The organism is Streptomyces ferrugineus (assembly GCF_015160855.1).
Taxonomy (GTDB): Bacteria; Actinomycetota; Actinomycetes; order Streptomycetales; family Streptomycetaceae; genus Streptomyces; species Streptomyces ferrugineus.
Genome location: NZ_CP063373.1, coordinates 6783768 through 6841438 on the forward strand (window position 1 = coordinate 6783768; position 57671 = coordinate 6841438).

A 57671-nucleotide genomic window follows, 5' to 3' on the forward strand; every position below is an offset into this window, starting at 1 on the left:
CCACGGCTCGTACGACGGTGCGCGCCGTCTCCAGCCGTTCCTTGACCCGCTGGATTCGGACCGCGGCATGCTGCGGTGTGAGGCCGCAGGCCGCCGAGAGCTCGCCGCGGGTCAGTTCACCGACGCTCTCCATCCACCACAGCGCGAGTACCTCGCGTTCCTCGTCCTCCAGCCAGCGGGTCGCCTCCACCGCTTCACGCCGCTGGCCCGACAGCGCGAGCTGAAGAATCGCCAGGTCGGAGAAGTCGGCCTGCGGGTCTGGTTCGTGGGCGTTCCCCTCCAGGGGTTCCGTAGTGAGCCAGGGGTGCCCTCTGCGCCACCGGTCACGGATCTGTCGCACGGTGATGGCGACGAGCCAGGACCGGAACCGATCCGGTTGCTCCAGTCCGGGCAACCCGTCCAGGACTCGCATCATCGTCTCCTGGACCACGTCGTCGACGTCGCTGTGCCCGTCCAGCGCCCGCCCGACGATGTTGTAGACCAACGGCAGACAGTCCCGTATCAGCTGTTCCGAGGCCTGCCGGTCCCCGGCCCGCGCCGCCATGACGACGGCGACATCCGGCCGTTCCTGCCTGTTCTGCGAGCGCACCCCGCCCCACCCGTCCCGTCGTCCTGCCGATGTGCCGAGGGCGACAGTGTGCCAGGAGCGAATCCGGAGGATGCCCCGTGCCTTGGTCCGTGCCGCGTTTTCCGTTATGCGCGACGCGCCGGCGCGTCTCCTGTGTGTACGGCCCCGCACCGAGAACGGACGGAGCAACGCTGCTTCACCCCTCTTGACACCCGCTTTTACACCCCTCTAACTTTTGGCCGAATTCACGAACGATGTCCGACATGTCGAACAAAGCAAAGCCCGTTGCCGGACCCCTCTGGCTCGCCTCCGCTTCCGCTCCGCGACGTGAAACAAGGATGTCTCTCTCATGAGCGATGCTCCCGCCGCTGCCGGCGTGGAACAGGTCGTCCGCCGACTCTTCGCCACGACGACGGCCGCGACAGGGGCAGCCGCTGCCACAGGCAACAGCCCAGTACCCCTGCCCCTGCGGCACAGCCACCGGCTTCCAGTGGTCACGCGTCCGGCACCCCGTTTCCACCCCGTCCCGGCACCCGTAGAAAGACAGGACACCCGCATGTCAAGACTGCTCACCCGGCTCGCGGCGATATTCGTCGCCGTCGGCCTCTTCTTCACCTCCCAATCCCTGGCCGCGCCTCAGCGGGCGGCCGCCGCCGACCCGGGCTATCTGATGCTGCACTTCACCGGGGAGGGGTCGACCGGTCAGCAGATGTACCTCTCCCACAGTACGGACGGCCTGCACTGGAACGACCTCAACGACGGAGCGTCGATCCTGCGCTCCACGGTCGGCACGCGCGGGGTGCGTGACCCCGCACTGGTGAGATCCCCGAACGGTGACAAGTACTGGATCATCGCCACCGACCTGTGCATCGGCTGCGGGCAGAACTGGGAGGCCGCCGTGTACAACGGCAGCCGCAACCTCGTGGTGTGGGAGTCGACGGACCTGATCAACTGGTCGGAGCCGTGGCTGCTCAACGTCGCCGGCGCGATCCCCGACGGGCGCAACGCCTGGGCGCCGGAAGCAATCTGGGACCCGGCCTCCAACAACTACGTCCTGTACTGGGCGACGAACAAACCGGTCGACGGCGTGAAGAAGCACCGCATCTACTACGCCCACACCAGCGACTTCCGCTCCATCACCACCCCGCAGATCTACATCGAGCGCCCCGGCATGCAGGAAATCATCGACACCCAGATCGTCGAGATGCCGGCCGGCGTCGGCGACTACCGCTATGTGCGGGCCTCCGGCGACGGGCAGATCACCCTCGAAGGCAGCAACTCGATCCTCGGAACCTGGACCAACCTCGGCAACCTCTCCGGCATCGGCCTGACCGGTGCCCAGGTCGAGGGCCCGATGTGGATGAGGTTCCGCGACCGCGACGAGTGGGCGCTCTACCTCGACCAGTACTCCTCCGGACGCGGGTACATGCCGGTCACGACGGCCAACCCCTCCGCCCCCGGCACCTACCGGATTCCGGCGTCGGGAAGCTACTCCATGGGCGGCACCAAGAAGCGCCACGGCTCGATCCTGAATCTCACGGCCACCGAGGAGACCCGCGTCCTCGCACGCTGGGCCAGCACCCCGGCCAAGCGGCTCCAGTCGTACAACTTCCAGGACCGGTACGTGCGCCACGCCAACTTCGACGTACGCATCGACCAGAACATCACCGGCCCCGACGCCCAGTTCCGGCTGCGGCCCGGCCTGGCAGGCTCCGGAACCGTCTCCTTCGAGTCGGTGAACTACCCCGGCTACTTCCTGCGGCACGCCAACAACGACTTCCAGCTGGTCCGCAACGACGGCACCACCCAGTTCGCCGCTGACGCCACCTTCCGCCAGGTCGCCGGCCTCGCCGACGCCACCTGGTCCTCCTTCCAGTCCTACAACCACCCCGACCGCTACATCCGCCACTACGCCTACCAACTCCGCCTCGACCCGATCACCACCGCGACAGGACGCGCCGACGCCACCTTCCGCGTGACGAACTGACCCGCACCGACAGGGACGCCGGCGCCTCCACGAGAGCGCCGGCGTCCCCTTCCTCTGCATCCCCATGCTGACGGAGGTGGCCGTCGGCGTCTGCTCACGGGCCCGCGCCCACCCGCCGGTCGCACGACACTCGACATAGCGAACACCCGGAGAGGAAGTACCGTGACCCTCCGCCACCTCAGGTCGTGGTTGGCCGGCGCCGCGGCCGCCCGACGCTACTTCCGCTCTCCGGCGGCGAGCGCGGTGCCGGCCGTGCCGAGTGAGCTTGTAATGGATCTGGACGGTACGAGGGCTGCGCTCGAACGTCCTATCGTCAACTATCCGGGGGATGTCAGCGCTTCGCCTCCCGCGCCGCTCGCGCGAACGAGATCATGTCCGGGAACTCAAGAGCGTAGGAGTACTCCGCCGCGGGCTCGGGAGTGGCGCCCCAGCCCGGACGGTCGTGCCGGCGATTGATCCACACCGACGGCAGACCATGACGCTTGGCAGGCACGTGGTCGTGGAAGAGGCTCTGCGCGACATGCAGCACCCGCTCGCGCGGGACGCCCATCTCCTCCAGCGCCTCGTCAAGGGCCTCGAAGTGGTTCGGAGCCGGCTTGTACGCCTTGACGTCCTCGGCCGTGATGATCCGGTCGAACTCAACACCCAGACGCTTGTTCGACCCTGCGAAGCCCGCCCGGTGAACGTTGGACAGGATGATGAGCTTGTAGTCCTCGGCCAGGAGGGCGAGCGCTTCGGCCGAGTCGTCGAAGGCCGGCCAGTCCGGAACAGAGTTGCCCAGTCGCTGCGCCCACTCCTCGCTCACGGGCCGTCCGAGCTTGTCCCCGGTGCGTCGGAACGCCTCGGCGAGAACCGCCGAGTAGAGGGCATCGGGCATGTCCACTGCGGCCTGGGCCTCGTTATCCGCGTAGGCGAGCAGCAGTTCCTCGTCGGAGAGGTCGAGAGCAGCTTCCTTCGCCCACGGGGCCAGCACGGCGGCGATGCCGGCCTCCCAGTCGATAAGCGTGCCGTAACAATCGAAGCTCAGCGCGTCGTAGTCGGCGAGATTCATGGATCCTCCTTGGAGTGTGGTGACCGTGCGCGGACGCAACTGCACATGTTCGGGACTGGCTTTTCAGGCATGCCCGTGACGGGCTTCCCTGAGGTACTCGACGACGTCGTCCAGGCTCACGGTCAAGGAACGCCCGATATTGATCCAGTCGTCCTTGGCGTGACCGAGGAGGTACTCACGCCGTTCAGGTGCGCGCTCCGCGCGCCAGTTCGTGATCAGCGCACGCAGTGTGAGTCGTGCCAACGCGGCAACCGGGAGCAGCGGGAGTTCCGAGGCCTGGATCGGCCGCTTGCGTTGGTAGCCGGCGGCGAAGGCGCAGGCGTCCCGCCAGGGATGATCCGGTGTCCTGCCGAGCAGGTTCGCCATGGGAACGGCGGGATCGAAGATCACCGCACTGCGCACCGTGTCGCCGAAGTCGATGACACCGGTGACGAAGTGATCGCTCTTCTCTGGGTCCACCACGATGTTGTAAGGGCTGAAGTCTCCGTGGATCACTTGCGTTTCGAGATCACTCAGCCTCGGGACGACGTTTTCGCCGAAGAGCCGGAAGACCGACTGGGCCAACTGGCGGTGCTCGGGGCTCGGCGTGTGCTCGACCAGTTCGGTCAGTTGGTGGAAATGCCGGATGTCCCATGCCAGTCGTCGTCGGTCCGCCGGGTGTGTGAACGGCCTGAGCGCCACGTCGATCAGCCCCAGCATCTCGCCCGCCTCGGCGAGCCGCTCCGTGTCCGGGTTCGCATCGGCCAGGACCTGGCCTTCGACGAAGTCGAACACCCGCAGGGTGCGCGTCCTGCCGTCGTTCAGCCTGATCGTGACATGGTCGTCTCCGTCGGCGGTCAGCTTCACCCGCTGGACGGGCAAGTGCGGGGCGGTGGTTTCGAGGTGGCGCATCGCGGCGGTCTGGAGGGCGACGACCGCCTCCGCCTCGTCAGGTGGTGAGACCTTCACGAGGTAGTTGCTCGAGTCGGTGCTGAGTCGGAACGTGTCGTCCTTCTCGGTCGCCAGTCGCCCCAAGCGTCCGGTCAGGCGGTAGTGCTCCTCGAGGAGAATGCTCACCAGCATCACGTCGATGGGCTCGTGGGACGACGTCAGGCCGCTCTCATGGAGGAGCCGCTGAGCATGGTTCGCGGCTGGTGAGGTGTTCACGGTCAGTCCCTTCGGTCAGCCTGTCACAGACGGTTCTTCGCGACCTCGGCGAAGGTCTCGAGGAATCGCGTCACATCGGCGGAGTCGAAGGCCAGCGGAGGGCGGATCTTCAGCGTGTTCGCCGACGTGCCCGTGCCGCTGATCAGGACGCGGCGATCGCGCATGTCGTTGATGACGTCCTCGGCACGTGCGCGGTCGGGCTCGAGGGTCTGGCGGTCCTTGACGATCTCCACGCCGACGTAGAGACCGGCGCCGCGGACTTCGGCGACGTAGGGGGAGTCCTTGGTGATCTCCCGCAGCCCCGCGCGCAGAGCGTTGCCGCTCTCCAGGACGCGCTGCTGCACGTTCTCCTTCTCGAAGACGTCCAGCACCGCGGCGCCTGCGGCCACGGGGATGGAACTGCCGCCGAAGGTGTTGAAGTAGCGGACGTTGCGTCCGAACTCCTCGCAGACCTCGGGGCGGAAGACCACACCCGAGATCGGCAGGCCGTTGCCCATCGGCTTGCCCATGGTGACGATGTCCGGCAGCACACCGTGGCGGCTGAAGCCCCACATCGACTCCCCGAGCCGGGCGAATCCCGACTGGACCTCGTCCGCGATGTAGACACCGCCGGCCGCGTGCACCTCCTCCACCACGGCCTGCATGTAGCCGGGGGGGTCGGTGAAGATGCCATCGCTGCTGTAGGCGCAGTCGGTGATCAGGGCCGCGAGCCGGTATCCGTGGCGCTCGAGGTCGTCGATCGCGCCGCGCACCTGCTGCCGCATGTGCTCGTCGAGCGTGGATCCGGGAGCGACGTGGCGCGGGTCAGGAGCGTCGATGAGCCGGACGTTCGGGCCCAGCGGCGAGCCCGCACCGAGGGTCGGTGAGAAGCTCGCCACCTCACGAGTGAGGCCGTGGTAAGCCCAGCGGGTGACGATGATGCCCTCACCGCCCGTGTGGAACCGCGCCACCCGAACCGCCAGGTCGTTCGCCTCCGACCCGCTGCACGCGATGCTCAGCCTGGACAGCTCCTCGGGGAAGGTCGCGAGGAGCCGCTCCGCGTAGTCGACCAGTGCTTCCTGGACGTAGCGCGTGTTGGTGTTGACCGCGGTCATCTGGCGGGCGACGGCCTCGGCCACGTGGGGGTGGGCGTGCCCGACGCAGGGGACGTTGTTGTAGGCGTCGAGGTAGTCGTTGCCGTCACGGTCGATCAGGTGGGCGCCGCGGCCGGAGACGAACTCGACCGGCTCCCTGTAGATCAGCGTGTAGCCAGGGCCCAGCACCTTGTTCCGGCGCTGGATGGTCTCTTGGAGGTGCTCGGGGAGTTCGCTCAGTACCCCGGGGTCGAACCGGTTGGGGTAGTGAGCTATCGCCCGACTCAGCGTCGAAGTCATCGGCAGGCACACCTTCAGTCTCGTTCCGGGTTGCTCGCTGCGTTGGCCGGAACCATACCACCATTAATTCCAGTTCCAATCTGAAACTAGAAACTCCTGTGTCCGCCCCGATGATCGCCACAGGCGAGAGGCGCCGGCCGGCCGTTGCTGTCGTGGGCTCCGTCTGATGGCGGGACCCGTGTCCTCACCTGCGCCCGGAAGCGTCTCGCCTGCCGGCGGTCGGCTCAGAAGGCCGGTGCGGACTTCTGCGAGAGCCGGTTCTGTTGCCGTGCTCCGAGCACGGCGTCGCGCAGCCGTTCCTGAACGATCGTCAGGCATGCGTAGACCGCGCCTTGTGCCGTCGACAGACCGATCTGATGCGGACCCGTCCTGATCTCCGGCACCGCCGGAAGGCTCTGGTCGAGCCGCCCGCGCACCTGGGGAAGGACGACGTCGACGAGCGGGCGCAGTCGGCCCACGAAGTACACCGACTCCGGGTCGAGCGTCACGGCGACGACGCTGACAGCGGTCACGATCGCGGTGGTGAACGCCTGCAGCACTTCGGCGTGCGGCGCCTCCGTGTGCGGTTGCAGCCAGAGATCCTCGATGCGCTCCAGGTCGAGCCCCCGCTTGCGGGCGAACCGGAGGAGACCTCGGGTGCTCAGCAGGTCGTCAAGGCTCTCGTCGCCGACTCCGGAGGAGAGCACACCGATGTCGCCGAAGGTGGGTGTACTTCCCCGGGCGAGCTCGTGATCCGTGCAGCTGGCGAAGTTCAGTATGGTGCTGACGCTGAAAAGCGCGGCGTTCCTGATGGTGGCGTCGTTCGTGAGGATCCCGAGCAGGGACGCGTTGGCGTCGCTGTCGAGGAGCACGGGGGCCTCCACGAGGTTTTCGACGGCTTGCTGGAGGCCTGGGCCCGCGAAGATTTTCATCGACTCCGCGGGGCCGAAGATCTCGGTGCCGCCCCGGACCCGGCCGGGCACTGCGGCGACGATCTGACGCAGAGGACCCTGCGCGGATCGGGCGGCCTCCGCGATGAGGTCGACCAGCCATCGCGCGGCGTCCTCGACCTCCTGGTGATCGGCGGTGGGAACCGTCACGTGCTGGATCTCACGACCCCTCAGGTCGGTCACCAGCACACCCGTGGTCTGGGCACCGAAGCTGACACCGGCGACATGCCCGGTCGTGCCGGGCAGGTCCAGATAGGTGGAGCGGCGGCCGCGGCCGGTGATCTCGTCGACCCCGCCGTCGACGACGAAGCCGTCGGCACGGAGCTCCTCCACCGCTCTGGACACCGTGGCCTTGCTCAGGCCCGTCAGCTCGATGAGCTGGTTCCGCGTCAAGGGCGCGTGGGAGAGGACCACGTCGAGGACTGATGCCTTGTTGTAGTCGCGCGAGGTCGGATTGGTCACGTGATGACCATAGCGAGCCCGGTACGTCGATCGGGCAGGGACCGGTTTGGGCAGTACGACCAGGGGTTTCGACGCGGTGACAAGCAGGTGCTTCGGCGGATCCGCCGCTCCCGCCCGGGCGCGCTCGAAGGGGTCCGTATCGGCTTCCTCCGCCTTGCCGGACGGTTCTCGACTCATCTGTCATGAACTCCGTAGGTCCCCCAAGCGCTCCAGGGGCGCATCGCCGCGTTGCGGAGAAGGGCAGGAAGCCCGGGGCCGGCGCCCTGCCTTAGGGCGGCTTGACCTCTGCACGAGCGTAACAGCTTTTGTTTCGGACTGGAACTGCAACAAATAGTGCTGGCTGAGCCCAGCATCGAGCACCTTCCGACGCGCCTGACGGAAGCTGCCCATGCCCTGATGCCCTGGGCGGCCCACCGCCTGATCAGCCGCGGCAGCCTCCACGGGGCCGGGCACAGGCACCGTGGGCCGCTGCGACGGCAAGAGAAAGGTGGGAGTTCATGGCCAGCGCGGACTGGGGCAGGTGCAGGGCGAGCATGGAGGCGTCCTGGAACTCCTTGTCGGAGCCGGTCAGCCCGCCGTCCTTGCCGTAGAACATCGTGGTGGTCGGCGGACTTCCAGTTCTCCACGCCCTGGAGCCCGGCCCGGCGGATCACCCGCGCGGTGCACGGCGTCATCCGCGGCCAGCGGCTGCTGACCACAGTGCCCGAGCCGTCGGCGCCACGCTCCCCGGACCGCGCCCGCGCCTCTCGGCGGCAGGTCCCAGGTGACGAGTCCGCTCGGACCACCTCGGCGAGACCGCGGTGCACCGGCGCGGCGATGACAAGCCGCTGCCCGGTGCGGTACGGCCTCACCGAGGTCGGAGGATCAGTGGCCCGCGACGGTGCCGGACAGTTCGTTCGTGCTCTTCGGCAGGGTCACGGACGTGACCTTCTCGCCCGATTCGATGTCGACGGCGTGCAGCTTGCGCTTGCCCGGCTCGGAGACGTACGCGATGTGGTCGCGGACGAAGAGGGTGGGCCGGGGCTGCTGCCAGTCCAGCGGCTCCTGCCACTCGTCCACGACGGGGATCTTCTTGTCCACCTTGCCCGTCTCCGGGTCGATGACATGGAGGGCGCCGTTGGTGCCGAGGAGGAGGGCCTCCCCCTGGGGTCCGCGGCCGAGCGAGCGGAAGGAGTAGCTGGTGCCCAGGTCGACCAGGCGCAGCTTCCCCGTCTCGGTGTCGATGAGGGAGATGCGGGTCGGCCGCTCCAGTTCGGCCTCCGGGTCGGTCTTGTAGTCGCCCAGGAGGATGGGGGATGTGTCGCTGCCGCGCTGGTTGCCGATGCGGCCGTAGTCGTCGGGGGCGTCGACCTTGGTGAACTTGCCGTCCTTGTAGATCAGGAGGCCGTCCTCGCAGCCGATGCCGATGGCCTCGCCCTTGGCGGCGGCCTCGCCGTGGACGCCGGGGCAGTTCTCGTTGCGCTTGATCTCCTTGTTGTTCTTGTCGAGGACGAGGGCGCCGGTGCGCTTTTCCTCGGTGCCGAGGGTGCTGAGGAGTTCGCCGTTGCTCAGTTCGATGGCGACGCCGTGGTGCGGCTCGGCGGAGGTGTAGGTGCGGCCTTGCGGCTTCTTGCCGCCCTTGAGGTCGTCGGGGTCGAAGACGTTGACCTCGCCGGTGCCGTCGGTGAACAGGACCGTCTTGCCGGCGTGCTGGACGACGTGGCCCGGCTTTGCGCCCTTGTACTCGATGTCGGTGAGGGTCTGCTCGGTGGCGTTCAGGACGCGGAAGCCGGCGTCGGTGGAGACGATGACGTGGGAGTCGTCGCCGGCGGAGTTGAGGCGGTTGAAGCCGGGCAGCTCGATCGTGTTGGCGAGCTTCAGACTCTCGCCGTCCAGGATGTACAGTCCGCCGTCGAACGTGGCGACCAGCGGGTCCTTGACCGCCACGGCCTTCGTGCTCGGCGCCGCCTTGGCCTTCGCGTCGGACGAGGAGCTGTCCTCCCCTCCGCAGGCGGTCAGAACCGCGGCGGCCGCCAGGGCGAGGGCCGTCCCCGTGACGGCTCTGTTGCGTATCGGCTTGTTCACCGGTGTGTTCCTTTCTGTGCCGCGCGTGCGCGGCGTCGGGTGGGAGTGTGTGATGGCCGTGGTCGGCCGGTGTCCACGTCAGGTGGCGCTGGTTCAGGCGCCGGTCAGGCCCTCGGTCATGGCGGTGGTGTTGGCGCGCATCATCTGCAGGTAGGTGCCGGCGCCCTTGGCCTTCTCGGTCAGCGATTCGGAGTAGAGCTCGACGACCCGCACCTGGCCGCCCAGTTCGGTGCGCAGGACCTCGGCCAGCCGCTTGGGCTGAGAGGAGTCCGCGAACACGGTTTGTACGCCTGCCTGCCGCATCGCCCGGGTGAGCGAGCGCAGGTCGGAGGAGCTGGGCGAGGCCAGCGTCGTACCGCTCGGGATCACCGCGCCGATGACGCGGAAGCCGAAGCGTTCGGCGAGGTAGCCGAAGACGTGGTGGTTGGTCACCAACGCGCGCCGCTGTTCGGGTACGCGGTCGAAGGACTTCTCCATCCAGGCGGTGAGGTCGGCGAGTCGGCCGTCGTAGCGGTCGGCGTTGGCGCGGACCGTCTTCTCGTCCACGCCGTCCACGTGCTTGACGACCTGGTCGGCGATCAGGCGGGCGGCCTTGCGGACGCGGTCGGGGTCGGTCCAGAAGTGCGGGTCGGACTGCCCGGCCTCCCCCTCGGGCCCGCCGTCGTCGTGCGCCTGGAAGGTGAGTGGGTCGACCGCCTTGCCGGCCTCGAAGGTGGGCACCCCGGACTCGCGGGCGGCGTCCACGTGCCGCAGTACGTTCTCCTCCAGGCCCAGCCCGTTGAAGACCACCAGGTCCGCGCGCTCCAACTCGGCGGCCTGCACGGCCGACAGGCCGAAGGAGTGCGGGTCGGCGTTCGGCTTCATCAGCACGGTGACGTCGGCTTCGTCGCCGACGATCTCCTGGGTGATGTCGCCCAGGATGTTGGTCGTCACGACCACCCGGGGCCGGTCGTCGCTGCTCCTGCAGCCGGTGCCAGCACCGGCCAAGGCGAGGGTGAGCAGGACCAGCAGGAGGGTGCGCGGCCGCCGCGGCCCTCGCGTACGTCTCGTCATCGTCCGGTCTCCACCATCAGGGCCGGCTCGATGTCCAGGTCGAAGGTGCGCGCGATGCGCAGGTTGTCGTTGTAGTCGATCTCGTACACGCGTTTGCCCTTGGGGTCGTTGAGGTAGGCGCGGCTGCGGTCGACTTCGATGACCGGTCCCGCGTTCGCGTCGGTACGGGTCTCGGGGGCGCCCGTCAGAAGCGGCTTTGTCCTGGAGACCTGCTTGCCGGTGGCGATGTCGTAGCCGTGGAGTGCTCCGTCGGCCTCGAGGACGATCAGGACGGAGCCCTCGCCGGCGGTGTTGGCGGAGACGACGGGCCCGGTCTTCACCCGTGTCCAGGTGCGCTCGGTGACGTCCAGGACCCACACGGCCCGGTCCCCGGCCGACGCTGTGAGCGTGTCGCTGCCGGGCCGGTGCCGGAAGGCCGTGGCCCGTTCCTTTTCGGGTACGTCGCTGCCGTACGGGATCTTCTCGGCGGTGAAGGTGCCGTCGGTCTCACGGACGAGCAGGGCGCCGTCGGCGCAGCCGAGGACGACTCCGCGGCGGGTGACGGCGTCGCCCCGCGCCTCCTCGCACCGGGCGTCCGGCGACGCGGCCCGCCGGCCATCGCGGTCGTACACCGCGACCTTCCCGTCGTCCGTGACGCCGAGCAGGTGCTCCGCGTACGGCACGACGGCTCCCGTGTGCGTCCCGCGAAGCGTGCGGGCGGAGCCGACCTCGCCCTTCTCCAGACCGGCCCGGCGGTAGATCCTGGCGCGACCGTCCTCGTCGGTCACCGCTGTGACGGCGGCGTCGCTGCGGACGCGGGTGCCCGGGCCTGCGGGCAGCCGACCCACGTCACGTATCGCCGCGCGGTAGTAGTGGACGTGGTCGCCGTGGTCGACCATCCAGGCGCCGCTGTCCAGGACGTGCGTGCCGCCCGCGGTGTGGAAGTAGCCGAACCGGCCGTCCGTGGTCAGTTCCGTGGCGCCCGCCGTCCGGGACACCTCGTGCGTCTTCCCGGTGATCAGATCGAGTACCCGACTGTCGCCGGTGACCGGGTCGTTCAGCAGCAGCCGGGACTGCTGCTCGGCCTTCTCCTGGGCCCCCTCGACGTAACCGTGCGGAGCGGAGGCCGAGGCGGTGGCCCGCGGGGCTGACGCGGTGTCGTCGTGACTCGCGCAACTCGTGGTGAGCAGGGAGATCGCCACGAGCGCGGCGGGCGCCCAAGGCATGACGTTACTTCGGACGAGCAAAGGGATCGCCTCAGGTTCTTTCAGTCGGTCGCTGTGGCGTGAGCGCCGAGGAGGCGCGCACGGCGGTGGTGGCGGAGAGCGGATGCCAGGTGGGAGAGGAAGAACAGGCTCACCGCGAGAGCCGAGATGGTCGCGCCGGCCGCGGTGCTCAGGTGCCAGGACAGCAGCAGGCCACCGAAGGTGGCGGTGACACCGAGGAGCGCCGCGAGGGTCATCACGCCCCGCACACTGCGCGCCCAGGGCAGCGCTGCGGCCGGCGGAGCGATGAGCAGGCCCAGCACCAGCAGCGTGCCCACGATGTGGAAGGAGGCGACGATGGCCAGCGCCAGCAAGCCGAGCAGCACGGCGTGGGCCAGGCGGGGCCGCAGGCCGAGCGTCTGGGCCTTGCGTGCGTCGAAGGCCAGGACGAGGAAGGCCCGGTGGCCGAGGACCGAGACGGACAGTGCCAGCAGCAGCGCCACACCCAGCAACAGCAAGTCCTGCTCACGGACGGCGAGGACGTCACCGAAGAGGAACCCGGTCAGGTCGACCGCGAAGGACTGCGACCGCGACACGATGATGACACCGAGCGACAGCATCCCCACGAACAGCAGCCCGATCCCGGTGTCCTGAGACAGCCGCGGGGTGCGGCCGAGAGCCGTGACGCCGACTGTCATGACGGCCGCGCTCAACAGCGCCCCCAGCAGCAGGTTGCCGCCGAACAGCGCGGCGAGCGCGACTCCGGGCAACAGCCCGTGCGACATGGCGTCACCGAGGAAGGCCATTCCCCTGAGCACCACCCAGGTGCCGGCCAGGGCACAGATCGCCGACACCAACATTCCGCCCCACAGCGCCCTCTGCACGAAGGTCACCTCGAAAGGGCCCGTCAACCACTCCATATAAACGCACTATAATGAAAACCATGTTCAAAACACAGGGGCCCTCTCCCGCCCTCACCGAGGCCAGGTCGCCCCGGGTCCGCTTCACGGAGCTCTCCGCCGGATATCCCGGCCGCCCCGTTCTGCATCAACTAGACGCGGAGATACCGGCGTTGGCGATCACGGCGCTCGTCGGCCCGAACGGGAGCGGGAAGTCCACGCTGCTCGGAGTCATGGCCGGAGTGATCCAACCCACATCAGGCCGGCTCCACCACGCCGGCGACCGGCCGCCGGCGTTCGTCCCGCAGCGCGGCGCCGTCGCCGACACACTGCCGCTCACGGTCAGGCAGACAGTGGAGATGGGACGCTGGGGCGACCGCGGGCCGTGGCGCCGACTGAACCGGCAGGACCGAGCCACCGTGGACCAGGCCATGGAGAGGCTCGGCATCACTGACCTCGCCACCCGCCAACTCGGAGAACTGTCCGGCGGACAGCGGCAACGCGCCCTGATCGCCCAAGGACTCGCCCAGGAATCGGACCTGCTCCTCCTGGACGAACCGACCACGGGCCTGGACCCCGAAGCAAGGGACCGGATCGCCGCGCTGCTGACGGAGCTGGTCGCCGACGGCAGGACCGTCGTCGAGGCCACACACGACCTGGAAGCCGCACGCTCGGCGGACGCCTGCCTCCTGCTCCGCGACGGCCGGCTGGCGGGGCAGGGACACCCCGAGCAACTTCTCACCGCCTCAACGCTCGCCCGGATCTGGCAACCGGTGTGAGGCGACGGCCCTCTTCCTTTCTCGTGGCGATGGTGCTCACGTGCCGTCGACGGGCCCACGCCGATGAGAGCCGGCGCACCCTTCGAGCGCTCCCCCGCAGTCCCGCATGGAGTCGGTTCACCGAAGTGCTGGCTACGAGTGGATCCTGCTGGGCGCTGGCGGGCCGCCTGAAACGTACGCCGGTAAGCCTGGGGCGAGATGCCGATCGCCGCGTGCCGATGCTGGCGTAGGGAGGCGCCCGTGGCGAAGCCGACCCGGCCGGCGATCTGGTCCGCCGACACGGCACCGTCAAATCGCCCCTGACCGTTGCCCCATCACCCGCGCCTCCGTCGCGTCGTCGCCGCCAGCGACATCGGCCCACCATCGAGTGGTACGACCTCTCCCGGTGAGGCTCGCCCTGCCGGCGCGACACGCCATCGGGGATCCTCAGACCCCAGTGCCCTCACACGCTCTCGCGACAAGCCACCCGCCCCTCGTCCTCATGCACCGCCGATTCAGCAGGGCAGCATGATTCTCATCGGTCGGCCGCCCGTCGAAGCAAGCTCCGTCCCGAGGCCGTACCGGACACGGCGAGAACGGACAGCAGGACGAGGGCGAAGGCCGGGCCGAGTACCGTCCAGGGCGCCAGCTCCGCATACGGCTGGTTCTCCGACAGCAGGCGGCCCCACTCCGCGGTGGGCGGCTGCTCCCCCAGACCGAGGAAGCCTAGGGAGGCCAGTACGAGGACCGTGGTCGGCAGACGCAGAAGGGCGTTGCGCAGGACGGCGGGCAGTACGGCGGGCAGCAGGTGATGGCGGAGCAGATACCCCGGGCCGGCGCCGAAGGAGATGGACGCGAGCATGTGGCCGCTGGCCCGTTCCTGTTCGAGCAGCGCCGCGGACTGGGCGGCGTAGGGGGTCCAGCCGACCAGGCAGACCGCCAGCGCGGCACCCCAGACCGACGGGCCGGTCACAGCGGTCGTCAGCAGTCCGGCGAGGACGGCCGGCATCGTCGACACCACTTCCGTCAGGCCCGCGCCGACCTGTGCCGCCATGCCGAGCAGCAGCCCGGTGAGGGTGCACACGGCGGTCACCGCGAGGGCCACGCCCACCGTGCGCAGCGCTCCGTGGCCCAGCCGGGCCAGCAGATCCCGGCCGAGTGAGTCCGTGCCCAACGGGTGCGCGGCGGAGGGCGGGAGCAGTCGGGCCGCCGTGTCCACGTGCAGGGGGTCGCGCAGCAGTCCGGCGATGATCAGGGCGATCAGGGCGATGGCGCAGGCTCCGGCGGCCCAGCGCGTGGAGCGCCCTCGGGCGAGGGTGGGCGCGTGCAGGGTGGGCAGGGCCCTGTCCCGCAGGGCGGGGCCGAGCAGGGCGCGACGCAGGGCCTGGATGAGGAGGCCGGCGGCGACGCCGAGCAGGATGAGGGCCAGTGTCGCGGTCTGCAGGGGCGGGAGATCCTGGGCGATGGCGGCGTCCAGGGCCAGGCGGCCGAGCCCGGGAATGTTGAAGATCTTCTCCACCGCGACCGCGCCTCCGACCAGGGCCACGACGGTCGGCAGGAGTTGGGGGAGGACACCGGCCAGCGCGCGACGCAGCGCATGCCGGGCGACGTGGTTGGGTGCGAAGCCGTGGGCGTGCCAGGTCCGGGCCCACGGCTCGTTGAAGGCGGCGGGCAGCGACTGGTCGAGCAGACCGCCGATCATCGCCCCGGACGGCACGCCGAGGGCGAGCGCGGGCAGCACCATCGACGCAGGTCCCTGCCATCCGCTGGACGGGAACCAGCCCAGCCACACCCCGCACACCGTGGCGAGCAGCGAGGCCAGCAGGAACTTCGGCAGCGCCGCGAGAACGGCCGCCGCGGTGCCCGCCCGCGCCCGCCGCAGCCGTCGCCGGGCGCCGAGGTACAGAGTGCGGGTGCAGACCAGCGCGGCCACCGCGACCGTGACCAGGAGCGCCCCGAGCATCAGCGTCACCGACACCGCGAACGCGGTCGTCACCTGGGGCAGAACCGGTTCGCCCGACACCCAGGACGTGCCCGCGTCACCGCGCGGCAGCCCGCCGAGCCAGCCCACGAGGTGACTGAACGGCCCCTCGTCCAAGCCCAGTTGCTCCCGTACGGTCGCCATCTGCGCGGGCGTCGGGTCCTGGTCGGCGGAGCGGGCCCGCAGGACCGTCAGCGCGGGGTCGTTGCCGGACAGCCAGGGCAGCAGGGCTACGGCCGTCAGCAGCGCGGTCCCTGCGAAGAGGCGGCCGACGCCCGTGCCCCATGAGGAGTGACGGGCATCGGCGCCGGCCGATGTCACGCTCATCTACTTCAGACGCGTGTCGACGTCGACCAGCGACCGCTCGCGCGGGTCGAGGAGCACGCCCTCGACATCGGCGCTGATGCCCTGCACGACCTTCTCGTGGACCAGCGGCACGACGGCGTCCGTGCGCAGGATCTCCGCCTCGGCCCGCATGGTCTTCTGCTGCCGCTGCGCGGTGTCGCTTTCCTCGGCGGCGGCCTTGATGGCCTGGTCGACCTTGGTGTCCTTCAGACCCGCGATGTTGTAGACGCCGTCGCTGGTGAAGTCGCTCGCGAGGTAGGCGACCGCGTCACCGGTGTCGAGGAGCGTCACACGGGAGAAGACGAGCGCGTCGTACTTGCCCGCGAGGAGGTCGGCCTCCATCTGCGTGTACTCGCGCACGTCCTGCTTCACCGTGAACCCGGCCTTCTCCATCTGCTGCTGCAGCACGGTCGCGGCCTCGGGCAGTTCGGCCCTGTTGGTGTAGGTGGCCAGGCGCAGGGTCTTGCCCTTGGTCTCTGCCTTCACCTGCGCGGTGGTCCCGGCCTTCGCGCGACCCGTCACTTCGACGCGCTTGTCGGCCGCCCAGGGGACCGCCGGCCCGAACAGGCCCTGCGCGCGGTCGGCGTACCCGCCGAAGACCGAGTCGACGAGGGCGGAACCGTCCACGGACTCGCGGGCAGCCGCCCGCAGCGACGCGTCGGCGAAGATGCCGCTGCCGGTGTTGAGAATCAGGCTGTCGGTCCGCACGGAGGGGACTTCGTGGCGGGTGCCCTTCTTCAGCAGCTTCGCCTGGGCGGTGGGGATCCACTCGGCGACGTCGACGTCGCCGCTGCGCAGGGCGTTGGCGCGGGCGCTGCCGTCGGCGATCCACGTGACGTCGACGCCGGACGACTTGGCCGTGCCGCCCCAGTAGCCGTCGTAGCGGTCGAGCGTGGCCTTGGACTTGCCGGTGAGCTTGGTGATCTTGAAGGGGCCGGTTCCGGTGCCGATCGGGCTGGCGGTGCCGTCCTTCGCGTACGCCTTGGCGGCGAGGATGGCCAGCGCCGGGCTGGCCAGGCGCAGCGGGAGCACCGGGTCGGCGGCCTTGGTGCTGATGGTGACGGTGTCGGCGTCGTCGGCCTTCGCGGTGAGGGTGACGTCGCTGAGGACGCGGGGTTTGGGTTCGGCGGCACTCGCGTGGTCGAGCGCGTTGACGACGGACTCGGCGGTGACCTGGGTGCCGTCCTGGAAGGTGGCCTTGCGCAGTTCGAAGGTCCAGGTGGTGTCGTTCGTCTGCTTCCAGGACTTCGCCAAGGCGGGTGCGGCGGCGCCGTCCTTGTCCAGCGCGGTGAGGCCTTCGGCCACGGAGAGCTTGCTCAGCACGGTGGCGTCATTGCTGTACGGGGACAGCGACTGCACCGGCGGCACGGCGAGGGCCACCCGCAGCCGACCGCCCGAGCCGCCCTTGTCGCCCGTACCCGAGCCGCCCTCCCCTGACACGAAACAGCCGGCCAGCAACGGAGTGAGAGCAAGCGCCGCGATGAGACGGCGGGAGGTCGTACGCATGGAGGTCCTGTCGCGCGGGATAAGGGGATACGGCCCCCGTGCACGCCAGGCGGCTCGAGGAGGCTGCGTCAGCATATAAGGCAAGCCTTACTTGATCTACCTTGTTAGGTGAATTCTCAATCAATGGACGGCTCGTGAAGGGCCCTTCGACGCGCCGACGCGCCTCGCACGGCTTCGCAGGAGGCATACGGTGATGGACGTCAGGCTCGACCGCAGAGCCTTCCTACGCGGGATCGGCTCCGTCGCGGCAGGCGCCGCCGCCACTTCGTTCACCGCATGCGGAGGCCGTACCGACCGGAGGACCAACGACGCCGGGAGCAGCAAGACCCAGAGACCGGCATCCGGGTCAGCGTGGTCAACATCCCCTTCTACGCGCAGATCCTTGCGCAGATCAAGGAAGGTCGCCCGCGGTTCGACGTCATCGACATCGACATGAGCGCCCTGGCACGCTTCGCGGGGGACGAGGCCACGCAGGAGCTCGACTACGACCGGCTGAAGAGCACGAGGAACGCCGGCATCGCCGAGTCGCTGCTCACCTCGTACGGCGTCGGCAAGAACTACTGGGCCAGCGTCATGGCGTTCCGCACCGACGCCTTCGGCGGGAAGACGCCGCGGTCCTGAACCGAACCTGACGCGGACACGGCCGACGCCCTGCTGGACCAATGGGGCGACGCGGACTGGTGACTCAGAACGCCGTGTAGCCGCCGTCCACGGGAAGCACGGCACCGGTGATGTACGACGACTCCGGACAGGCGAGGAAGAGGACCGCGTCGGCGACCTCCTCGGGTGTGGCGAGCCGGCGCAGCGGTATGGAGTCCTCTCTGGCGCGCCGGTAGGCGGCGGGGTCGGGACGTCGCTGGAACGAGGCCTCGATGAGCGGCGTCACGGTCAGACCTGGCGCGACCACGTTGACGCGGATGTTGCGGGACGCCCATTCGATGGCAGCGCCGCGGGCGAGCGCGATGAGACCGCCCTTGGCGGCGGAGTACAAGGTCTGGTTCGGCATGCCGACCATGCCGAGGCGCGAACTGACGCACACCATCGACGCCCCCGACTCCGGAGCCAGCGGCATCAGGTGCTTCATGACCAGGAACGCGCTCAGGAGGTTGCTGTGGAGCAGGTCGCGTGCGTCGTCGGCAGTCGTCTCTGCGAGCGGGCTGGACTGCTGGAGTCCGTGGCAGAGGACGACGACTCCCACTTCCCCCAGGTGATCCGCCGCTCTGGTGGCGAGCCCGGAGACGAAGGTCTCGTCGTTGAGGTCCCCCGCGAGGTAGAGATCGTCCGGATGGCTCTCGGGCAACTCGGGTCGCCGTCCGGTGAGCAGGAGGTTGGCGCCCTCGCGGCGGAAGTGGGAGGCGACCGCCTGACCGATCCCGCTCGATGCTCCGGTGATCACGGCGTTGACCTTCTGGAGTCTCATATTCGTTCCCTGTCAGGCCGGCACCTGGCCGTTGCCCGCCACGGCCTCGGGCCGCAGCAGGTCGGCAAGGGTCTCGGCGGGCAACAGGCCCTTCTCCAGGACGAGTTCGGCCACGCCCCGGCCGGTGACGAGGGCCTCCTTGGCGATGTCGGTGGCTGCCGTGTACCCGATGTACGGGTTCAACGCGGTCACCAGACCGATGGAGGTCTCCACCGCCGCGCGGAGTTCGTCCTTGTTGGCGGTGATGCCGTCCACGCACCGCTCGGCCAGCGTGAGACAGGCTGCGCGGAGGTGCGTGAGGGACTCCGACAGCGAGTGCAGGATGATCGGCTCGAAGGCGTTGAGCTGGAGCTGGCCGGCCTCGGCGGCCATGGTGATGGCGACGTCGTTGCCGATCGCCTCGAAGGCGACCTGGTTGACGACCTCGGGGATCACCGGGTTGACCTTGCCGGGCATGATCGACGAACCGGCCTGTACGGGCGGCAGGTTGATCTCGTTGAGGCCGGCCCGGGGACCGGAGGAGAGCAGGCGCAGGTCATTGCAGCTCTTGGACAGCTTCACGGCGATGCGCTTGAGGACGCCCGACATCTGGACGAAGGCGCCGCAGTCCTGGGTGGCCTCGACCAGGTTGGCGGCGGTGACCAGCGGCAGCCCGGTGATCTCGGCGAGGTGGCGGCGCGCCGACTCGGCGTATCCGGCAGGTGCGTTCAGTCCGGTGCCGATGGCGGTGGCGCCGAGGTTGATCTCATGGACAAGCTCCACGGCCTCGGCGAGGCGGGACCGGTCCTCGTCCAGCATCACCGCGAACGTGGAGAACTCCTGGCCCAGAGTCATCGGCACGGCATCCTGGAGCTGGGTGCGCCCCATCTTCAGCACATCGCGGAACTCCACTGCCTTACGGGCGAAGGAGTCCTGCAGAACCGCCATCGCCTTGAGCAGCTCACGCACCGCGAACACGATGGCGATCTTCACGGCGGTCGGATACACGTCGTTGGTGGACTGACCGAGGTTGACGTCCTCGTTGGGGTGCAGGTACCGGTACTCGCCCTTGGCGTGGCCCAGCAGCTCCAACGCCCGGTTCGCGATGACCTCGTTGGCGTTCATGTTGGTCGAGGTGCCGGCGCCGCCCTGGATGACGTCGACGACGAACTCCTCGTGCAGCTTGCCGGAGCGGATCTCCCGGCAGGCGGCGACGATCGCGGCCGCCTTCTCCGGCGCCAGCAGCCCCAGCTCCTCATTCGCCTCAGCGGCGGCCTCCTTGACGGCGGCCAGGGCGTCGATCAGGTGCGGATAAGCGGAGATGGGCGTGCCGGTGATCGGGAAGTTCTCCGTGGCACGCAGGGTGTGAACACCCCAGTAGGCGTCGACGGGTACATCCCGGTCACCGAGCAAGTCGTGCTCAATGCGGGTGACGGCGTTCATGAGGCTGGGGTCTTCTCTCGGGAGGCATGGTGGGGGCCTTCCACGCTGCTGCGCGGAAGGCCCCGCGGTGTCACCGGTGTCGGTACCTGCTCAGAGCAGGCGGTCCTTGGCCTGGTAGTAGGCGCCGCCGAACGGCAGGAACCAGGCGGTGCCGTTGTAGAAGGGGACGGGGACCTTGGGGAAGCCGAGGCCGCGCAGGGGGTTGGCCTCCGGCTTGCCGTCCATCATCTCGGCGACCGCACGGCCCATGTAGGTGGCCATCTGGACGCCGTGGCCGCAGTAACCCATGGAGTAGTACAGGCCGTTGACCTCGCCGGCGTGCGGAATGCGGTCCCAGGAGAAACCGACCATGCCGCCCCACACGTAGTCGATGCGCACCCCTGCCAGCTGCGGGAAGATCTCGGTCATCTCCCGCTTGAGGATGTCGCCGCTCTTGATGTCGGAGGCCGGGTTGGAGGGGGCGAAGCGGGCCCGGCCGCCGAAGGCGAGGCGGTTGTCCGGGGTGAGGCGGACGTAGTGGCCGACGTTCTTGTGGGCGACCATCAGCCGGCCGTTCGGGATCAGCTCCTTGGCGCGCGCCTCCCCCAGCGGCTCGGTCACGATGATGAAGCTGCCGACGTTGATCAGCCGCTTGCGGAACCACGGCATCGACTTGTCGGTGTAGGCGTCGGTGGCCGCCATGACCTGCTTGGCGCGGATGGTGCCGTGCAGGGTCTCCACCAGGAAGCCGCCGCCGGGGAGGCGGGTGAGGCCGGTGGCGGCGTTGCGCTCGTGGATCTCGGCGCCGGCACGTTCGGCGGCGTCCGCCAGGCCGTGGACGTACTTGCCGACGTGGAGGGCGGCGCTGTCCGGGTCGAGCAGGGCGCCGTGGTAGTAGTCCGAGCCGAGTTCGGCCCGCAGTTCGCTCTTGCTCAGGACGATCGTCTCGTGGCCGAAGTTGTCGGCCAGGTCGCGTTGCTTGGCGCGCAGGCCGTCGAAGTGCTGGGGCTTGCAGACCAGGCCGAGGCGCCCGGCGCGGTGGAAGTCGCAGTCGATCTGTTCCGTCCGCGTGAGGTCCTCGACGAGGTCGACGGCCTCGCGGAAGGCGTCGTACAGCTCCAGTGCGCGCTCCTGGCCGTAGCGCTTGCGCGCCTCGGCGGGGCTGATGGTGATGCCCTGGGTGCACATACTGCCGTTGCGCCCGGAGGCACCCGAGCCGACCTTGTCCTTTTCCACGAGGACGACCCGGGCGCCCTTGCGGGCGGTGTGGTAGGCGGTGGACAGGCCGGTGAGACCGCCGCCGATCACCACCACGTCCGCCTCGTCGGGCAGGTCCTTTCCGGAACGGTCGGGCAGGGCGGGGGCTGTGTCCAGCCAGTAGGGGATCTGCTTCATGGCGTACGTCCTCTGTGTTTCTCGGTCCTGTGTCGCCGGTGTGCCGCAGGTCAGCAGCCGAGCAGCTTCGGCAGGCCTGACAGGTCACGCAGCTCGTCGTACGGCTGGTAGTCGGCGCTGCCCTTGCGGCCGTAACGGTTGATCCACACCCGGCGCTTCAGGCCCAGGTCGCGGGTCGGGATGTGGTCGTACTCCCAGCCCTGGGCGACGTGGATGACCTGCGAGGGCTCGACGCCCATGGTCTTGAACGCGTACTCGAAGGTCTGGCGGTCCGGCTTGTAGGCGCCGGCCTGCTGGGCGGTGATGACGTAGTCGAACTCGACGCCGATGTTCTCGACGTTCCGCGCGATCAGGTTGTCGTCGGTGTTGGAGATGATGGCGATCTCGTACTTGGTCTTCAGGGCGCGCAGCGCGTCCGGGACCTCCGGGTGGGGACCGAAGGTGGGGACGGCCTCGACCAGGGCGTCGCCGTCGGACTCGCGGTACTCCAGGCCGTGCAGGCGCATGGCGTTGCGCAGGCTGGAGTGCAGGACCTCGTGGTAGGGGCGGTAGGCCTCCAGGACGGCCTGGAAGCGCATGACGCGGAAGTCGTCGAGGAACTCGTCGACATCCAGGTTGTCCAGGTCCAGCCGGTCCTCCAGGACCTTCAGGGTCGTGGGGCCGAGCTCGAAGTTGATCAGGGTCGCGTAGGCGTCGAAGGTGACGATCTCTCGCATGGTGTCCAGCCTTGGTCTCTCGCGGTTTTCAGAGGGGGTGGGGGCTTCAGACGACGCGTTCGCCGGGGGCGACGATCGCGTCGAGCACGGCCAGGTCGGCCGGGCTCGGTATCCAGTCGGCCGCCGCCGCGTTGGCGGTGACCTGGTGGGGTGTCATGGCGCCGCAGATGACGGAGCCGACGGCGGGCAGGGCCGCCAGTGCGCCGACCGCGACTTGGAGGAGGGTCAGGCCGCGGTCGGCGCCGTACGAGGTGAGCGCCTCGACCCTGTCGAGGGCCGCGTCGGTGAGCCAGCCCCGGCGCCAGGACAGGCGGCTGCCGGGCGGGGGCTCCTCGCCGCGCCGGTACTTTCCGCTGAGCAGGCCGTTGGCCAGCGGGTAGTACGGCAGCAGGCCGACGCCGTGGTGCAGGCAGGCCGGGATCAGGTCCCGTTCCGCACCGCGGTCGAGCAGGTGGTAGGGCGCCTGGGTGGACACGAAGGCGTCCGTGACGTGCTCGGCCGGGAGGTTGGAGCAGCCGATGTACCGGATCTTGCCCTCGGCGACCAGCTCCCGGAGCGCGGCGACTGTCTCCGCCAACGGCGTGACACCGTCCGGCTCGTGGTACTGGTACAGGTCGATCCGGTCGGTGCCGAGCCGGCGCAGCGACGCCTCCACCGCGTACCGGATGTAGGCGCGGGATCCGCGCGGACCGCACAGGTCGGCATCCCTGCTCATCTCCATGCCGAACTTGGTGGCGAGCACGATGTCGTCGCGGTGGCCCTTGAGGGCGGCACCCAGCAGGCGTTCGCCGTCGCCGCGCGAGCCACCCCGCTCACCGGACCCGCCGTACATGTCGGCGGTGTCGAACAGGGTGATCCCGGCGTCGAGGGCGGCGTGGACGACGGCCTTCGTGCCGTCCTCGTCGAGACGGCTGCCGAAGTTGTTGCCGCCCACGCCGACCACCGAGACGGTCGGGCCGCGCTCACCGAGGGTGCGGTATCTCATGACCGGTTTCCGAACCCGATGCAGACGTTCTTGGTCTGCAGGTAGCTGGCCAGGCCCTCAAGGCCCTTCTCCCGGCCCCAGCCGCTGTGCTTGTAGCCGCCGAAGGGGAGCTCGACGCCCGTGCCGACGCCGGTGGCGTTGACATAGACCTGGCCGGCCCGGATGCCCTCGGCCATCCGCATCGCCTTGTCGATGTCGCGGGTCCACACGTACGAGGCGAGGCCGTACGGACTGTCGTTGGCGATCTCCAGCGCCTCGTCGGCGTCGTCGAACTCGATGACCGTGACGACGGGACCGAAGATCTCCTCGCGGGCGCAACGGGCCTGGTTGTCGAGCCCGGTGAGGACGGTCGGCTCGACGAAGTAGCCGTCGGCCAGCTCGGGGTCCGAGGGGGCGCCTCCGCCGGCCCGTGCCACGGCGCCCTCTTCCCGCGCCAGCTCCAGGTAGCCGAGGACCCGGTCCCGCTGCCGTGCGGCGACCAGCGGGCCGACGTCGGGGTCGGCGAGGCCTGGGCCGACGCGCAGGGAGGCGGCGTGCGCGACGAGCTTGTCCAGGAACTCCTCGGCGCCACGCTGGAGCAGCAGCCGGGTGCCGGCCGAGCAGGTCTGCCCGGCGTTGCCGAACGCGGAGGCGGCGACCGCGCCGAGCGCCAGGTCGAAGTCGGCGTCCGCGAAGACGACGACCGGCGACTTGCCGCCCAGTTCGGTGACCGAGGGCACCACGTTCGCGGCGGCGGCCTGCGCGACCTTGATGCCGGTCGGCACGGACCCGGTGAAGGTGACCTGGTCGATGTCGGGGTGGCCGGCGAGGGCCGCGCCGGTCTCGCCGTCGCCGGGGACGACGTTCAGCACGCCCGGCGGAAGACCGCACTCCAGGGCGATCCTGCCGATCTCCAGCGGGGTGAGCGGCGCCTCGGGCGACGGCTTGAGCACCACCGTGCAGCCGGCGGCCAGCGCCGGGGCGGAGCCTCTCGCGGTGTTCTGCAGCGGGTAGTTGAACGGGATGATCTGGCCGGACACGCCGATCGGCTCACGGACCGTGTAGTCGATCAGGCCGGGGCCGAGCGGGATCGTCGAGCCGCCGAGCTTGTCGGCGACGCCCGCGTAGAACTCGAAGTAGCGGGCCGCGGCCTCGACATCGGCCTTCGCCTGGCGGAGCGGCTTGCCGACGTCCTGGCTCTCCAGGCGGGCCAGCCGTTCGCCCTGGTAACGGATGGCCTCGGCGATCCGGTACAGGATCCGGCCGCGATCGGCGGCACGCATCCGGGCCCACTCGGGTGCGGTGAAGGCCGCGCGCGCCGCCGCCACCGCCTGGTCCACATCGGCCTTGCCGCCCAGCGCCACCTGGGCGATGGCCATGCCGTTCGACGGGTCGAGGACGGTGAAGGTGCGGCCGTCGACGGCGGGGACCTGCTTGCCGTCGATCAGCAGCTCGCTCAGCTGCAGTTCGCCGCTCATGGCTGGATCTCCCCCAGCACCTCGCCGAAGATGACGACCTCGTCGCCGGGACGGACCGTGCGGATCCGGCGCACCCAGAGCACGATGCCCTCCTGCGGGGCAGTGACCTCCTCCAGCGTGTTGCCGTAGTGGTCGGTGATGGTGGCGATCAGGTCGCCTTCCTTGCAGGTCTCCCCCGGCTCGGCGCGGGCGACGAAGAAGCCGCCGGCGGCGGAGCGGGCGAAGGTGCCGGAGACCGTCGTGTAGGTGTCCCGCAGCTCCGCCTCGCCGTCGATCATGCCGAGGCTGCGCAGGATGTTGCGGATCGAGTGCATGTGGTGCTCGACGTTGGTCTCGCGGTACGTGGCGCCACCGCACTCGATGGTGATGGCGGGCTTGCCGGCTTCGAGGACGGGGTGGCGGACCGTGCCGCCCCACTTGCCGCCCTTCCAGACCAGCTCGTGCCCGGCGGCCAGCGCCAGGTCCGTCGCCAGTTCCTCGTAGCCGCCCTGGAGGATGACCAGTGGGGCGATCTCGCCGTAGGCGCCACCGGTGTGCAGGTCGACCACGGCGTCGACGGCGGGGACGACCTGCTCGACGAAGGTGGCGGCCAGACGCTGCGAGTACGAGCCCTCGGCGTCGCCCGGGAAGATGCGGTTGAGGTTGAGGTGGTCGATGCCGCTGGCGCGGGCGGCCGCCTCGAAGGCCGGGGTGTTCATGCAGGGGATGCCGACGACGGTGCCGCGCAGCGTGGCCGGGTCGATCTCGGCGAGCACGCGGCGGATGGCCTCCTGGCCGTCGTACTCGTCGCCGTGCACGCCCGCGTCCACACACAGGACCGGGCCGTCCTGCGCGCCGTTGACGACGATCAGCGGAATGCCGAGCTCCACGCCGTAGCTGCTGGTGCCGACCGGGATCAGGCCCTGGGCGCGCTCGCCCGGGGCGACGGTCAGCGGACCGATGGAGTACATGTGGTTCCTTCCCAAAACGTGGGCCAGATGCGGAACGTGGATCAGATGCGGGCGGACGCCTCGGCGAGGGTGCCCGCGATGATCGCGGCGATACGGTCGAGGACGGCACGGTCGCTGATCAGCGGGGGCGCGATCTGGACCAGGGGCCTGGAGCGGTCGTAGACGCGGGCCAGCAGGCCGGCCTCGCGCAGCCGACGCGGGATCAGGTCGCCGATCAGAGCGGCTCGGGCGGTGGCGCTGAAGCCGCCGTCGTCCAGGTCGCCCACGAGTTCGCAGGAGTAGAAGAACCCGGTGCCGCGGACGTCGCCGACGATCGGCAGGTCCTTGAGCGCCGCCATGCGCTTGGCCAAGTCCCCCTGGAGACCGCGGACGTTGTCCAGGATGCGGTCCCGCTCCATGATCTCCAGGTTGCGCAGGGCGATGGCCGTGCTCAGCGGGTGCCCGGCGAAGGTGTAGCCGTGGTTGAGGACCGCGCCGGGCCGGTTGATGACCTCGGTGACCTTGGTGCCGACCAGGGTCGCACCCAGGGGTGCGTATCCGGCGGTGATGCCCTTGGCGACGGTGACCATGTCCGGGCGGGCGCCGTAGCGGTCCCCGCCGAACCACTCCCCGATCCGGCCGAAGGCCGTGATGACCTCGTCGGCGACGAGCAGGAAGCCGTACCGGTCGGCCAGCGCCCGCAACCCCTGCCAGTAACCCTGGGGCGGCGTGATGCAGCCACCCCGGTTCTGCACCGGCTCGGCGATGAGCATCGCGACGGTCTCCGGGCCCTCGGTCAGGATCGCGGTCTCCAACTCCGCGAGCAGCCATGCCGTGTACACCTCGTCGTCCGCGAACTCCGGTGCGAGGCCGAGACGGTTGGTGTTGGACACGAACCGGGTGTCGATGGCCGGCGGTCCGTACGGCTCCGTCAGGCCGGGGTCGTCGTTGAACGACAGGGTGCCGATGGTCAGGCCGTGGTAGGCGCCGCGCCGGGCGATCGCCTTGGTGCGGCCCGGCTCGCCGCGCAGGGCGTGGTAACGACGGGCTATCTTCCAGGCGGTCTCGACGGCTTCGGCGCCACCGCTCGAGAAGAAGGTGTGCTCGATGTCGACGGGGGCGATCCAGGACAGTCGCTCGGCGAGTTCGATGGCCGACGGGTGCGCGGAGCCGGTCCACAGCGGGCTGTAACACAGCTCGCTCAGCTGCCGTTCGGCTGCCTCGGCGAACTCGGGCCCGTAGGAGTAGCCGAGCTGGCAGCAGTACAGCCCTGACAGGCCGTCGATGTAGCGCCTGCCTTCGGCGTCATCGACGTACGGGCCCTCCCCTCGCTGGACGACGAGAAGGTCTTCGCCCCGGTCGCCGAGCGATCCGTTGGCGGTCATGTTCAGCAGCAGGTGCCGCTGAGCGGTGGCCGCGGTCAGCTGAGTGGCGGCGGTGGTCATACGGCGTCGCCTCCGGGGTTGGCGACGCCGACGGTGTTCTCGACGGAGAGCAGGGATTGCTGTCGTCCGGAGCCGATCCAGCGGACGAGGGCGACGAGGCCGAGGGCGAGGATGGCGAAGGCGGTCAGGAGTGCGCTGACGGCGGTGACGCTGGGGTCGATTTCGAAGGTGAGGGAGTTGTAGACGCGTACGGGCAGGGTGACGGTGTCGACGGAGGAGAGGAACTGGGCGATGTAGAACTCGTCGAAGCTGGTGATGAAGGAGAAGATCGCGGCGGCGATCATGCCGGGTGCGGCGAGGGGGAAGGTGATCTTCCGGGCGATGGTGAGGCGGCCGGCGCCCATGCTGGCGGCGGCGTCTTCGAGGCGTTCGTCGATGCCGCGCAGGGTCGCGATCAGGATGAGGACGGCGATCGGTGCGGCGAGCACGGTGTGGCCGAGGGCGATGGCGATGGGGCTGCCCAGCATCGCGGCGGGTTCGAAGAGCAGGAACAGGCCGAGTGCGGTGACGATCTGGGGGATGAGCAGTGGTCCGAGGACCAGGGCGAAGACCGCGGAGCGCAGGGGGAGTTCGCTGCGGGTCAGGGCGGTCGCGGCGGTCACGCCGATGATGAGGGAGAAGACGGTGCTCAGGGCGGCGACGAGTGCGCTCAGGGAGAGTGCGGCGGGCCATTTGCTGCCGTCGGCGAACAGGGCCTTGTACCAGTTCAGTGTCCATGCCTCGGGTGGGAAGGCGGCGAAGGCGTTGTTGCTGAAGGAGGTGACGAGGATGACGACGATCGGCAGCGCCAAAAACAGCAGGATGATGGTGGCGACGGCGGTCAGGGCGATCCGTCCGGCGAGGGTCTTGCGCAGCTCCATCATGAGGCGCTCCTCTTCTTGCGGCTGGCGCCCAGGGAGGTCACGGCCTTGACCAGGAGCAGTCCGGCCAGGGTGAGGACCAGCAGGATGACGCCCTGGGCGGCGGCCCCGTTCCACTGGTTCTCTTTCGTGACCTGCTGGTTGATGAGGGTGGCGATCATCGTCTGGTTGGGTCCGCCCATCAGGGCGGGGGTGATGTAGTAGCCCAGGGAGAGGATGAAGCTGAGCAGTCCGGCGCTGGCCAGGCCGGGGGCGACCAGCGGCAGGTAGATGCGGCGGAAGATGGTCACGCGTTTCGCGCCCATGCTGGACGCGGCGGCGAGCAGGCGGCGGTCCACGCCGCGCATCACGCCGTACAGCAGCAGCACCGTATAGGGCAGCATCATGGAGGTGGTGCCGATGACCACACCGAGCTCGTTGTAGAGCAGCCGGAACGGTGCGCCCGGTGCCCACGCCAGGGACTCGTTCACCAGGCCCTTGTCGCCGAGCATGATGATCCAGCCGTAGGTGCGTACCAGGGCGCTGACGAAGTGCGGGACGACCACGACCAGCATGGCCAGCCCGGCCAGGAGGGGCTTGAGTCGGCAGATCGCCTGGGCCAGGACGAAGCCGAAGACCAGGCTCAACAGCGCTGTCTCGGCGGAGATCCGCAGCGTGGTGAACAGTACCGACAGGTTGACCCCGGTCAGTGCGTCGGCGTACCAGTGCAGGGTGAAGGAGCCGTCGGCGTTCTGCAGGCTGAGCAGCAGGGTGCTGAAGATCGGGTAGACGAACAGCACCAGCAGGTAGACGACGACCGGCAGCGCGTACAGGATCCCGACCCGCGTCCGGCGCGAGGCCAGGAGCTTGCGCGGACGGGCGGGTGCCCCCGCGGTGAGGGTGGCGGCCATGGCTCACCCTGCCTGTTCGCTGGGGAAGAGGTTGACGTCGCCGGCATCGGCGGTGATCCCGACCCGCTCGCCGGCGACGGGACCCCGGCCTGCCGGTACTTCCAGGCGCAGCAGCGGCGCCTGGCCGCCGTCGATGCGTACGCCGGCGCGGACCAGGGTGCCCACGTAGGTGGCCGTCTCGACGGTGCCGGAACAGAACCCGTCATCACTGGCGCAGGCCCGCAGCCGGCCCGGCTGAACAGCCACCTTGACCTGCGTACCAGGGGCCAGCTCGTGGCGGCGCGCCTTCAGCAGCCCGCCACTGCCATCGAGGCGGACCAGGGTGTGCTCGCCGTCCTGTTTCTCGATGCGGCCGTCAAGGAAGTTGGCCGCGCCGAGGAAGTCCGCCACGAACGGCGTCTTGGGCCGTTCGAACAGCTCCCTCGGGGTGTCGAACTGCTCGATCAGGCCGTTGCGCATCACCGCGATACGGTCCGACATGACCAGCGCTTCTTCCTGATCGTGCGTCACGTAGATGACGGTCAGGCCCAGTTCCTGCTGGATGGTCTTGATCTCGACCTGGAGCTGGTCACGCAGCTTCTTGTCCAGCGCGCCCAGCGGCTCGTCCATCAGGATGACCGGCGGGCGGTAGACCAGCGCCCGGCACAACGCCACCCGCTGCTGCTGACCACCCGACAGCTCACGCGGCTTACGCCCGCCGAACCCGGACAGGCCGGCGATCTCCAGCGTCTCCCCCACCCGGCGCCGGATCTCGTCCTTCGGCACCCCGCGCAGGGTGAGCGGGAAGGCGACGTTCTCGGCGACCGTCATGTGCGGGAACAGCAGGTACTGCTGGAACACGAAACCCAGGCCCCGCTTCTGCGGCGCCAGCCGCGTCACATCGCGGCCCCCGACGGTGATGGTGCCGGAGTCCGGCTCGCAGAACCCGGCGATCATCATCAACGTCGTGGTCTTGCCCGACCCGGAGGCGCCGAGGAAGGTGACGAACTCCCCGGCCGCGATCTCCATCGACGCCTCGTCGACCGCGACGACATCCCCGTACGTCTTGCGCAGAGCCACCACCGACAGCGACTTGCCGCTCCCGGCGGCCGGCGTGGCGCCGGACATCTTCACCGACGGTGCGGCGATACCGAATTCAGCCACGAGCCCACTCCAGCCAGCGCTTGGTGACGGCCGATTCGTTCTTCAGCCACCAGTCGATATCCGCGTCAAAGCCCTTGTCGTAGTACTTGGGCGCACCCGCCAGCGCGTCGCGCTCCTCCTCGGTGAGCTTCTCGTAAGCCAGCGGGGAGGCCGGGTTCGAGGGGAAGGCCTTCGCCAGAGCGGCCTGGCTCTCCGCACGCAGCGAGAAGTCCATCAGCTGGTAGGCGGCGTCCACATTGGCCGCGCCCTTGGCGATGGCATAGCCCTGGAACTGCCGGCGCATACCGTTGAGCTGCCTGGTGACCGGAACGCCCTGCTTCTGCAGATCGGCGATACGACCGTCCCACACGGTGGACATCGTCACCTCCTCGCGGCTGAGCAGAACGCCGGGGAGCGGGCCGCTGTCCCAGAACTTCTTGATGTCACCCCGCAGCCGGGTCAGCACCTTGAACGCGCGGTCCACATCCAGCGGATACAGCTTGTCCATCGGGACACCGTCGGCCAGCAGCGCGAACTCCAGCTCCGGCAGATCACCGTCCGGGTTGCACATCGAACGGCCGCCCTGGAACGCCCCGGTGTCCCAGAAGTCCGCCCATGACTCCGGCTTCTTACCGCCGAACGCATCCGTGCGGTATGCCATACAGGCGCCGTAGAAGCTGCTGCCGATGGCATGGTCGGTGATCTGGTTGTCGGGGAGCTTCGCGCTCTTCACGCTCTTGACCCGGTCGAGGTCCAGCGCCTCCAGCGCGTCCTGGGCCACGTACTTGTGGTGAGACGTCATCGAGTTGTTGATGAGGTCACACTGCGGCCGGCCCTGCTTGATCTGCGCCAGCAGCGGAGCGTCGTCCAGGTTCAGCACCTTCACCTGGATACCGGTCTCCTGCGTGAACGGCGTGTAGATCGCCTTCTGCAGAGCCGCACCATAGGAACCGCCGCTGTCACGGACGACCACCGTCTTCCCGCCCTTGCCACCGCTGCCGGCGCCGGACCGGCTGGTACCGGTACCGCAGGCGGAGAGGGCGGTCGCGGCGGCGACACCCGCAGTGACCCCGCCTATTCCTCGCAGGAACAGTCTGCGGTCTATTCGGGCATCTTTCATCGTGTGCCTCCTGGGTGGTGCTGGCCGTGAAGGGGAGCGGCTGGGGACGTGGAAAGGGGGGCGGCTGGAATGGGGGTCTAGGGGCGGGGGCCCGCCTCGTCGGATCCGGCACCCAGACCGGGGGCCCGGAGGGTGTCGGCCCGCGCGGCCGTGTCGGGGTCCCACGGGACGGCGAGGGCGGCGAGTTCGGTACCGGTGGCGACGGTGAGGCCATGCATGCCGTAGAAGATCCGGCCGTCTGCCGGGGCGTGGACGGTGTGCTCGGTGCCGTCGGTCGGGTCGATGATGCGGCCGAGGAGGTCGCCCTCGGCCACTTCGCCGATGACGTCGGCGTCGAAGGAGAACTCCGGGTACCACAGGCCGGTGGCCTCGGCGGTGACGCCGGCGGACCAGACCCACTCGCGGATCGGTGCCGGGGCGGAACCGTCCTGGTCGAGGACGCCCAGATGGCGCAGTGCCTTCAGCAGTCCGTCGACACGGCGGAGGGCGGTGGCCTCGTCCCGCTGACCGAGCTGGCCCACCTCGACGAGGACCGCCGAGATACCCCGGCGGGCGGCGGCCGCGTGGCTGTTGCCGCCCTCGGGCGTCAGCCCGAGGATGACGTCCTGGATGCCGAAGGAGCCTGCCAGTTCGGCCGTCGCCTTGTCCAGGTCCGGGTCACCGGTGAGGCGGTAGCCGACGAAGTCCCGCAGGACCTGGTCGATGCCGGCGCAGTGCAGGTCGATGTAGACGTCGGCGCCGTCGACGAGGTGGGTGAAGAGCCAGGCGGCCAGCCGTTCGGTGGGGCCGCCGGCCGGGTCGCCGGGGAAGACACGGTTGAGGTTCACGCCGTCGACCGGGGAGACGTTGAGCCGGCCCTGGTACACGGCGGGAGGGTTGGCGACCGGGCAGACGGTCACCTGCCCGCTCACCTCGCCGGGCTCCAGCAGGTCTGCCAGGCGCGCGGCGGCTTCGATGGGAGTGAACTCGCCGCCGTGCACACCGGCGGTGATGACGACCCGGGGTCCCGGGCGGGTTCCGTTGACCAGGGTCACCGGGATGTCCGCGGTGCGGGTGCCGAGATCGGCCTGGACGGTGCCGCGGGCCTTGGTGCCGGGCCGGGCCGCCAGAGAGCCGACGGAGAGGGTGGCGTCCTGCATGGTCATGCCTCCGTACGGCCGACGGTGGAGAGGAAGTCGATGGGCTGGGGCGAGGCGCCGTCCAGCGCGAGGTCCGCGGCGATGTCGCCGAAGGCGGGCGAGAGCTTGAAGCCGTGGCCGGAGAAGCCGGCGAGCAGGATCACGTTCTCGGCGCCGGGCAGCGGACCGACCAGCGGGCGGGAACTTTCGGTGTAGCCCTCCATGTAGGCGGAGAGACGGGTCGGGTCCGGGTGCAGGTCGGGCATGTAGCGGCCGATCAACTCGCTGAAGATTTCGAGCTCTTCCGGCTGCACAGTCCGCTCCAGCTGGTTCGGGTCGCCGACGACCCGGTGCAGCACGCGGTTCAGTCCGAGCTTGACCGAGATGCCGTCCGGGGAGGGCAGGCCGTACCAGTGGGTGGGCGCCGTGCGGATGAACGCCGGGCGCTCCTCGCCGAACCAGGCGTCGGGGGCGGTGGGCACGTACCAGGCGCTGACGACGCGGCGGACTTCCACCTCCCACGGCAGGTCGGGCAGCAGGTCGTTGACCCAGGGGCCGGGCGTGACGACGGCGGTGTCGAAGCGCTCGCTGCCGGAGTCGGTGCGGATCTCCACGCCGCCCGCGACGGGGACGATCTCGCGGACCGTGCTGTAGCGGTGGATCACGGCGCCCAGCTGCTCTGCGCGGCGGGCGGCGGTCTGGATGGTCAGCTCCGGGCGGATGAACCCGGCGCGGCGGTCGAGTACGGCCGCGTCGCCGTCCTCGAGGCGGTACTGCGGGAAGCGCTTGGCGAGTGCCTCGGCGTCGAGCACCTCGTGGTCGAGGTCGTGCTCGGCGATGGACTGAAGGACGGTGGCCATCTGCTGGTGGTCGGTCGGCCCCATGAGCAGGCACCCGGTCAGGCGGCGCAGCTCGCGGCCGGTCTCCTGCTGCAGCTGCTCCCAGAGGGCGTCGGCGTGCTTGAGGAGCGGGACGTACCGGGAGTCCTCGAAGTGCGCGCTGCGGAAGATGCGGGTCTCGCCGCCGGCGGCGCTGCGGTCGTGGCCGGGGGCGAACCGGTCGTAGCCGACGACCTCGGCGCCGCGGGCCGCCAGCCGCCAGGCGGCCTGGCTGCCCATCGTTCCGACCCCGACCACCGCGACGCGCTTCCTGGCAGCTGACACAGGGCTTTCCTTTCGTATCGCCGAGGCGCATGCTGGGCCTTCGACGTGAGAATGTTCGATTCGGGATGGTTTGAGCGGGAGCCAGGTCCTCCTTGTGAACCTGCGGCTCGCAACCGCCGCACCTCGCAGTCCGGCTCACTTCCGGGGGATCCCCCCAAGGCTGCCGTGCCACTATGTGGAATGCTGTGCTAGAATCTGGCACAGAGAATGACAGTGGCTTCAGCGAGGAGTCAAGAGGGTGTCCGGCGGAAATTTTGATAATCAACAGGGGGAAATCGGATGGAAATGAAGAGCGTCACCAGGTCGCTGCGGATCCTGGAGGCGGTCGCCCAGCATCAGCCCGTGACCGTAGGGGAGTTGACGAAGCTCTTCGGGCTGCCGAAGTCCACCGTGCAGCGCACCTTGGTCACGCTGGCGGAGGCCGGCTGGCTGCGCGCCAACCGCAAGGACACCACCCGCTGGGAGATCGGCGCCCGCGTCCTGGCCGTACGACCCGCCGCCCTCCAGGGCTCCAGCCTGTTCGCCGCCGCACGTGAACCCATGGTTCGCCTTCGGGACGCGGTGAACGAGACCATCCACCTGTCGGTGCCGGACGCCCTCCAGTGCATGGTCGTGGTGGACCGCGTCGACTGCGACCACCCGGTACGCACCTTCCACACGATCGGCGACACCTCACCCCTGCACGCCACCGCCGTCGGGCGTGCCGTCCTCGCCCACCTGCCGAGGCGGGACGTCGAAGACCTCATCGCGGCGGGACTGGAGCGGTTCAGCGACACGACCCCCGTCGAGCCCGAGGAGTTGCGCACCGAGCTGGACCGGGTCCGCACCGACGGCTACGCGATCAACCGCAACCAGTACCGGCCCGGCGTCTGCGCCGTCGCCGCACCTGTGCTCGACGAGGACGGCACCCCGCTGGCCGCCGTGGCCGTCTCCATGCCCGAGGCGCGGTACGACGGTGCACAGGCATCCAAGTGGGGCCGCCTCGTCGCCGACACAGCCGCGGAGATCTCTCAGCGCCGCCTGGGCGTCTGAACGGCAGACGACGACCCCCGAGCCGTCGACCGAGGGCCGGCTCGCACGCGTCAGCGCTCGAGCCGGCCCTCAGCCATGCCCGACCACCGCCCTCAAGCTTCGTGCCATATAGTGGAACGCTATGCTAGAGTACGGCACGACCATGGCCGTGAACCGGTGCTGGAGTCACGAGGTGAGAACCAGGAATCCACCGGTCCGAGGGGGCATCGAATGGAAATGAAGAGCGTCACCAGGTCGCTGCGGGTTCTGGAGGCGGTCGCCCGACATCAACCCGTGACCGTCGGGGAGCTGACAAAGATATTCGGGCTGCCGAAGTCCACCGTGCAGCGCACGCTGATCACGCTCAATGAGGCGGGCTGGCTACGGGCGAACCGCAAGGACACCACACGCTGGGAGATCGGCGCCCGCGTCCTGGCCGTACGACCCGCCGCCCTGCAGGGCTCCAGCCTGTTCGCCGCCGCGCGTGAACCCATGATCCGGCTCCGCGACGCGGTGAACGAGACCATCCACCTGTCCGTGCCGGACGCCCTCCAGGGCATGGTCGTCGTCGACCGCGTCGACTGCGACCACGCCGTACGGACCTTCCACGCCATCGGTGACACCTCGCCCCTGCACGCCACCGCCGCCGGAAACGCCGTCCTCGCCCATCTGAGGAAGTCCGAGATAGACGAGGTCACCGCGGGGACGCTGGAGGGTTACGGCGAAGAGACCATCACCGACCCGGAGCAACTGCGGGCGGAACTCCACCGCGTGAGAGAGCGTGGCTACGCCGTCAACCACAACCAGTACCTTCAGGGTGTCAGCGCCATCGCGGCACCGGTGCTGGACGGTGAGGGCGCAGCACTGGCCGCCGTGGCCGTCTCCCTGCCCGACTCGCGCTTCGAGGCCGGCCGGCTGCCCGAGATGGGTCGGCTGGTCGCCGAGACGGCGGCGGAGATCACCGCCCGGCACCTGGCCTGACGACGGTCCCGGCGCCGTATCACTTCACGATCACGTAGATCTTGCGCACGGTTTCCACGGTCTTCCAGACACCGACGAAGCCCGGCTTCATGACAAAGCCGTCGCCTGCCTGTAGACCACCGGCTCGCCACCTTCCGGCGTGAGTTCGACGATGCCGGCGAGGATGTGGCAGAACTCGAAGGTCTCGCCCTTGATCGAGCGCGTCTCGCCGGGTGTCGCTTCCCAGACTCCCGTATGGATCATCTCCCCGCGGGCGATGTCCTGGGGCCAGGTCATGAACGCGGGGTCGCCGGAGATCAGACGTTCGGTCGAGCTTTCTTGGAGTCGAGAAATTGATGGCCGTCCACCCGTGCCCGGCGGCGTGGAAAACCGGGCACGGGTGAGGCCCGCCACGATGCGTGCTGCGGCGCGGTCAGGGCATGACCGCCGTCATCGCACCGGCACCGCGAGGTACTGGTACTCCAGGAACTCGTCGATCCCCACCCGGCCACCCTCGCGACCGAGCCCGGACTGCTTGACGCCGCCGAAGGGTGCGGCCGGGTTGGACACGAGACCCGTGTTCAGCCCCACCATGCCCACCTCCAGCCGCTCACTCACCCGCAAGGCGCGGTCCAGTCCCTCGGTGAAGACGTAGCCGACGAGGCCCCAGGGGGTGTCGTTGGCCCGGCGGATCACCTCGTCCTCGTCGTCGAAGGTGAGGATCGCGGCGACGGGGCCGAAGATCTCCGTGTCCATCAGGCGACTGCCGGGATCGACGTCTGCCAGCACGGTCGGCGGGTAGAAGCAGCCGGGGCCCTCGGGCGTACGGCCGCCGACGAGCACCTGCGCCCCGCGCTCCACCGCGTCGGCGACCAGCTCCTCCACCTTGGCGCGTCCCCTCCTGTCGATCAGGGGGCCGACGTCGACGCCGTCCCGGGTGCCCGGACCGACGACCAGCGCGCCCATCCGCTCGGCCAGCCGCCGCCCGAACTCCTCCGCCACCGACCGGTGCACGAAGAAGCGGTTGGCGGCCGTGCAGGCCTCGCCCATGTTGCGCATCTTGGCGACCATCGCGCCGTCCACGGCCTTGTCCAGGTCGGCGTCCTCGAAGACGACGAACGGCGCGTTGCCGCCCAGCTCCATCGAGGTCCGTACGACCGCCTGCGCGCTCTGGGCGAGCAGCAGCTGTCCGACGGCCGTGGAGCCGGTGAAGGAGAGCTTGCGAATCCGCCCGCCGCGCAGGAGCGGTTCGCACACCTCCCCCGCACGGGAGGTGGTGACGACGTTCAGCACGCCGTCCGGCAGCCCGGCCTCCTTGAGGATCGCGGCGAGAGCCAGGCTGGACAGCGGGGTCTGCGGGGCGGGCTTGAGCACCATCGTGCAGCCGGCCGCGACGGCCGGGCCGATCTTGCGGGTGCCCATGGCCAGCGGGAAGTTCCACGGGGTGATCAGCAGGCAGGGACCGACGGGGCGGCGGGAGAGCAGCATGCGGTTGCGGCCGTCCGGCAGGGTGGCGAGACCACCGTCGATACGGACGGCCTCCTCGGAGAACCACCGGAAGAACTCCGCCGCGTACGCCACCTCTCCCCTGGCCTCGGCCAGCGGCTTGCCCATCTCGGCCGTCATCAGGTGGGCGAGCTCGTCGGTGCGCCCGACGATGATCTCGTAGGCGCGGCGCAGGATCTCACTGCGCACCCGGGGCGCCGTACGCGCCCACTCCTCCTGCGCCTGAACCGCCGCGTCCTCCGCGAGCTTCGCGTCCTTGGGGCCGGCGTCCGCGACGTGGCAGAGGATGTCGCCGGTCGCGGGGTCGTCGACGGGCATGGTGGCGCCGTCCGCGGCGTCCACCCAGGCACCGCCGATGAACAACTGCGTGGGTGTGTCGGTCATGAGTTCTCTCCTGGTTGTCCGGGCCGGTCGGCGGCGGGGTCGAGCAGTTCCGCGAGGTGCAGGGCGCGGATGCCCCGGTCTCCGGCGAGGTGGTCGATCTGGGTGGCGCAGCTGAAGCCGTCGGCCACCACGACTGCCCGTGTGCGCGGGTCGATGCCGTCGAGGCGTGGCTTCAAGGCCAGGTCGGCGACGGCCATCGAGGTGTCGTAGTGCTGTGCCTCGAAGCCGAAGTTCCCGGCGAGTCCGCAGCAGCCCTCGGCCTCGTCGACCTTGTGTACGCCGAGGCGACTGAGCAGGTCGCGAGGGTGGCGGCCCTTGAAGGTGGCGTACTCGTGGCAGTGGGTCTGCAGCACGACGTCGTCCGGCAGAGCGGGCGGGCGCCAGCCGGGGGCGGCGAGATCGTTCAGGGCCCCGGTGAGGGTGTGGACCCGGGCCGCGACGCGGCGGGCAGCGTCGGTGCCAAGGAGTTCGGGGACGTCGCGTTTGAGGGCGGCGGCGCAGCTGGGTTCGGCCACGACGATGGGCCGGTCGTCGCCGTTGTCCAGGCGGGCGACCGTGCGGGCCATGATGCGCCGCGCGTGGGACAGCTGTCCGGTGCTCACCCAGGTCAGGCCACAGCACAGATCGTCCTCCGCCGTGCAGGGGAGGCCGGCGTCGGCGAGTACGCGGCTCGCCGCCCCGGCCACCTCGGGGCGGAAGGCGCGGGTGAAGCTGTCCACGAAGAGCAGCGTCTTCGCCGGTTCGCCGGTCCTTTCCGTGCGCAGGGCCCGGCGCAGCGCATGCCGGGAGGCGAAGGCGGGCATCCGGCGTTTCGTGGTCACGCCGCCGAGGCGCGCGAGCAGCTTCCCGAGAGGGCCGCGCAGCAGCGTGTTCACCGGGCGGGCCACGTATCCGACGAGCCTGGACGTCAGGGGAAGCCAGCCCAGGGAGTAATGGGAGCGGGGTCTGACTCTGCCCTTGTAGTGCTGGTGCAGGAACTCCGCCTTGTACGTGGCCATGTCGACGCCGACCGGACAGTCGCTGGAGCAGGCCTTGCAGGACAGGCACAGGTCGAGGGCGTCACGCACCTCCGTGGAGCGCCAGCCGTCCTGGACGGTTCCGCCCCGCACCATCTCCTGGAGCAGGCGGGCCCGGCCTCGGGTCGAGTCGTTCTCCTCCCCCGTGGCCCGGTAGCTGGGACACATCACGCCGCCGGCGGCGCTGCGGCAGCGGCCGACGCCGACACAGCGGCGTACCGCTCCAGCGAAGCCGTCCTCGTCGTGCGGAAAGGAGAACAGGGTCTCGACGGGCAGCACGTCGGAGGGGGTGTGCAGCGCGAGGTCGGCGTCGAGGCGAGCCGGGGCCACGATGACGCCCGGGTTGAGCAGCCCCTCGGGGTCGAAGACTTCCTTGAAGGCGGCGAACGCCCGGATCATCCGGTGGCTGTACATGACCTCCAGCAGCTCGCCCCGGGCCCGCCCGTCACCGTGTTCGCCCGACAGGGTTCCGCCGTGCTCGACGACCAGGGCGGCGGCTTCGGAGAGGAACCGGCGGGTGGCGGTCCGCCCCGCATCCGTGGCGAGGTCGAAGTCGATGCGTACGTGGACACAGCCGGCGCCGAAGTGCCCGTACAGCACGCCGGTCAGCCCGTGGGCGGCCAGCAGCTTGCGGAAGTCGCGCAGGTAGGCGGCCAGGTTCTCGGGCGCGACGGCCGCGTCCTCCCAGCCGGGCCAGGACTCCCCGCCGTCCACGAGACGAGCCGCGAGCCCCGCCCCGTCCTCCCGTACCCGCCACAGTGAGCGCCGCTCGGCCGCGCTCTCCACGACTCGTCCGCCGGTCATCCGGCCCCGGGCCTTGAGCACGGCCAGCAGCTCGGCGGCGCGGGCGTCCACCGCGCCCTCGTCGTCCCCGTCGAGTTCGACGTACAGCCAGGCACGGCCCTCGGGCAGTCCGGTGACGGAGTCCGGCCCACGGCGGGCGCGCATGGTGGCGACGATCGCCTCGTCCATCCCCTCCACGGCGGTCGGATTCCACCGCAGGATCTCCGGCACGTCCTCGGCGGCGTCCACGACGTCGTCGTATCCGAGGGTGAGGAGGGTGGCGGCCTGTGCGGTCGCCACCAGGCGGACCGTCGCTGCGGTGACGACCGCACAGGAGCCTTCGGTGCCCACCAGCGCGCGAGCCATGTCGAAGCCGTGCTCAGGCAGCAGGTGGTGCAGCTGGTAGCCGGAGACCTGACGCGGAATGCGGCCCAGCTCGGTACGGATCGGCGCCAGATTCGCCTCGATCAGGCGGCGTACGTCCGCTTCGAGGCGGGCGACCCGCTCGACCGCGTCCGTGTCGTTCGGGTCGGCCGCGCGCAGGCCGGTGCGGTCGGCGACGGCCCGCAGGCCGTCGGCCGTCACGATCTCCAGCGCCTCGATGTGCCCGCTGGTGCGCCCGTCCCGCACGGAGCGGTTGCCGCAGGCGTCGTTGCCGATCATGCCGCCGAGGGTGCAGCGGCTGTGCGAGGACGGGTCGGGGCCGAAGGTGAGTCCGTGCGGTGCGGTCGCGCTGCGCAGCGCGTCCAGGATCACTCCGGCCTCGACGCGTGCGGAGCGCGCCGTGGGGTCGATGTGCAGGATCCGGTTCATGTAGCGGGAGAAGTCCAGGACGACGCCCGGCCCGACCGCGTTGCCCGCCATGCTGGTGCCGCCGCCGCGCGCGGTGACCGGAACGTGCGCCTCGCGGCAGGCCCGCAGCACCGCGACGACGTCGTCGGCGCTGCGGGGAAAGACCACGGCCCTCGGCGGGACCCGGTAGTTGGAGGCGTCGTAGGCGTAGAGGCCGGTGGAGCCAGGGCCGGTCTCCACCCGCAGGCCGGGCGCGGTCTCGGCGAGCCGCGCGACCAGCGCCTCCAGGGCCGTGGTGGCGTCCGTCATCGCCGCGCCGCTCCCGATGTGCCGACCTCGACGGCGGTCGCCCATGCCTGGAGGCCCTCGTCCACCGCCGTCTCGTCGATGACGAGCGCCGGGATCATGCGTACGACCTGGTTCCAGGCACCGCACAGCAGCAGGAGCAAGCCCTCGTCGACGGCGGCGCGCTGCACGCGGGCTGCGGTCTCGGGGTCGGGGCTGCCGTCCTCGGTGACGAACTCGGTGGCCAGCATGAGGCCGAGGCCGCGCACGTCGCCGATGCCCGGCGTCCGGTCGGCCACCGCCTCCAGGCCCTGGCGCAGCCGCTTGCCCATCGCCTCGGCGTTCTCGACGAGCTTCTCGTCGCGTACGACGTCCAGCGTCGCGCAGGCCGCGGCGCAGGCGACGGCGTTGGCGCCGTACGTGCCGCCCTGCGAGCCGGGCCACGCCTTGGTCATCAGCTCCTCGGACGCGGCGATGCCGGACAGCGGGAACCCGCTGGCCAGGCCCTTGGCGGTGACGAGGATGTCGGGCCTGACGCCGAAGTGGTCGTGCCCCCAGAAGCGGCCGGTGCGGCCGACGCCCGTCTGCACCTCGTCGAGGATCAGCAGGAAGCCGTGGCGGTCCGCCCGCTCCCGCAGGCCCTCCATGAAGGCACGGTTCGCGGGCACGTAGCCGCCCTCGCCGAGCACCGGCTCGACGATGATCGCGGCTGTGTCGGCGGGTGAGGAGATCGTCTGGAGCGTGTAGTCGAGCTCCTTCAGGGCGAAGCGGGTGGCGGTCTCCTCGTCCCAGCCGTACCGGTAGGCCGACGGGAAGGGGGTCACGACCACGCCGCTCATCAGCGGCGAGAAACCGGAGCGGAAACGGGTGCCGGAGGTGGTCATGGAAGCGGCTGCGACGGTACGGCCGTGGAAGCCGCCGTGACACACGATGACGTTCGGCCGACCGGTGGCCTGGCGGGCCAGCCGCAGCGCGGCCTCCACCGCCTCGCTGCCGGAGTTGGTGAAGAACAGGCTGTCCAGGCCGGTCGGCAGGACCTCGCCCAGCTTGTCGACCAGACGCCGCAGCGGCTGGTGCATGACGGTCGTGTACTGGCCGTGGATCAGCGTGCCCACCTGCTCCTGTGCCGCCGCGACGACCTTGGGGTGGCAGTGTCCGGTGCTGGTGACGCCGATGCCGGCGGTGAAGTCGAGGTAGCGGCGGCCGTCCTGGTCGAAGAGGTGGACGCCCTCGCCCCGGGCCGCCACCACGGGCGTGGCCTGGCGAAGGTGCGGCGACAGTGCGGTCATGTTCGTCTCCCGGCCTCGGTGTTCGGTCTGCTGCGGTTCTGCTGCGGCTGTACTGCGGCTGTACTGCGCCCTGACGAGCATCTCGGCGGACCAGGGCCGCGCCAACGCGCGATCTGTCCGACCGGGACGCGGTATCCGGACGTTGTGTCAGGCGCGCGCCGGGCCCTCACCCCGCCCCTCCGCGTCGTGGCTGCCGTCTCCGCGCTCTTGCGCAGGTCAGCGACGCTTGTCAGAGTGACGGGGCAGTTCCCCGAGCTCTGTGCCTTCATCGGAGCCGGCCCCCCATGGAGGCACCGTGAGCGAGAACCACCCCACGGCTCCAGGGCCGGGCACCGACGGCCCCGACGCCTGCGTGCCGGGCCGCGAGGTGAACACCGCCGGCCGCCCGCCCACCGTGGCCGACGTACTGGCCCTTCCCGTCCTGGCCGCCGGACAGCCGCAGGTGGTCACCGGCTTGTCCCGGCTCGACCGCCCCGTCCGCTGGGTCCACATCACCGAACTGACCGATCCCGCCTCGTTCCTGAAGGGCGGCGAACTCGTCCTGACCACCGGCATGCCGCTGCCCGAGGAGCCGGCCGGTGTACGCCGATACGTCGACGAACTCGCCGACGTCGGCGCGGCGGCCCTGGTCATCGAGCTGGTCCGCCGCTACCACCGCCCGCCCGACGCCCTGGTCCACGCCTGCGAGGTCCGCGGCCTGCCCCTCGTCACCCTGGCCAAGGACGTCAACTTCCTGGAAGTCACCCAGGTCGTCCACGCGTTCATCCTCGGCAACCAGGCCGAGGTGATGCGGCGGACCCAGCGCGTCCACGAGGCGTTCACCGCCCTCACCCTGCGCGGCGCCGGGCCCGAGGACGTCGTACGCGCCGCCGCCGAGATGAGCGGCCACACCGTCGTACTGGAGAACCTGATCCACCAGGCCCTCGTCTGCGAGCCTTCCGGTGGCACGGCCGAGGCGGCGCTCACCTCCTGGGAACAGCGCTCCCGAGCGACACCGTCCGCCGACCGCACCACCGTCTCCGGTCCCGAGGGCTGGCTCGTGGCGCCCGTCGAGTACCAGGGCGAACGCTGGGGCAGGGTGGCCATGCTCCCGCCCCCGCCCGGCCCGGCCGCTCACTCGGCCCTCGGCCCGTTCGGTCCGGAAGCCGTCACGGTCCTGGAGAGAACCGCGATGGCCCTCACCATCGCCCGTCTCACCCACCCCACGCCGTGGGAACGCGCAGCACACCGCGGCGTGCTGCGCGACCTCGTCGAACAGCGCCACCGCTCGCCCGCCGACGCCGAGGCCCGGATCGCCGCGCTGGGCCTGCCCACGGCGGACTCCCGCTTCATCGCCGTACTCGCAGACGTCCGATGCGAGGACGACACGACCAAGGCCGAGGAACTCCTCTCCGAGGAGCTGAAGAAGAAGGGAACGCAGGCCCTCGTCGGCCTCCTCGCACCGACCCGCCTCGGCATCCTCCTGTCCCTGCGCCCCGAGCAACCGTGGCGACCCGTCGTCGAGCACCTGAGCCGCACCGCACTCGACCTGGTTCCCGGGACAACGGTGAGCACGGGCAGCGAGGCGGCAGACCTCCCTGCCGTCGCCCGCTCCTTCCGTGAGGCGACCCGCGTCGCCGAAGCCACCGAGCCCGGCCAGCCGCTCCCGCCGGACCGCTCTTACCACGAACGATCCGACATCGGCCTGCGTCGCCTCCTCTTCGCCCTCCGCGACGACACCCGGATCCAGGACTACGCCGAACGCCGGCTCGGCCGACTCGCCGACCACGACGCCCGCCACGGCACGGACCTGCTGACCACCCTGCGCCACTACCTGGACGCGGCGGGCAACAAGACGGTGGCCGCCCGCTCCGGCGGTCTGTCCCGCGAGACCGTCTACCAACGTCTGCGCGCCATCGAGCGGATCCTCGACTGCGACCTCGAGTCCGGCGAACAGCGCACCGAACTGCACGTGGCACTCACGGCACTCGACGTCCTGCGGGTCCGCTGAGGTCCGTGCCGGTCGGTGCCCTTTCCTGCGTCTGACAGGCCATGTATCAGCGCATTCGGCGCAGTTGGACAGGGGATTCGTACGGGAGGGGTGAACGGGCCACGGACCTGCCGTCCTCGTCCGGTCTCGTCGCCGACCCTGCCGCCGGCACCGCGATCCTGGCGGCGTCGTCCATCGGCCACCCGTCGCCAAGGACGGAGGACCCGCGCCGGAAGGTCCAGCACAGGACCGCACTCGGCCCGACCGCGTTGCCCGCCATGCTCGTGCCACCGCCCCGGGGCCGTGACCGGCACACCACCCTCACGGCAGGCCTACAGCACCACCGACCATGTGGTCGGTGGTGCTGCGGAAAGGCCACGGCATCTGCTCAGCATCTCTGTTTCACGCCTACTTGATGAGGTCCTTGAACTTGTAGTAGGCGCCCGCGAAGGGCAGGAACCAGGGCGGGCCGAAGTGGCCCGGGATCCGTCGGAAGGGCAGGTCTCGCCAGGGGTTGGCGGACGGCGTCCCGTTCATGTACTCGGCCATCTGCTTGCCCATGTAGGTGGCCATCTGCACGCCGTGGCCGGAGTAGCCGAGCGAGTAGAACAGCCCGTTGTGCTCGCCGGCGTGCACCATGCGGTCCATGCTCATGTCGACCAGGCCGCCCCAGCAGTAGTCGACGCGCGTGTTCGTGAGCTGCGGGAAGGTCTCGGTCATCGCCTTGTGCAGGATGCGCCCGCTCTTCGCGTCCGACTGCTGGTCGGGCAGGGCGAACCGGGCGCGGCCACCGAACAGCAGCCGGTGGTCCGGAGTGATCCGGAAGTAGTTCAACAGGTTCAAGGTGTTCGACGACATCCGCCGGTTCGGCAGCAGCGCGTCGCAGACGTCCTTGCCGAGCGGCTCGGTCACGATGATGAAGCTGCCGACGGGCGCGAGCCTGACCTGATGCCAGCGCAGCGGCCTGCGGGTGTAGCCGCTGGTCGCGACGAGCACCTGGTCGGCCTCGACGGTCCCGCGCGCAGTGACCAGCTCGTGCCGCGTGCCGCCCAGCCGCTCGACCTTCTCGACCGGTGCCTTCTCGTGAAGGGTGACGCCGAGCCGCGCGGCCGCCTCGGCGAGGCCCTTGGTGAACTTGCCGACGTGCAGCCCAGCGCTCTTGGTGTCGGACAGCCCGCCGTGGAAGCGGTCGGAGCCGATCTCGGTGTGGAGCTCGCTCTTGGAGATCAGCCGGGTCTCGATTCCGAGGCGGCCGGACATGATCTCGTGGGTCCTGCGCAGACCGTCGACGTGAGCCGGCTTGGAGGCCAGGACCAGCTTGCCCGTGCGGGCGAAGTCGCAGTCGATCCCCTCTTCGGCGACGAGCTTCTCGATGGTGTCGACCGCGTCGTGGTAGGTCATCAGGTACGCCTTCGCGGTATCGAACCCGTAGCGGGCAACCGCCTGCCGGAACCCGATCGACAAGCCCGTGGTGGCCATGCCTCCGTTGCGGCCCGATGCCCCGAATCCGATCGTGTCCTTCTCGAAGACGTGCACGCTGGCGCCCTTGCGCGCCAGATGCAGTGCCGCCGAGAGGCCGGTCAGGCCGGCACCGATGATCGCCACGTCGACGCGCCCACCGATCTCGGTCCGGGATCGGTCCGGACCCTGGGGAGCGGTGTCGAGCCAGTAAGGGGTGAACTTCATGTCGCTGCTCTCTCCTGCCAGTGCCGTCCGTTGTGAACGCGCGGCGCGTGGGTCAGGCCTGAAGTTCGGGCCTGTTGACAGTTGTCGACAATAAACTTATCGTCGACAATCGACAAGCGACAGTGCCTGGCTCCTTCGATCGGCAACTGGAGAGACCCATGGAGTTCGAGAGCAAGCCGAAGTTCGTCACGTTCGACATGAACGGGACGCTGATCAAGTTCAGCATCAACGACGCGATGCGTGAGGTCCTGGGCGACCGGCTGCCGGCCGAGGTCGCCGACGAGTACCTGCGGATCTGCAAGGCGTACCGGATCGACGAGTGCACGGGCGCGTACCAGCCGTTCCACCAGGTCGTCGCGCGTTCCATGGAACGCGCCTCGCGCTGGGTCGGTATCGAGTACCGCGAGGACGAGGCGCGAGCGGTGTACGAGATCATCCCGACCTGGGGCCCGCACCCCGGTGTCACCGAGGCGCTGAACCGCCTGGCCGAGGAAGTCCCGCTGGTCATCATCACGAACAGCGACACCGCGCATGCCGTGCGCCTCGCGGAGAACCTAAAGGCCCCGTTCGAGGTCGTCATCAGCGCCGAGGAGATGGGCGTCTACAAGCCGCGGCTCCGTGCGTTCGAGTACACGTTCGACAAGCTCGGCGTGACACCCGACGAGATCGTGCACGTCTCCGCGAGTCCGATGTATGACCTGCGCTCCGCGGCCACCCTGGGCATCAAGAACAAGGTGTACGTCGACCGCGGCTTCGAGCAGGACGAACACTGGCTCGACTACCAGCGAATCACCGACATCGCCGACCTCCCGGTCCTCTTCGGCCTGCCCCGCCCCTGACGCCCACGTGCGGTGGCGGGTCACGGGAGGCGGTCTCCGGATCGCTGAGATGCAGAGAGTGCGCAGGCGCGGGTGCTGCGCCGCACATCCGGGGCACCCTGAGCCACGGACCGCCGCGCTCACCCACCACAAGGCGTTCAAGGCGCGAGTCGCCGAGTGGGTTCTACCGGATCCGCTTCCACCGCGGCCCGGTCAACCACGTCGGCCCTGCTGGACACGTTCCAGCAGGGCCGCCTTGTTCCGGTACCGCCCCAACCACGGCGCCTGCATGGCCTGCTGCACCCTGCTGCCGGTCCACATGCACGTCCGAGACGCCGACCTGGGGCGCAGATGACCAGCTTGAGGCGTCGACGCAGATCAGCGGAGGTATAGTCGACAAACGACCAAGTGGTCGACAACGGGCAAGGGAGGGCGACGGGGTGGACCACAAGTTCGAGTGGCAGGAGCAGCGGATGACGACGCCGGACGGCGTCTACCGCACACTGCGTGCTGCCATCCTCGACGGGACCGTACCTCCTGGTGGCCAGCTGCGTGAGGCACACATCGCCGCGGATCTCGGTATCAGCCGGTCCCCGCTGCGCGAGGCGCTGACCAAGCTGGAGGAGGAGGGGCTCGTCGTAAAGTTCCCCTACCGTGGGGCGTTCGTCGTAGAGGTGAGCGCTCGCGAGGTCGCCGAGATCGACTCAGTGCGGCTACGTGTCGAGCCGTACGCCGCCGAGCTCTCGGCCGAAGCGCTGCGCGGTCCTGAGCGGCCGCGGTTGCTGCAAACCGTCGAGGATCTCCGCCGGGCGATGGAGAAGGACGACATTCCGGCCAGCATCGACGCGCACCTTCGATTCCACGGGCTCTTCTACGAGCTTTCGGAGCACGGCGTCCTGCAGAGTCTCTGGAAGGGCTGGGAGACCAAGCTGCGCCTCCACCTCAGCGCCGATCACCGCACTTACAGCGACGACCCGCATCAATTGGTCGTCGAGCACGAGAGGTTGGCCGCGGTTGCCCTGGAAGGCGACGCCGACGCGTTCCGCCAGGAACTGGCTGCCCATTTCCCCAAGGGGCTGCGAGCCCAGCCGGGAGATCAAGGGTAAGGCGCGCCCCCGCACTCATGAAGCCATGCCGCCTGCCTGAAGTACCCAAGCCGGCTCGCCACCGTGAAGTCGGGATCAACCCAGCAGTGTCCCTGGCATCGACCCCTGGGCGAAGCACCGGTATGCGGTCGGCCGGACCGCCGGCCCGAACACCGGAGGCAGCTGTCGCCGGGTGCCCCATTGGCGGCGGCTCTGCAGGTCGGGGCAAGCGGTCAGGTTCTTCGCTGACTCGTCGGCCCTCGACTCTCCTGGCAGACGGATCAGAGCTGCTCGGCGCACCGCCACCATCGCTCGCTCGAACGGTACGCGCCGACGGGCGGTGAGGTTCTGGCGCCGCAGCCGGAACCCGGCGGTGGACGTCGTCGACCGCTCGAGATCCCGCCGCCGTCAGCGATCGCGATGCGGACAGGTGTGCTGCACATACCGTCCACGCCGAACCGCATGAGACCGGTGAGCCGGGGCACGGCGTCGACCGTCGCTGCGTATTGACAGTTCTCGACAGGCGCCCATATGGTCGACAAACGACATGGTCGACAAACGACAATCCGGTGGCGATTTTAAGCCACCATGCGGCGCTTCTCCGCCACTGCTACTCGAGAGGAGAACCGAGTACAGATGATCGAGATTCATGCGAAGCGGGTTCTCGTGGCCAGCTGCGAGGGTGCACGCCCCGCGCCGTCCACGGCGGTGGCTCAGTGAGCGGGCCCATGACTTCGGCAGTGAACACCGGCTCGGCTTCCGATCGGCTCAAGGCCTTGGGTCTGGACCTGCCCGTCCTCGCCAGTAACCCGTACTACGTGGACCACCGGACGGTGGGCTCCAGCATCCACATTTCGGGCCAACTGCCTTACCGGGACGGTGAGCTGCTGGGTCAGGGCATTGTCGGCCGGGAGGTCGAGCTGGAGACGGCGCGGGAGCTCGCGCGCCATGCCGCGCTCAACGCACTCGCCGCCGCTGTGCAGGCGGTGGGAGATCTGGACCGGGTCCGGATCGTGCAGATGCTGGTCTTCGTGGCCAGTACGCCGGACTTCGGTCTGCAGTCGCGGGTCGCCAACGCGGCCAGTGAACTGCTCATCGAGGTGCTGGGCGAGAACGGACGGCACGCTCGCACGGCGATCGGTGTCGCCGGGCTGCCGCTCAACAGTCCGGTCGAGATCCAGATGGTCTGCACCGCGGTGTAGTGCGGCCGCGACGGCGGTGTACGCGAGCGCGCGATGTCGCGGGCCGTGCACGTTCGGCATCTGGGGAAGTCAGCCCCGCGCCCCTCGATCATTCCCAGGCAGAACCACAAGGAGGGCAGTGTGAACCGGCTCCAACGAGCACTCGACGCTCTGGTCGAGCGGGTCGACACCCCCGCGCCGATCGTGCTGGTCGACGTCATGCAAGGCAACATCGACCGCATGCAGGGCTTCGCCGCCCAGCACAACCTCGACGTCAGGCCGCACGTCAAGACGCACAAGTGCGTGGAGATCGGACGACGCCAGATCGAGGCCGGCGCGGTCGGAATCACCGCGGGGAACGTCGGTGAGGCCGAGGTCTTCGCCGCGGCCGGATTCGACGACATCTTCCTCGCCTACCCGATCTGGCCCGCGGGAACGAAAGGGGCCCGGATCCGCCGACTCGCCGAGTCCGCCCGGCTGCGGGTCGGCGTCGACAACGCCGCGGCGATCGAGGCCCTCGCCGACGCGATGGGAGACGAACCGGACCGGCTGCAGGTCGTGATCGAGGTCGACTGCGGCGCCCGTCGTTCCGGGGCGCCGCCCGAGGCCGCGGGCGACCTCGCGCTCGCCGCCCGCAAACGCGGTCTGGTGCCGGTGGGCGTCTTCACCTATCCCGGTCACGGCAGCGCCGGTCGCGACGCTCGCCGGCGCGCCGCGCAGGACCAGGAGGCCGCGCTCACCACCGCGGTACGCAGCCTGGAGGGCGTCGGGATCACGGCAGAGGTGGTCAGTGCGGGCTCCACGCCCACCGTCGAGTTCACCACCAGCAGCGCCGTGATCACCGAGATCCGTCCCGGCGAGTACGTCTTCGGCGATCTGAACAACGTCCGGCTGGGCGCCTGTACGGACGACCAGATCGCACTGTTCGTCGCCGGCACCGTGGTCAGCGACTGGGTCCCCGACCAGGTCATTCTCGATGTGGGCAGCAAAGCCCTCAGCCGCGAAGGCAGCCCCGAGCTCGGCTACGGCGGCATCGCCGGCACGAAGGCGGTCCTGGCCAAGCTCAACGAGTACCACGGATTCCTCCCGCTGCCGGTCGGCGACTTCCGCCCCAGCGTCGGCGGCGTGGTGCCGGTGGTGCCGAACCACGTATGCCCGGTCGTCCTCAATTTCGAGGAGCTGATCGTCACCGACAGCACGGGCACGTCGCTGCGGCGATGGCCGGTCGACGCCCGCGGATTCCTCAACTGACCGGCCGCGGGGACGAGATGTCCGTAGCAGAGCCCGCAACCCGACCGACCTCCCCCGCAAAGGAATGCCTGACATGAGACTCAAGAACCTCGCGGCCCTGGTGACCGGCGCCAGCAGTGGCATCGGTCAGGCGGTGAGTGCCCACTTCCGCCGCGAGGGCGCGCGGCTGCTGCTCACCGGCCGCAAGGAGCGACTCGACACCGCCCGGCCCGACGACCTGTACGTCCCCGGGGACCTCAATGACGAGGCGTTCGTCGAGCACCTGGCCAAGCAGGCCGCCGAGTCCCTCGGCACCGTCGACGTCGTCGTCCTCAACCACGGCCTGCAGGCCAGCAGTCCGCTCACCGAGATGCCGTACGACGACGCGAAGAACGTGCTCGACAGCAACCTGCTCAGCGCGTTCCTGGTGATGAAGCACTTCGCGCCGCTGATGCCCGAGACAGGAGGCTCGTTCGTCTGCGTCAGTTCACGGCTCGGCATGGTCGGCAAGCCCGGTGAAGTCCTGTACTCCGCCGCCAAGGGAGGCCTCATCATGCTCGCCAAGGGAGCGGCGATCGAATGGGCGCCGCGCAACATCCGCGTCAACGTCGTCGCTCCAGGTCTGACCGCCACCCCGACCATCGAAGCATCGTTCCGGCGCAGCTCCGACCCCGAGGCCTACCGCCGCGAGCGCGAGACCCAGATCCCGCTCCAGCGCCTCGCCACTCCCGAAGAGGTCGCCGACGCGGTCCTCTTCTTCGCATCAGCGGAGTCGTCGTACGTGACCGGATCGGTCCTCCCCGTCGACGGCGGGTACACCGCTTTCTGAACACCCTGCTGGGCATCGCCCCCAGCATGGGGCTGCGCCACCCACAGTGCGCCCCTGCCGAGGACCGCATCCGCGCTACCCCGGCCACACCGACGCCACCGCGACACATCGCGCTGAGGACCACCGCCACCCTGCTGGTCACCGCCCTGCACCATCCCACCCCCACCCGCGAGGTAATTCCCCGCACAGCTTCTCCCGTACGTCCTTGGACAGGGAGTATTGCCATGAGTGATTCCATGATCGGCCGGAGAGCGCTCCTGCGTGGAGCGGGCGGCCTGGCCGCCTTTGCCGCTCTTCCCTCTCTCGCCGCCTGTGGCACCGGTACCAGCCGGTCCGGCGCCGGCAGCGGTGGCAAGGGCGGGAAGACGGTGGTCGTCCGTGACAGCGGCGGTTCCTATGGTGCGGCTCTGCAGAAGGCGATCTACACGCCGTTCACGCAGGAGACCGGTATCCAGGTGAAGGTGCTGAACCTGGACGACGCTCCGCTGCTGGCGCAGATCAAGCAGGGCCGGCCGCAGTGTGACCTCATCAACAACTCGATGACGTCTCACCACAAGTACGTGGCCCAGGACGCGCTGGAGGCGCTGGACCTCGACCGGGTCAAGAGCGTGAAGAGCGCGAAGCTCCCCGACAACCAGATCACCGACCATGCCATCGGCAGCAGCTTCTACGGCGCCTGTATGGCATACCGCACGGATGCGTTCGGCGGTAAGAAGCCGGAGTCATGGGCGGACTTCTGGGACACCGGGGCGTTCCAGGGCGGCCGTTCGATGTGCAACCCGGACGGTGATCTGCCGGAGCTGGAGTTCGCGCTGCTGGCCGACGGTGTCCCGATGGACAAGCTGTATCCGCTGGATGTGGACCGCGCGTTCAAGGTGCTGACCCGGCTGCGGGGTGACATCAAGAAGTTCTGGGACAGCGGCCCGCTCCCCGGCGTTCTGCTCAGCCGCGAGGAGGTGACGATGTCCACCGTGTGGGACGGTCGTATCGCCGATCTGCAGAAGCAGGGCGTTCCGGTCACCAGGCAGCTCAACGGTATGCGCCGGCAGTTCCAGGGCTATGCCATCGCCAAGGGCGCGGCCAATGTGGACGCCGCCTACCAGCTGATGGACTTCTCGCTGCGTGCGGAGAGCCAGGCCGCTCTGGCGAAGGCCTTCCCCTCGAACCCGGCCTCCCCGCTGGCTTACGAGAAGCTCACCGAGGAGGAGCGCGACGCGCTGGCGGGTGCGCCCAAGTACTACGACAAGGGCTTTGACGCGGATATCGACTGGTGGCTGAAGAACGAATCGGCCGTCACCAAGCGCTGGCTGGAGTGGGCTCGTGGCTGAATTCGGTATCGCCGCACCGTCGGTGAAGATGTCCGGCGCCACGCCGGCCGCCGGGAGCGGCAAGTCGCTGTCGGTGGTGGCTCTGCGCAAGACGTACGGGGATGTCGTCGCGGTCGACGAGGCGTCGATGGAGATCGCGGCCGGGGAGTTCGTCACCTTCCTCGGCGCCTCCGGGTCGGGCAAGACCACGACGTTGATGATGATCGCCGGGTTCTGCGAGCCGGACTCCGGCACCATCACCGTCGGGGGCCGCGATGTGACGCGGCTGGCGCCGCAGAAGCGGGGCCTGGGTTTCGTGTTCCAGCAGTACCTGCTGTTCCCGCACATGACGGTCGCCGAGAACGTCGCCTTCCCGCTCACCCTGCGCGGGGTGCCGAAGGACGAGATCCGGCGCCGGGTGGGGGAGACGCTGGAGATCGCCGGCCTGTCCGGGTTCGGCGGGCGTAAGCCGCGTGAGCTGTCGGGTGGTCAGCAGCAGCGGGTGGCGTTGTGCCGGGCGCTGGTCTACCGCCCGCCGGTCATCCTGATGGACGAACCGCTGGGCGCGCTGGACAAGAAGCTGCGTGACCAGCTCCAGGTCGAGATCAAGACCATCCAGCAGGAACTGGGCCTGACCGTCATCTACGTGACGCACGATCAGGAAGAAGCGCTGGTGATGTCGGACCGGATCGCGGTGATGCGCAACGGCCTGATCGAGCAGTTCGACACCCCGAGGGAGCTGTTCGAACGGCCCAAGACCCCGTTCGTCGCGGACTTCCTCGGCGCGGCCAACTTCCTTGACGGCCGCATCGAGAAACAGGACGGCGAGCACACCCTGGTCCGCCTCGATGCCAGTGGCGGTCTGATCAAGGCGCGGCGTCACGATCTGGCTTCCAACACCCCGGTCAAGGTTGCCGTGCAGCCGGGCCGGCTGCGGGCCTGCGCCAGTGATGACGGGTTCTGTTCCGGCACCGTCGAGAGCGCCACCTACGTGGGCACGCTGGTCCGCGCCGGCGTACGCATCGACGGCGGCCAGGCGCCGCTGCTGCGACTGGAGGTCCCGGCCGGCCGGGGCCCGGTAGCCGGCGAGCGGGTCGGGATCACCGCCGATGCCGAGGACGTCAACCTCTTCCCCAGCGAACAGGCAGGGTGAGCCATGGCCGCCACCCTCACCGCGGGGGCTCCTGCCCGTCCGCGCAAGCTCCTCGCCTCACGCAGGACCCGGGTCGGGATCCTGTACGCGCTGCCGGTCGTCGTCTACCTGCTGGTGCTGTTCGTCTACCCGATCTTCAGCACCCTGTTCCTCAGCCTGAGGAACGCCGACGGGTCGCTGACGCTGCACTGGTACGCCGACGCCCTGACCGGCGTCAACCTCTCCGTTCTGATCACCACGCTGCGGATCTCCGCCGAGACGGCGCTGTTGAGCCTCGTCTTCGGGTTCCTCCTGGCCAACGCCATCTCCCGGCTCAAGCCCCTCCTGGCCGGACTGGCCATGCTGGTCGTCGTCGTTCCGCACTTCGTCAGCGCCCTGGTGCGCACCTACGGCTGGATCATCATGCTCGGCGACAAGGGCCTGGTGAACGAGTCGATACCGGGCGGGCCGTACCAACTGCTCTACAACGAGCTCGGCGTGGTCATCGGCACCACCTCCATGATGCTGCCCTATACGGTGCTGCTGCTGTACGGCGTGATGCGCGGCGTGGACCGCCGCCTGCTCGCCGCCGCGTCCAGCATGGGCGCGGGCCGCGTGACCATCTTCCGCCGCATCTACCTGCCGCTGGTCGCCCCCGGCCTGGCCAGCGCCGGACTGCTCAGCTTCATCCTCTCCCTGGGCTACTACATCACCCCCGCCCTGATGGGCGGACCCAACCAGACGATGATCGCCACCCTCATCAACCAGCAGGTCACGAAAGAGAACCAGTGGAACGGGGCCGCCGCCCAGGGCGTCATCCTGCTGGTCCTCACCCTGGCCGGACTGCTCCTGGTCAAGGCCGTCACCTCCCTGGGCGCCAGCCGCAAGAAGAGGAGCGCCACATGATGGAACTGCGCAAGACCCTCACCGGACGCATCGCCCTCACCGCCGTCGCCACCATCATCCTGCTGTTTTTGGCGCTGCCGATCGTCGTCATCCTCGTCACCTCCTTCAGCAACAACGCCTTCGCCGCCTTCCCACCCGAGGCATGGACACTGAACTGGTACAAGGCCCTGTTCGCCGACGGCAGCAAATGGCCCGCCGCACTCTCCCTGAGCGCACTCGTCGCCGCCCTGAGCACCGTCTTCTCCCTCATCATCGGCGTGACCGCCGCGACCGCCCTGACCCGCAGCGAACTCCCCCTGCGCTCCGCGGTCTTCGCCCTGGTCCTCGGACCACTGCTCATCCCCCAGATCGTCACCGCACTCGGCCTGTTCCTGCTCTTCGAACCCGCCGCGATGCTGGGCAGCCCCATCGCCATCGCCCTCGGCCACACCGTGCTCGCCGCACCGATCGCCGTCCTCATCCTGATCGCGACCCTGCGCGGCATCGACGAACGCCTCGAAGACGCCGCCGCCAGCATGGGCGCCGGCCGCCTCACCATCGCCCGGAAGATCACCTTCCCCCTCGCCGCACCCGGCATGATCGCCGCCGCGATCTTCTCCTTCATCACCAGCTTCGACGAGTTCTACATCGCCCAGTTCCTCTCCTCCGTCGACACCGTCACCCTGCCCGTACGCGTCTACAACTCCCTCACCTTCGAAATCGACCCCAGCGTCACCGCCGTCAGCGCACTCCTGACCGCCTTCGCCATCCTCGCCCTCGGCCTCGTCGCCCTCGTCCGCTGGATCGGCTCCGGACGACAGCAATCCCTGCTCTCCGTCGAGAACACCGTCGGCGTCGCCAACCCCGGAGGCGACGCCGTATGACGACCACCCACCGATCGTGCTCTCTCAACACACCATCCTGCGATCAGCGAAAGAGCCACGCGCATGACTGACACGCTCACGGCTCCCTCAGGGGAGTCGGCAGTCCTCGAATCCGTCCCCCGTGGCTTCCTCGCCCACGACTGGCAGCCCGCCACCGGCGGTCGCACCTTCGAGGTGCGCAACCCCGCCACCGAAGAAATCATCGCCACCGTCGCCGACTGCGGCGCACAGGACGCCTTGAGTGCACTGGACGCGGCGGCCGCGGCCGCCGACCGGTGGGCCTTCACCAGCCCGCGGGACCGCGCGCGAGTCCTGCACCGGCTCACCGACGCCCTGATCGAACACCGTGAGCGTCTGGCCCGGATCATCACCCTGGAGATCGGCAAGACGATCACCGAAGCCCGGGGGGAGGTCGACTACGCCGCGGCCTATTTCCGCTGGTACGCCGAGGAGGCGGTCCGCCCTCACGCGCGCAGCACTCCCTCCCCGGACGGCAGGAGTCACATCGTCACCGTCGCCGAACCGGTCGGGCCCTGTCTGCTGATCACTCCTTGGAACGTTCCGCTGGCCATGGCTGCCCGCAAGGCCGCCGCTGCCCTGGCCGCAGGCTGCACCGCCGTGCTCAAGCCGGCCGCGCTCACCCCGCTGTCCTCCCTGGTACTGGGCGAGCTGGCGCGTGAGGCCGGCGCGCCCGCGGGTGTCCTGACCGTGATCACCAGCTGCGACGCGGCGGCGGTCACCACGGCTCTGCTGGCCGACCCCCGGCTGCGCAAGCTTTCCTTCACCGGGTCCACCCCGGTCGGCCGACTGCTGCTGCAGCAGAGCGGTGCCCGGGTACTGCGCACCTCGATGGAGCTGGGCGGCAACGCGCCGTTCCTGGTCTTCGACGACGCCGACCTCGACCTCGCCGTCCGCGAAGCGATGATCGCGAAGATGCGGCTGGGCGGCCAGTCCTGCGTCGGCGCCAACCGATTCCTGGTCCAGGAGCCGATCGCCGACGCGTTCGCCGCCGCCCTGGCCGAACGGATGGCCGCCATTCGGGTGGGTCCCCCGGACCTGGAGGACACCGACCTCGGCCCGCTGGCCGACCACCGTGCGGTGAACAAGGTCCGCCACCTCGTCGAGGACGCCGTGGCCCGCGGTGCCGTTGTCATCGCCGAGGCGGACATCCCCGACGGGCCGGGCCACTACGCCGCCCCGACTGTGCTGGACCACGTCCCCGCCGACGCCGCGATCATGCACGAGGAAGTCTTCGGCCCCGTCGCCGCCATCCACCGGTTCTCCACGGAGGCCGAGGCCATAGCGGTGGCCAACGACACCGAGCACGGCCTCGCGTCGTACCTGATGACGTCACACCTCGACCGCGCCCGCCGGGTCGCCGCCCGTCTGCAGGCCGGAATGGTCGGCATCAACCGCGGCTTGGTCTCCGAGGTCGCGGCACCCTTCGGCGGGATCAAGCAGTCCGGCTTGGGCCGCGAAGGCGGACCCGAGGGCCTCCACGAGTACCAGCAGCTCAAGTACTTGTCCCTGCCCGGCTTTCACACCTGAGCGAGCCGGACGGAAGCGTCCTGCGTTTCGGCAGCATCCGCCGGCCGCAAGAACGGACCTGCTCGCATCCTGCCGATGCTCTGCGTCGGCCAGACCGGGGCCCCACCTCTCCGTGACCTTCGAACACACCGCAAGGCAGGGGGCGTCGAGCGGCCGCACGCCATCCACACGGCACAGCCCGGATGATCGTCGACTCCGGATCAGGCGGCGCCCAGCACTGCGGCTACGACCGCATGACGACCAGTTGCCCGACATGACGGGCCCGCCGGCTCCGCTCGGCTGCCGACCGCACGCGACCCGGCCACACAGGACAGAGAACACGACAGGACGTACGCCATGAAGCAGATCCCCTACTGGCTGGACACAGCCCCCGCCCTGCCCGACCGTTCCGGAAAGGACCTGCCCGACGAGGCGGACGTGGTGGTGATCGGCGGCGGCCTCACCGGACTGTCCACCGCCTACCACTCCGCCCGAAAGGGCGCCCGGGTCGTCCTCGTCGAGAAGGACAAGGTCGGCTCGGGCGCCTCCGGGCGCAACGGCAGCATGTGCACCCAGGGCATCACCATCAGCCCTGCCGAGGCGCGCAAGCGCTACGGCCAGGAGCGCGCACTGGAGCTGTACGACGCCTTCCGCGACGCGGTCGACGTCGTCGAGGACCTCACGCGGACGGAACAGATCGACTGCGACTTCCACCGCGCCGGACGCCTCGCCGTCGCCGCCAAGTCTCGGCACTTCGCGGCAATGCGGGCCAAACAGCGTGACCTGGCCGAGAACTTCGGCCACGAGACACAGCTCCTCACGCGCGGCGAACTGAAGTCGGAGCTCAGCTCGGACCACTACCACGGCGCCCTGCTCGACCCGGACAGCGCCGCCCTCCACGTCGGCAAGTACGTCCACGGCCTGGCGGACGCCGCCGAGCGAGCCGGCGCCGAGATCCACGAACGCAACGCCGCCACCGGCCTCACCCGCCTCCCCGGCGGCGGCTTCCTGGTGGAGACCCTGCACGGCACCATCCGCGCCAAGCAGGTCATGGCGGCCACCGACGCCTACACCGACAAGTCACTCCCCTGGTTCCGCAAGCGGCTGATCAACGTCGGCAGCTTCATCATCGTCACCGAACCGCTCGGCGAGGCGCGTGCCAAGGAGCTGATCCCGAACGCCCGCCTGGTGGTCGACTCGAAGAACATCGGCCACTACGTCCGCCTCACCCCCGACCACCGTCTCGCCTTCGGCGGCCGGGCAGCCTTCACCCCCTCCAACCCGGCCTCGGACGCCAAGAGCGGAGAGATCCTGAAACGGGACATGCTCGCGAGCTTCCCGCAGCTGGCGGGGGTGCGCATCGACTACCTGTGGGGCGGCCGGGTCGGCTTCTCCTGGGACCGCATCCCGCACGCGGGCGAGGTCAACGGCCTGTACTACTCCATGGGTTACTGCGGCCATGGTGTCCAGATGGCCACCTACATGGGCCGCGCGGTCGCCGAGATGATGGACGGCAAGCCGGAGGCCAACCCCCTGCGCGGCCTCGGCTTCCCCAAGGTCCCCGTCCCCTTCTACAACGGCACCGCCTGGTTCCTGCCGTTCGGCGGCGCCTACTACCAGGCCAAGGACAAGCTGCGCTGAGCCGATGCCGACGACGGCGACACTGCGGGGCCGGTACGCGGTCACCGACCATGCCGAGGCCGTCGGTCGGGCGTTCGCGCAGGCGCACTGGTCCGCCGAGGCGGCGGCCCGGCATCTGGCCGGTTTCCAGGTGCGCGGCATCGC

47 protein-coding genes and 2 pseudogenes (1 of these 49 only partly in view) are annotated in these 57671 nt (G+C 69.6%); 17 read left to right on the forward strand and 32 right to left on the reverse strand.

Annotated elements, in window-relative coordinates:
• A protein-coding gene (locus IM697_RS30495) for a sigma-70 family RNA polymerase sigma factor (protein ID WP_194039306.1) crosses the window boundary here: on the reverse strand, positions 1 to 589 show its 5' end (the start). It extends 983 nt beyond the left edge of the window; only the first 589 of its 1572 coding nucleotides appear in the window; its start codon is at positions 587 to 589; its stop codon lies beyond the left edge, outside the window.
• Between the two features lie 535 nt (positions 590 to 1124).
• Here IM697_RS30495 and IM697_RS30500 point away from each other — a divergent pair.
• Complete coding sequence (locus IM697_RS30500) at positions 1125 to 2555, forward strand: glycoside hydrolase family 43 protein (RefSeq protein ID WP_194039307.1); 1431 nt, start codon at positions 1125 to 1127, stop codon at positions 2553 to 2555.
• A gap of 331 nt (positions 2556 to 2886) precedes the next feature.
• On the opposite strand, the gene IM697_RS30505 is transcribed toward IM697_RS30500, so the two are convergent.
• The 9 genes from IM697_RS30505 to aztB form a co-directional block, all read right to left on the reverse strand.
• Positions 2887 to 3606, reverse strand: a complete 720-nt coding sequence (locus IM697_RS30505; protein WP_194039308.1) for a haloacid dehalogenase type II — start codon at positions 3604 to 3606, stop codon at positions 2887 to 2889.
• Positions 3607 to 3669: 63 nt separating this feature from the next.
• The gene (locus IM697_RS30510) at positions 3670 to 4752 is read right to left on the reverse strand and encodes a phosphotransferase (protein ID WP_228044237.1); all 1083 of its coding nucleotides are present in this window, start codon (positions 4750 to 4752) and stop codon (positions 3670 to 3672) included.
• A 23-nt stretch (positions 4753 to 4775) separates the two neighbouring features.
• Positions 4776 to 6125, reverse strand: coding sequence for an aspartate aminotransferase family protein (locus IM697_RS30515; protein ID WP_194039309.1), 1350 nt, complete (start codon positions 6123 to 6125; stop codon positions 4776 to 4778).
• Between the two features lie 224 nt (positions 6126 to 6349).
• Positions 6350 to 7516, reverse strand: a complete 1167-nt coding sequence (locus IM697_RS30520; RefSeq protein ID WP_194039310.1) for an ROK family transcriptional regulator — start codon at positions 7514 to 7516, stop codon at positions 6350 to 6352.
• A 421-nt stretch (positions 7517 to 7937) separates the two neighbouring features.
• Positions 7938 to 8111: a hypothetical protein gene (locus IM697_RS30525; protein WP_194039311.1), complete on the reverse strand. Its 174-nt coding sequence runs from the start codon at positions 8109 to 8111 to the stop codon at positions 7938 to 7940.
• A 269-nt stretch (positions 8112 to 8380) separates the two neighbouring features.
• Positions 8381 to 9580, reverse strand: coding sequence for a zinc metallochaperone AztD (aztD, locus tag IM697_RS30530; protein WP_194039312.1), 1200 nt, complete (start codon positions 9578 to 9580; stop codon positions 8381 to 8383).
• Positions 9581 to 9673: 93 nt separating this feature from the next.
• Complete coding sequence (aztC, locus tag IM697_RS30535) at positions 9674 to 10633, reverse strand: zinc ABC transporter substrate-binding protein AztC (protein WP_194039313.1); 960 nt, start codon at positions 10631 to 10633, stop codon at positions 9674 to 9676.
• Positions 10630 to 11838, reverse strand: a complete 1209-nt coding sequence (locus IM697_RS30540; protein WP_194039314.1) for a PQQ-binding-like beta-propeller repeat protein — start codon at positions 11836 to 11838, stop codon at positions 10630 to 10632. Before IM697_RS30540 ends, aztC begins: the two co-directional genes overlap by 4 nt.
• Before the next feature lie 41 nt (positions 11839 to 11879).
• The gene (gene aztB / locus IM697_RS30545) at positions 11880 to 12737 is read right to left on the reverse strand and encodes a zinc ABC transporter permease AztB (protein WP_194039315.1); all 858 of its coding nucleotides are present in this window, start codon (positions 12735 to 12737) and stop codon (positions 11880 to 11882) included.
• A 14-nt stretch (positions 12738 to 12751) separates the two neighbouring features.
• Between aztB and aztA the strand changes: the two genes are divergently transcribed.
• Complete coding sequence (gene aztA / locus IM697_RS30550) at positions 12752 to 13495, forward strand: zinc ABC transporter ATP-binding protein AztA (RefSeq protein WP_194039316.1); 744 nt, start codon at positions 12752 to 12754, stop codon at positions 13493 to 13495.
• Between the two features lie 158 nt (positions 13496 to 13653).
• On the opposite strand, the pseudogene IM697_RS45080 reads toward aztA, so the two are convergent.
• The 3 genes and pseudogenes from IM697_RS45080 to IM697_RS30560 all read right to left on the reverse strand — a co-directional run.
• Positions 13654 to 13776: pseudogene (locus IM697_RS45080) on the reverse strand (AraC family transcriptional regulator); the annotation flags it as partial.
• Between the two features lie 233 nt (positions 13777 to 14009).
• The gene (locus IM697_RS30555) at positions 14010 to 15782 is read right to left on the reverse strand and encodes an ABC transporter permease subunit (RefSeq protein ID WP_194039317.1); all 1773 of its coding nucleotides are present in this window, start codon (positions 15780 to 15782) and stop codon (positions 14010 to 14012) included.
• Positions 15783 to 17306 (reverse strand): ABC transporter substrate-binding protein, encoded by a 1524-nt coding sequence (locus tag IM697_RS30560; protein WP_194039318.1) that lies wholly within the window; start codon positions 17304 to 17306, stop codon positions 15783 to 15785.
• Between the two features lie 276 nt (positions 17307 to 17582).
• Between IM697_RS30560 and IM697_RS30565 the strand changes: the two genes are divergently transcribed.
• Positions 17583 to 17927: a type 2 periplasmic-binding domain-containing protein gene (locus IM697_RS30565; RefSeq protein WP_194039319.1), complete on the forward strand. Its 345-nt coding sequence runs from the start codon at positions 17583 to 17585 to the stop codon at positions 17925 to 17927.
• Between the two features lie 64 nt (positions 17928 to 17991).
• On the opposite strand, the gene IM697_RS30570 is transcribed toward IM697_RS30565, so the two are convergent.
• From IM697_RS30570 to solA, 14 genes are all read right to left on the reverse strand, one after another.
• On the reverse strand, positions 17992 to 18726 hold the full coding sequence (locus IM697_RS30570; protein WP_194039320.1) for an SDR family NAD(P)-dependent oxidoreductase: 735 nt from the start codon (positions 18724 to 18726) through the stop codon (positions 17992 to 17994).
• A 12-nt stretch (positions 18727 to 18738) separates the two neighbouring features.
• On the reverse strand, positions 18739 to 20148 hold the full coding sequence (gene aspA, locus IM697_RS30575; protein WP_194039321.1) for an aspartate ammonia-lyase: 1410 nt from the start codon (positions 20146 to 20148) through the stop codon (positions 18739 to 18741).
• Positions 20149 to 20238: 90 nt separating this feature from the next.
• Positions 20239 to 21522 (reverse strand): NAD(P)/FAD-dependent oxidoreductase, encoded by a 1284-nt coding sequence (locus IM697_RS30580; RefSeq protein ID WP_194039322.1) that lies wholly within the window; start codon positions 21520 to 21522, stop codon positions 20239 to 20241.
• A gap of 50 nt (positions 21523 to 21572) precedes the next feature.
• On the reverse strand, positions 21573 to 22238 hold the full coding sequence (locus IM697_RS30585; protein WP_194039323.1) for a haloacid dehalogenase type II: 666 nt from the start codon (positions 22236 to 22238) through the stop codon (positions 21573 to 21575).
• A 46-nt stretch (positions 22239 to 22284) separates the two neighbouring features.
• Positions 22285 to 23223, reverse strand: coding sequence for an aldo/keto reductase (locus tag IM697_RS30590; RefSeq protein ID WP_194039324.1), 939 nt, complete (start codon positions 23221 to 23223; stop codon positions 22285 to 22287).
• Positions 23220 to 24680, reverse strand: coding sequence for an aldehyde dehydrogenase family protein (locus IM697_RS30595; RefSeq protein WP_194039325.1), 1461 nt, complete (start codon positions 24678 to 24680; stop codon positions 23220 to 23222). Before IM697_RS30595 ends, IM697_RS30590 begins: the two co-directional genes overlap by 4 nt.
• Positions 24677 to 25630, reverse strand: coding sequence for a succinylglutamate desuccinylase/aspartoacylase family protein (locus IM697_RS30600; RefSeq protein ID WP_194039326.1), 954 nt, complete (start codon positions 25628 to 25630; stop codon positions 24677 to 24679). The genes IM697_RS30595 and IM697_RS30600 overlap by 4 nt, the downstream gene beginning before the upstream one ends.
• A 41-nt stretch (positions 25631 to 25671) precedes the next feature.
• On the reverse strand, positions 25672 to 27054 hold the full coding sequence (locus IM697_RS30605; protein WP_194039327.1) for an aminotransferase class III-fold pyridoxal phosphate-dependent enzyme: 1383 nt from the start codon (positions 27052 to 27054) through the stop codon (positions 25672 to 25674).
• Positions 27051 to 27917, reverse strand: coding sequence for an ABC transporter permease (locus IM697_RS30610; RefSeq protein ID WP_194039328.1), 867 nt, complete (start codon positions 27915 to 27917; stop codon positions 27051 to 27053). The genes IM697_RS30605 and IM697_RS30610 overlap by 4 nt, the downstream gene beginning before the upstream one ends.
• Positions 27914 to 28804 carry an ABC transporter permease gene (locus tag IM697_RS30615; protein ID WP_194039329.1) on the reverse strand — a complete coding sequence of 297 codons (891 nt, stop codon included), beginning with the start codon at positions 28802 to 28804 and terminating at the stop codon, positions 27914 to 27916. The genes IM697_RS30610 and IM697_RS30615 overlap by 4 nt, the downstream gene beginning before the upstream one ends.
• A 3-nt stretch (positions 28805 to 28807) precedes the next feature.
• Positions 28808 to 29947 carry an ABC transporter ATP-binding protein gene (locus IM697_RS30620; RefSeq protein WP_194039330.1) on the reverse strand — a complete coding sequence of 380 codons (1140 nt, stop codon included), beginning with the start codon at positions 29945 to 29947 and terminating at the stop codon, positions 28808 to 28810.
• A complete protein-coding gene (locus tag IM697_RS30625; RefSeq protein WP_194039331.1) occupies positions 29940 to 31046 on the reverse strand; it encodes an ABC transporter substrate-binding protein in 1107 nt (368 codons plus the stop codon). Before IM697_RS30625 ends, IM697_RS30620 begins: the two co-directional genes overlap by 8 nt.
• A 77-nt stretch (positions 31047 to 31123) precedes the next feature.
• Positions 31124 to 32191, reverse strand: a complete 1068-nt coding sequence (locus IM697_RS30630; protein ID WP_194039332.1) for a succinylglutamate desuccinylase/aspartoacylase family protein — start codon at positions 32189 to 32191, stop codon at positions 31124 to 31126.
• Positions 32188 to 33327, reverse strand: a complete 1140-nt coding sequence (gene solA / locus IM697_RS30635) for an N-methyl-L-tryptophan oxidase (protein WP_194039333.1) — start codon at positions 33325 to 33327, stop codon at positions 32188 to 32190. The genes IM697_RS30630 and solA overlap by 4 nt, the downstream gene beginning before the upstream one ends.
• 285 nt (positions 33328 to 33612) lie before the next feature.
• On the opposite strand from solA, the gene IM697_RS30640 reads away from it, so the two are divergent.
• Positions 33613 to 34359 (forward strand): IclR family transcriptional regulator, encoded by a 747-nt coding sequence (locus IM697_RS30640; RefSeq protein ID WP_194049951.1) that lies wholly within the window; start codon positions 33613 to 33615, stop codon positions 34357 to 34359.
• Between the two features lie 216 nt (positions 34360 to 34575).
• Positions 34576 to 35319 carry an IclR family transcriptional regulator gene (locus IM697_RS30645; protein ID WP_194049952.1) on the forward strand — a complete coding sequence of 248 codons (744 nt, stop codon included), beginning with the start codon at positions 34576 to 34578 and terminating at the stop codon, positions 35317 to 35319.
• A gap of 19 nt (positions 35320 to 35338) precedes the next feature.
• On the opposite strand, the pseudogene IM697_RS45085 reads toward IM697_RS30645, so the two are convergent.
• The 4 genes and pseudogenes from IM697_RS45085 to IM697_RS30665 form a co-directional block, all read right to left on the reverse strand.
• Positions 35339 to 35595, reverse strand: a pseudogene (locus tag IM697_RS45085) (cupin domain-containing protein).
• A 153-nt stretch (positions 35596 to 35748) separates the two neighbouring features.
• Positions 35749 to 37188 carry an NAD-dependent succinate-semialdehyde dehydrogenase gene (locus tag IM697_RS30655; RefSeq protein ID WP_194039334.1) on the reverse strand — a complete coding sequence of 480 codons (1440 nt, stop codon included), beginning with the start codon at positions 37186 to 37188 and terminating at the stop codon, positions 35749 to 35751.
• Positions 37185 to 40088, reverse strand: a complete 2904-nt coding sequence (locus tag IM697_RS30660) for an FAD-binding and (Fe-S)-binding domain-containing protein (RefSeq protein ID WP_194039335.1) — start codon at positions 40086 to 40088, stop codon at positions 37185 to 37187. The genes IM697_RS30655 and IM697_RS30660 overlap by 4 nt, the downstream gene beginning before the upstream one ends.
• The gene (locus tag IM697_RS30665; protein ID WP_194039336.1) at positions 40085 to 41353 is read right to left on the reverse strand and encodes an aspartate aminotransferase family protein; all 1269 of its coding nucleotides are present in this window, start codon (positions 41351 to 41353) and stop codon (positions 40085 to 40087) included. Before IM697_RS30665 ends, IM697_RS30660 begins: the two co-directional genes overlap by 4 nt.
• 295 nt (positions 41354 to 41648) lie before the next feature.
• Here IM697_RS30665 and IM697_RS30670 point away from each other — a divergent pair, with 295 nt between their 5' ends.
• The gene (locus IM697_RS30670) at positions 41649 to 43343 is read left to right on the forward strand and encodes a PucR family transcriptional regulator (protein WP_407699556.1); all 1695 of its coding nucleotides are present in this window, start codon (positions 41649 to 41651) and stop codon (positions 43341 to 43343) included.
• A gap of 387 nt (positions 43344 to 43730) precedes the next feature.
• On the opposite strand, the gene IM697_RS30675 is transcribed toward IM697_RS30670, so the two are convergent.
• Positions 43731 to 45008, reverse strand: a complete 1278-nt coding sequence (locus IM697_RS30675; RefSeq protein WP_194039337.1) for an NAD(P)/FAD-dependent oxidoreductase — start codon at positions 45006 to 45008, stop codon at positions 43731 to 43733.
• Between the two features lie 158 nt (positions 45009 to 45166).
• Here IM697_RS30675 and IM697_RS30680 point away from each other — a divergent pair, with 158 nt between their 5' ends.
• The 11 genes from IM697_RS30680 (at position 45167) to IM697_RS30730 (ending at position 57527) form a co-directional block, all read left to right on the forward strand.
• Positions 45167 to 45847, forward strand: a complete 681-nt coding sequence (locus IM697_RS30680; RefSeq protein WP_194039338.1) for a haloacid dehalogenase type II — start codon at positions 45167 to 45169, stop codon at positions 45845 to 45847.
• Positions 45848 to 46266: 419 nt separating this feature from the next.
• Positions 46267 to 46932: a GntR family transcriptional regulator gene (locus tag IM697_RS30685; protein WP_194039339.1), complete on the forward strand. Its 666-nt coding sequence runs from the start codon at positions 46267 to 46269 to the stop codon at positions 46930 to 46932.
• A 707-nt stretch (positions 46933 to 47639) separates the two neighbouring features.
• Entirely contained in the window at positions 47640 to 48113 is a 474-nt protein-coding gene (locus IM697_RS30690) for a RidA family protein (RefSeq protein ID WP_194039340.1), read from the forward strand.
• A 120-nt stretch (positions 48114 to 48233) separates the two neighbouring features.
• The gene (locus IM697_RS30695) at positions 48234 to 49343 is read left to right on the forward strand and encodes an alanine racemase (RefSeq protein ID WP_194039341.1); all 1110 of its coding nucleotides are present in this window, start codon (positions 48234 to 48236) and stop codon (positions 49341 to 49343) included.
• Between the two features lie 73 nt (positions 49344 to 49416).
• Positions 49417 to 50151 (forward strand): SDR family NAD(P)-dependent oxidoreductase, encoded by a 735-nt coding sequence (locus IM697_RS30700; RefSeq protein WP_194039342.1) that lies wholly within the window; start codon positions 49417 to 49419, stop codon positions 50149 to 50151.
• 224 nt (positions 50152 to 50375) lie between these two features.
• A complete protein-coding gene (locus tag IM697_RS30705; protein WP_194039343.1) occupies positions 50376 to 51479 on the forward strand; it encodes an ABC transporter substrate-binding protein in 1104 nt (367 codons plus the stop codon).
• A complete protein-coding gene (locus tag IM697_RS30710) occupies positions 51472 to 52611 on the forward strand; it encodes an ABC transporter ATP-binding protein (protein ID WP_194039344.1) in 1140 nt (379 codons plus the stop codon). The genes IM697_RS30705 and IM697_RS30710 overlap by 8 nt, the downstream gene beginning before the upstream one ends.
• Before the next feature lie 3 nt (positions 52612 to 52614).
• Entirely contained in the window at positions 52615 to 53496 is an 882-nt protein-coding gene (locus IM697_RS30715) for an ABC transporter permease (RefSeq protein ID WP_194039345.1), read from the forward strand.
• On the forward strand, positions 53493 to 54359 hold the full coding sequence (locus IM697_RS30720) for an ABC transporter permease (protein ID WP_194039346.1): 867 nt from the start codon (positions 53493 to 53495) through the stop codon (positions 54357 to 54359). Before IM697_RS30715 ends, IM697_RS30720 begins: the two co-directional genes overlap by 4 nt.
• Positions 54360 to 54422: 63 nt before the next feature.
• Positions 54423 to 55907, forward strand: a complete 1485-nt coding sequence (locus tag IM697_RS30725; protein WP_194039347.1) for an NAD-dependent succinate-semialdehyde dehydrogenase — start codon at positions 54423 to 54425, stop codon at positions 55905 to 55907.
• Positions 55908 to 56243: 336 nt separating this feature from the next.
• Positions 56244 to 57527, forward strand: coding sequence for an NAD(P)/FAD-dependent oxidoreductase (locus IM697_RS30730; RefSeq protein WP_194039348.1), 1284 nt, complete (start codon positions 56244 to 56246; stop codon positions 57525 to 57527).
• The last annotated feature ends 144 nt before the right edge of the window (positions 57528 to 57671 follow it).

Coding starts and splice junctions, on each gene's coding strand:
- IM697_RS30675 (WP_194039337.1), bottom strand. CDS start 45,008: ATGAAGTTCACCCCTTACTGGCTCGACACCGCTCCCCAGGGTCCGGAC.
- IM697_RS30660 (WP_194039335.1), bottom strand. CDS start 40,088: ATGACGGACGCCACCACGGCCCTGGAGGCGCTGGTCGCGCGGCTCGCC.
- IM697_RS30730 (WP_194039348.1), top strand. CDS start 56,244: ATGAAGCAGATCCCCTACTGGCTGGACACAGCCCCCGCCCTGCCCGAC.
- IM697_RS30665 (WP_194039336.1), bottom strand. CDS start 41,353: ATGACCGCACTGTCGCCGCACCTTCGCCAGGCCACGCCCGTGGTGGCG.
- IM697_RS30595 (WP_194039325.1), bottom strand. CDS start 24,680: ATGAGCGGCGAACTGCAGCTGAGCGAGCTGCTGATCGACGGCAAGCAG.
- IM697_RS30585 (WP_194039323.1), bottom strand. CDS start 22,238: ATGCGAGAGATCGTCACCTTCGACGCCTACGCGACCCTGATCAACTTC.
- IM697_RS30570 (WP_194039320.1), bottom strand. CDS start 18,726: ATGAGACTCCAGAAGGTCAACGCCGTGATCACCGGAGCATCGAGCGGG.
- IM697_RS30590 (WP_194039324.1), bottom strand. CDS start 23,223: ATGAGATACCGCACCCTCGGTGAGCGCGGCCCGACCGTCTCGGTGGTC.
- IM697_RS30560 (WP_194039318.1), bottom strand. CDS start 17,306: ATGCGTACGACCTCCCGCCGTCTCATCGCGGCGCTTGCTCTCACTCCG.
- IM697_RS30600 (WP_194039326.1), bottom strand. CDS start 25,630: ATGTACTCCATCGGTCCGCTGACCGTCGCCCCGGGCGAGCGCGCCCAG.
- aztB (WP_194039315.1), bottom strand. CDS start 12,737: ATGGAGTGGTTGACGGGCCCTTTCGAGGTGACCTTCGTGCAGAGGGCG.
- IM697_RS30540 (WP_194039314.1), bottom strand. CDS start 11,838: ATGCCTTGGGCGCCCGCCGCGCTCGTGGCGATCTCCCTGCTCACCACG.
- IM697_RS30715 (WP_194039345.1), top strand. CDS start 52,615: ATGGCCGCCACCCTCACCGCGGGGGCTCCTGCCCGTCCGCGCAAGCTC.
- IM697_RS30610 (WP_194039328.1), bottom strand. CDS start 27,917: ATGATGGAGCTGCGCAAGACCCTCGCCGGACGGATCGCCCTGACCGCC.
- IM697_RS30605 (WP_194039327.1), bottom strand. CDS start 27,054: ATGACCACCGCCGCCACTCAGCTGACCGCGGCCACCGCTCAGCGGCAC.
- IM697_RS30615 (WP_194039329.1), bottom strand. CDS start 28,804: ATGGCCGCCACCCTCACCGCGGGGGCACCCGCCCGTCCGCGCAAGCTC.
- IM697_RS30525 (WP_194039311.1), bottom strand. CDS start 8,111: ATGTTCTACGGCAAGGACGGCGGGCTGACCGGCTCCGACAAGGAGTTC.
- aztA (WP_194039316.1), top strand. CDS start 12,752: ATGAAAACCATGTTCAAAACACAGGGGCCCTCTCCCGCCCTCACCGAG.
- IM697_RS30565 (WP_194039319.1), top strand. CDS start 17,583: ATGCGGAGGCCGTACCGACCGGAGGACCAACGACGCCGGGAGCAGCAA.
- IM697_RS30555 (WP_194039317.1), bottom strand. CDS start 15,782: ATGAGCGTGACATCGGCCGGCGCCGATGCCCGTCACTCCTCATGGGGC.
- IM697_RS30705 (WP_194039343.1), top strand. CDS start 50,376: ATGAGTGATTCCATGATCGGCCGGAGAGCGCTCCTGCGTGGAGCGGGC.
- IM697_RS30720 (WP_194039346.1), top strand. CDS start 53,493: ATGATGGAACTGCGCAAGACCCTCACCGGACGCATCGCCCTCACCGCC.
- IM697_RS30700 (WP_194039342.1), top strand. CDS start 49,417: ATGAGACTCAAGAACCTCGCGGCCCTGGTGACCGGCGCCAGCAGTGGC.
- IM697_RS30630 (WP_194039332.1), bottom strand. CDS start 32,191: ATGACCATGCAGGACGCCACCCTCTCCGTCGGCTCTCTGGCGGCCCGG.
- IM697_RS30515 (WP_194039309.1), bottom strand. CDS start 6,125: ATGACTTCGACGCTGAGTCGGGCGATAGCTCACTACCCCAACCGGTTC.
- IM697_RS30680 (WP_194039338.1), top strand. CDS start 45,167: ATGGAGTTCGAGAGCAAGCCGAAGTTCGTCACGTTCGACATGAACGGG.
- IM697_RS30580 (WP_194039322.1), bottom strand. CDS start 21,522: ATGAAGCAGATCCCCTACTGGCTGGACACAGCCCCCGCCCTGCCCGAC.
- IM697_RS30655 (WP_194039334.1), bottom strand. CDS start 37,188: ATGACCGACACACCCACGCAGTTGTTCATCGGCGGTGCCTGGGTGGAC.
- IM697_RS30640 (WP_194049951.1), top strand. CDS start 33,613: ATGAAGAGCGTCACCAGGTCGCTGCGGATCCTGGAGGCGGTCGCCCAG.
- aztC (WP_194039313.1), bottom strand. CDS start 10,633: ATGACGAGACGTACGCGAGGGCCGCGGCGGCCGCGCACCCTCCTGCTG.
- IM697_RS30505 (WP_194039308.1), bottom strand. CDS start 3,606: ATGAATCTCGCCGACTACGACGCGCTGAGCTTCGATTGTTACGGCACG.
- IM697_RS30690 (WP_194039340.1), top strand. CDS start 47,640: ATGACTTCGGCAGTGAACACCGGCTCGGCTTCCGATCGGCTCAAGGCC.
- IM697_RS30625 (WP_194039331.1), bottom strand. CDS start 31,046: ATGAAAGATGCCCGAATAGACCGCAGACTGTTCCTGCGAGGAATAGGC.
- IM697_RS30500 (WP_194039307.1), top strand. CDS start 1,125: ATGTCAAGACTGCTCACCCGGCTCGCGGCGATATTCGTCGCCGTCGGC.
- IM697_RS30725 (WP_194039347.1), top strand. CDS start 54,423: ATGACTGACACGCTCACGGCTCCCTCAGGGGAGTCGGCAGTCCTCGAA.
- IM697_RS30645 (WP_194049952.1), top strand. CDS start 34,576: ATGAAGAGCGTCACCAGGTCGCTGCGGGTTCTGGAGGCGGTCGCCCGA.
- aspA (WP_194039321.1), bottom strand. CDS start 20,148: ATGAACGCCGTCACCCGCATTGAGCACGACTTGCTCGGTGACCGGGAT.